Source organism: Algoriphagus marincola DSM 16067, assembly GCF_000429405.1.
Taxonomy (GTDB): domain Bacteria; phylum Bacteroidota; class Bacteroidia; order Cytophagales; family Cyclobacteriaceae; genus Algoriphagus; species Algoriphagus marincola.
Genome location: NZ_AUBU01000001.1, coordinates 310,663 through 368,333, shown reverse-complemented (window position 1 = coordinate 368,333; position 57,671 = coordinate 310,663). Strand labels below are relative to the sequence as shown.

55 protein-coding genes, 1 tRNA gene, 1 other RNA gene and 1 riboswitch (1 of these 58 running past the window's edge) are annotated in these 57,671 nt (G+C 40.9%); of the genes, 31 read left to right on the top strand and 26 right to left on the bottom strand.

The features are described 5' to 3' along the window. Both G457_RS22135 and G457_RS22130 read left to right on the top strand, forming a co-directional pair. Positions 1–1,431: the 3' portion of a PAS domain S-box protein gene (locus G457_RS22135; protein ID WP_051260660.1), read on the top strand. It extends 3,237 nt beyond the left edge of the window; the window shows 1,431 of its 4,668 coding nt (coding positions 3,238–4,668); its start codon lies off the left edge, out of view; it ends in the stop codon at positions 1,429–1,431. Between the two features lie 319 nt (positions 1,432–1,750). Next, entirely contained in the window at positions 1,751–2,134 is a 384-nt protein-coding gene (locus G457_RS22130; protein ID WP_051260659.1) for a response regulator, read from the top strand. Here the strand turns inward: G457_RS22130 and G457_RS0101720 are convergent, their stop codons facing one another. Then, positions 2,135–2,740: an alpha-ketoglutarate-dependent dioxygenase AlkB family protein gene (locus G457_RS0101720; RefSeq protein ID WP_026944937.1), complete on the bottom strand. Its 606-nt coding sequence runs from the start codon at positions 2,738–2,740 to the stop codon at positions 2,135–2,137. A gap of 93 nt (positions 2,741–2,833) precedes the next feature. Here G457_RS0101720 and G457_RS0101715 point away from each other — a divergent pair, with 93 nt between their 5' ends. Continuing rightward, on the top strand, positions 2,834–3,241 hold the full coding sequence (locus G457_RS0101715) for a hypothetical protein (protein WP_026944936.1): 408 nt from the start codon (positions 2,834–2,836) through the stop codon (positions 3,239–3,241). A gap of 1 nt (position 3,242) precedes the next feature. Here G457_RS0101715 and G457_RS0101710 read toward each other — a convergent pair whose 3' ends face one another. Next, on the bottom strand, positions 3,243–3,710 hold the full coding sequence (locus G457_RS0101710) for a Dabb family protein (RefSeq protein ID WP_248602808.1): 468 nt from the start codon (positions 3,708–3,710) through the stop codon (positions 3,243–3,245). A gap of 206 nt (positions 3,711–3,916) precedes the next feature. Here G457_RS0101710 and G457_RS0101705 point away from each other — a divergent pair, with 206 nt between their 5' ends. Next, positions 3,917–5,080: a hypothetical protein gene (locus G457_RS0101705; RefSeq protein WP_026944934.1), complete on the top strand. Its 1,164-nt coding sequence runs from the start codon at positions 3,917–3,919 to the stop codon at positions 5,078–5,080. 2 nt (positions 5,081–5,082) lie between these two features. Then, positions 5,083–6,075, top strand: coding sequence for a 2-hydroxyacid dehydrogenase (locus tag G457_RS0101700; RefSeq protein ID WP_026944933.1), 993 nt, complete (start codon positions 5,083–5,085; stop codon positions 6,073–6,075). A gap of 48 nt (positions 6,076–6,123) precedes the next feature. Here G457_RS0101700 and G457_RS0101695 read toward each other — a convergent pair whose 3' ends face one another. The 7 genes from G457_RS0101695 to G457_RS0101660 all read right to left on the bottom strand — a co-directional run bounded on the left by G457_RS0101695 (position 6,124) and on the right by G457_RS0101660 (position 12,017). Further along, complete coding sequence (locus G457_RS0101695) at positions 6,124–6,318, bottom strand: cold-shock protein (protein WP_026944932.1); 195 nt, start codon at positions 6,316–6,318, stop codon at positions 6,124–6,126. 12 nt (positions 6,319–6,330) lie between these two features. Then, positions 6,331–6,564, bottom strand: coding sequence for a hypothetical protein (locus tag G457_RS0101690; protein ID WP_026944931.1), 234 nt, complete (start codon positions 6,562–6,564; stop codon positions 6,331–6,333). 334 nt (positions 6,565–6,898) lie between these two features. Further along, the gene (locus G457_RS0101685) at positions 6,899–8,242 is read right to left on the bottom strand and encodes a hypothetical protein (RefSeq protein WP_026944930.1); all 1,344 of its coding nucleotides are present in this window, start codon (positions 8,240–8,242) and stop codon (positions 6,899–6,901) included. Then, complete coding sequence (locus G457_RS0101680; protein WP_248602807.1) at positions 8,239–9,261, bottom strand: c-type cytochrome; 1,023 nt, start codon at positions 9,259–9,261, stop codon at positions 8,239–8,241. The genes G457_RS0101685 and G457_RS0101680 overlap by 4 nt, the downstream gene beginning before the upstream one ends. 130 nt (positions 9,262–9,391) lie before the next feature. Next, positions 9,392–10,114, bottom strand: a complete 723-nt coding sequence (locus tag G457_RS0101675) for an acyl-[acyl-carrier-protein] thioesterase (protein WP_035482928.1) — start codon at positions 10,112–10,114, stop codon at positions 9,392–9,394. Further along, on the bottom strand, positions 10,107–11,267 hold the full coding sequence (locus G457_RS0101670; RefSeq protein ID WP_035482925.1) for an MFS transporter: 1,161 nt from the start codon (positions 11,265–11,267) through the stop codon (positions 10,107–10,109). Before G457_RS0101670 ends, G457_RS0101675 begins: the two co-directional genes overlap by 8 nt. A 204-nt stretch (positions 11,268–11,471) precedes the next feature. After that, the gene (locus G457_RS0101660) at positions 11,472–12,017 is read right to left on the bottom strand and encodes a hypothetical protein (RefSeq protein WP_026944926.1); all 546 of its coding nucleotides are present in this window, start codon (positions 12,015–12,017) and stop codon (positions 11,472–11,474) included. A gap of 143 nt (positions 12,018–12,160) precedes the next feature. On the opposite strand from G457_RS0101660, the gene G457_RS0101655 reads away from it, so the two are divergent. The 7 genes from G457_RS0101655 to G457_RS0101630 all read left to right on the top strand — a co-directional run bounded on the left by G457_RS0101655 (position 12,161) and on the right by G457_RS0101630 (position 16,612). Further along, complete coding sequence (locus G457_RS0101655; protein ID WP_155847064.1) at positions 12,161–12,745, top strand: hypothetical protein; 585 nt, start codon at positions 12,161–12,163, stop codon at positions 12,743–12,745. A 155-nt stretch (positions 12,746–12,900) separates the two neighbouring features. Next, positions 12,901–12,987: signal recognition particle sRNA small type (gene ffs / locus G457_RS22485), an RNA gene on the top strand. A 104-nt stretch (positions 12,988–13,091) separates the two neighbouring features. Then, positions 13,092–13,751: a fructose-6-phosphate aldolase gene (gene fsa, locus G457_RS0101650; RefSeq protein WP_026944924.1), complete on the top strand. Its 660-nt coding sequence runs from the start codon at positions 13,092–13,094 to the stop codon at positions 13,749–13,751. A 24-nt stretch (positions 13,752–13,775) separates the two neighbouring features. Beyond that, the gene (locus G457_RS0101645) at positions 13,776–13,979 is read left to right on the top strand and encodes a hypothetical protein (protein WP_024281733.1); all 204 of its coding nucleotides are present in this window, start codon (positions 13,776–13,778) and stop codon (positions 13,977–13,979) included. Between the two features lie 3 nt (positions 13,980–13,982). Continuing rightward, a complete protein-coding gene (locus G457_RS0101640) occupies positions 13,983–14,693 on the top strand; it encodes a cell division ATP-binding protein FtsE (RefSeq protein WP_026944923.1) in 711 nt (236 codons plus the stop codon). A 192-nt stretch (positions 14,694–14,885) separates the two neighbouring features. Further along, positions 14,886–16,274 (top strand): S41 family peptidase, encoded by a 1,389-nt coding sequence (locus tag G457_RS0101635; RefSeq protein ID WP_026944922.1) that lies wholly within the window; start codon positions 14,886–14,888, stop codon positions 16,272–16,274. Positions 16,275–16,351: 77 nt separating this feature from the next. Continuing rightward, complete coding sequence (locus G457_RS0101630) at positions 16,352–16,612, top strand: hypothetical protein (protein ID WP_155847063.1); 261 nt, start codon at positions 16,352–16,354, stop codon at positions 16,610–16,612. A 50-nt stretch (positions 16,613–16,662) separates the two neighbouring features. Here G457_RS0101630 and G457_RS0101625 read toward each other — a convergent pair whose 3' ends face one another. The 4 genes from G457_RS0101625 to G457_RS0101610 all read right to left on the bottom strand — a co-directional run bounded on the left by G457_RS0101625 (position 16,663) and on the right by G457_RS0101610 (position 19,962). Further along, positions 16,663–17,370 carry a tetratricopeptide repeat protein gene (locus G457_RS0101625; RefSeq protein ID WP_026944920.1) on the bottom strand — a complete coding sequence of 236 codons (708 nt, stop codon included), beginning with the start codon at positions 17,368–17,370 and terminating at the stop codon, positions 16,663–16,665. Between the two features lie 111 nt (positions 17,371–17,481). Beyond that, positions 17,482–18,897, bottom strand: coding sequence for a CCA tRNA nucleotidyltransferase (locus G457_RS0101620; protein ID WP_026944919.1), 1,416 nt, complete (start codon positions 18,895–18,897; stop codon positions 17,482–17,484). Continuing rightward, the gene (locus tag G457_RS0101615; protein ID WP_026944918.1) at positions 18,894–19,367 is read right to left on the bottom strand and encodes a hypothetical protein; all 474 of its coding nucleotides are present in this window, start codon (positions 19,365–19,367) and stop codon (positions 18,894–18,896) included. Before G457_RS0101615 ends, G457_RS0101620 begins: the two co-directional genes overlap by 4 nt. A 193-nt stretch (positions 19,368–19,560) precedes the next feature. Next, entirely contained in the window at positions 19,561–19,962 is a 402-nt protein-coding gene (locus G457_RS0101610; protein WP_026944917.1) for a hypothetical protein, read from the bottom strand. A gap of 430 nt (positions 19,963–20,392) precedes the next feature. Between G457_RS0101610 and G457_RS0101605 the strand changes: the two genes are divergently transcribed. The 7 genes from G457_RS0101605 to lepB all read left to right on the top strand — a co-directional run bounded on the left by G457_RS0101605 (position 20,393) and on the right by lepB (position 28,235). Continuing rightward, a complete protein-coding gene (locus tag G457_RS0101605) occupies positions 20,393–22,012 on the top strand; it encodes a CTP synthase (RefSeq protein ID WP_026944916.1) in 1,620 nt (539 codons plus the stop codon). Positions 22,013–22,043: 31 nt separating this feature from the next. Next, positions 22,044–23,846, top strand: a complete 1,803-nt coding sequence (yidC, locus tag G457_RS0101600) for a membrane protein insertase YidC (RefSeq protein WP_026944915.1) — start codon at positions 22,044–22,046, stop codon at positions 23,844–23,846. Between the two features lie 272 nt (positions 23,847–24,118). Beyond that, on the top strand, positions 24,119–24,910 hold the full coding sequence (locus G457_RS0101595) for a ParA family protein (protein ID WP_026944914.1): 792 nt from the start codon (positions 24,119–24,121) through the stop codon (positions 24,908–24,910). After that, the gene (locus tag G457_RS0101590) at positions 24,903–25,814 is read left to right on the top strand and encodes a ParB/RepB/Spo0J family partition protein (RefSeq protein WP_026944913.1); all 912 of its coding nucleotides are present in this window, start codon (positions 24,903–24,905) and stop codon (positions 25,812–25,814) included. The genes G457_RS0101595 and G457_RS0101590 overlap by 8 nt, the downstream gene beginning before the upstream one ends. A gap of 2 nt (positions 25,815–25,816) precedes the next feature. Further along, positions 25,817–26,425 (top strand): DUF5683 domain-containing protein, encoded by a 609-nt coding sequence (locus G457_RS0101585; RefSeq protein ID WP_248602806.1) that lies wholly within the window; start codon positions 25,817–25,819, stop codon positions 26,423–26,425. Continuing rightward, positions 26,426–27,148: a 4-hydroxy-tetrahydrodipicolinate reductase gene (gene dapB, locus G457_RS0101580; protein WP_026944911.1), complete on the top strand. Its 723-nt coding sequence runs from the start codon at positions 26,426–26,428 to the stop codon at positions 27,146–27,148. Positions 27,149–27,158: 10 nt separating this feature from the next. After that, a complete protein-coding gene (gene lepB, locus G457_RS0101575) occupies positions 27,159–28,235 on the top strand; it encodes a signal peptidase I (RefSeq protein WP_026944910.1) in 1,077 nt (358 codons plus the stop codon). Between the two features lie 40 nt (positions 28,236–28,275). On the opposite strand, the gene ung is transcribed toward lepB, so the two are convergent. Beyond that, the gene (gene ung, locus G457_RS0101570; RefSeq protein WP_026944909.1) at positions 28,276–28,938 is read right to left on the bottom strand and encodes a uracil-DNA glycosylase; all 663 of its coding nucleotides are present in this window, start codon (positions 28,936–28,938) and stop codon (positions 28,276–28,278) included. 63 nt (positions 28,939–29,001) lie between these two features. Here ung and apaG point away from each other — a divergent pair, with 63 nt between their 5' ends. Both apaG and G457_RS0101560 read left to right on the top strand, forming a co-directional pair. Further along, on the top strand, positions 29,002–29,388 hold the full coding sequence (gene apaG / locus G457_RS0101565) for a Co2+/Mg2+ efflux protein ApaG (protein ID WP_024281717.1): 387 nt from the start codon (positions 29,002–29,004) through the stop codon (positions 29,386–29,388). A 111-nt stretch (positions 29,389–29,499) separates the two neighbouring features. After that, positions 29,500–30,174, top strand: coding sequence for an O-methyltransferase (locus G457_RS0101560; protein ID WP_248602805.1), 675 nt, complete (start codon positions 29,500–29,502; stop codon positions 30,172–30,174). Here the strand turns inward: G457_RS0101560 and G457_RS0101555 are convergent. Continuing rightward, entirely contained in the window at positions 30,168–30,752 is a 585-nt protein-coding gene (locus tag G457_RS0101555) for a class I SAM-dependent methyltransferase (protein WP_026944907.1), read from the bottom strand. The genes G457_RS0101560 and G457_RS0101555 overlap by 7 nt on opposite strands. Before the next feature lie 16 nt (positions 30,753–30,768). On the opposite strand from G457_RS0101555, the gene G457_RS0101550 reads away from it, so the two are divergent. From G457_RS0101550 to rplI, 4 genes are all read left to right on the top strand, one after another. Then, positions 30,769–31,698, top strand: coding sequence for a hypothetical protein (locus G457_RS0101550; RefSeq protein ID WP_026944906.1), 930 nt, complete (start codon positions 30,769–30,771; stop codon positions 31,696–31,698). A gap of 150 nt (positions 31,699–31,848) precedes the next feature. After that, positions 31,849–32,220: a 30S ribosomal protein S6 gene (gene rpsF, locus G457_RS0101545; protein WP_024281713.1), complete on the top strand. Its 372-nt coding sequence runs from the start codon at positions 31,849–31,851 to the stop codon at positions 32,218–32,220. Further along, the gene (gene rpsR / locus G457_RS0101540) at positions 32,217–32,468 is read left to right on the top strand and encodes a 30S ribosomal protein S18 (protein ID WP_024281712.1); all 252 of its coding nucleotides are present in this window, start codon (positions 32,217–32,219) and stop codon (positions 32,466–32,468) included. Before rpsF ends, rpsR begins: the two co-directional genes overlap by 4 nt. A gap of 36 nt (positions 32,469–32,504) precedes the next feature. Further along, entirely contained in the window at positions 32,505–32,948 is a 444-nt protein-coding gene (rplI, locus tag G457_RS0101535; RefSeq protein WP_026944905.1) for a 50S ribosomal protein L9, read from the top strand. Positions 32,949–32,998: 50 nt separating this feature from the next. On the opposite strand, the gene G457_RS0101530 is transcribed toward rplI, so the two are convergent. After that, positions 32,999–33,250, bottom strand: coding sequence for a hypothetical protein (locus G457_RS0101530; RefSeq protein ID WP_026944904.1), 252 nt, complete (start codon positions 33,248–33,250; stop codon positions 32,999–33,001). 281 nt (positions 33,251–33,531) lie between these two features. On the opposite strand from G457_RS0101530, the gene G457_RS0101525 reads away from it, so the two are divergent. Next, a tRNA-Gln gene (locus G457_RS0101525) sits at positions 33,532–33,604 on the top strand. Positions 33,605–33,627: 23 nt separating this feature from the next. Here G457_RS0101525 and G457_RS0101520 read toward each other — a convergent pair. The 3 genes from G457_RS0101520 to G457_RS0101510 all read right to left on the bottom strand — a co-directional run bounded on the left by G457_RS0101520 (position 33,628) and on the right by G457_RS0101510 (position 40,281). Beyond that, the gene (locus G457_RS0101520) at positions 33,628–34,356 is read right to left on the bottom strand and encodes an EcsC family protein (RefSeq protein ID WP_026944903.1); all 729 of its coding nucleotides are present in this window, start codon (positions 34,354–34,356) and stop codon (positions 33,628–33,630) included. Positions 34,357–34,453: 97 nt separating this feature from the next. Beyond that, entirely contained in the window at positions 34,454–37,165 is a 2,712-nt protein-coding gene (locus tag G457_RS0101515) for a M14 family metallopeptidase (protein ID WP_026944902.1), read from the bottom strand. Positions 37,166–37,266: 101 nt separating this feature from the next. Continuing rightward, complete coding sequence (locus G457_RS0101510) at positions 37,267–40,281, bottom strand: hypothetical protein (RefSeq protein WP_026944901.1); 3,015 nt, start codon at positions 40,279–40,281, stop codon at positions 37,267–37,269. A 200-nt stretch (positions 40,282–40,481) separates the two neighbouring features. On the opposite strand from G457_RS0101510, the gene G457_RS0101500 reads away from it, so the two are divergent. The 4 genes from G457_RS0101500 to G457_RS0101485 all read left to right on the top strand — a co-directional run bounded on the left by G457_RS0101500 (position 40,482) and on the right by G457_RS0101485 (position 44,081). Then, positions 40,482–41,408, top strand: a complete 927-nt coding sequence (locus G457_RS0101500) for a ribose-phosphate pyrophosphokinase (protein ID WP_026944900.1) — start codon at positions 40,482–40,484, stop codon at positions 41,406–41,408. A gap of 26 nt (positions 41,409–41,434) precedes the next feature. Further along, a complete protein-coding gene (locus G457_RS0101495) occupies positions 41,435–42,016 on the top strand; it encodes a 50S ribosomal protein L25/general stress protein Ctc (RefSeq protein ID WP_026944899.1) in 582 nt (193 codons plus the stop codon). Between the two features lie 74 nt (positions 42,017–42,090). Next, positions 42,091–42,651, top strand: coding sequence for an aminoacyl-tRNA hydrolase (gene pth / locus G457_RS0101490; protein WP_026944898.1), 561 nt, complete (start codon positions 42,091–42,093; stop codon positions 42,649–42,651). Positions 42,652–42,713: 62 nt separating this feature from the next. Continuing rightward, positions 42,714–42,821, top strand: a riboswitch (SAM riboswitch). A 93-nt stretch (positions 42,822–42,914) separates the two neighbouring features. Beyond that, positions 42,915–44,081, top strand: coding sequence for a trans-sulfuration enzyme family protein (locus G457_RS0101485; protein WP_026944897.1), 1,167 nt, complete (start codon positions 42,915–42,917; stop codon positions 44,079–44,081). 28 nt (positions 44,082–44,109) lie between these two features. Here G457_RS0101485 and G457_RS0101480 read toward each other — a convergent pair whose 3' ends face one another. The 4 genes from G457_RS0101480 to G457_RS0101465 form a co-directional block, all read right to left on the bottom strand. After that, positions 44,110–44,571 carry a CBS domain-containing protein gene (locus tag G457_RS0101480; protein ID WP_026944896.1) on the bottom strand — a complete coding sequence of 154 codons (462 nt, stop codon included), beginning with the start codon at positions 44,569–44,571 and terminating at the stop codon, positions 44,110–44,112. A gap of 108 nt (positions 44,572–44,679) precedes the next feature. Next, positions 44,680–46,218 (bottom strand): FG-GAP repeat domain-containing protein, encoded by a 1,539-nt coding sequence (locus G457_RS0101475; protein WP_051260658.1) that lies wholly within the window; start codon positions 46,216–46,218, stop codon positions 44,680–44,682. Further along, positions 46,215–46,952, bottom strand: a complete 738-nt coding sequence (locus tag G457_RS0101470) for a copper homeostasis protein CutC (protein WP_026944894.1) — start codon at positions 46,950–46,952, stop codon at positions 46,215–46,217. The genes G457_RS0101475 and G457_RS0101470 overlap by 4 nt, the downstream gene beginning before the upstream one ends. Then, positions 46,952–47,932: a N(4)-(beta-N-acetylglucosaminyl)-L-asparaginase gene (locus G457_RS0101465; protein ID WP_026944893.1), complete on the bottom strand. Its 981-nt coding sequence runs from the start codon at positions 47,930–47,932 to the stop codon at positions 46,952–46,954. The genes G457_RS0101470 and G457_RS0101465 overlap by 1 nt, the downstream gene beginning before the upstream one ends. Before the next feature lie 83 nt (positions 47,933–48,015). On the opposite strand from G457_RS0101465, the gene G457_RS0101460 reads away from it, so the two are divergent. Beyond that, the gene (locus G457_RS0101460) at positions 48,016–48,777 is read left to right on the top strand and encodes a creatininase family protein (protein ID WP_026944892.1); all 762 of its coding nucleotides are present in this window, start codon (positions 48,016–48,018) and stop codon (positions 48,775–48,777) included. On the opposite strand, the gene G457_RS20840 is transcribed toward G457_RS0101460, so the two are convergent. From G457_RS20840 to G457_RS0101445, 3 genes are all read right to left on the bottom strand, one after another. Next, a complete protein-coding gene (locus G457_RS20840; protein ID WP_035482923.1) occupies positions 48,774–52,295 on the bottom strand; it encodes a VCBS repeat-containing protein in 3,522 nt (1,173 codons plus the stop codon). The two genes, G457_RS0101460 and G457_RS20840, sit on opposite strands and share 4 nt — an antisense overlap. Positions 52,296–52,421: 126 nt before the next feature. Further along, positions 52,422–54,155, bottom strand: coding sequence for a RagB/SusD family nutrient uptake outer membrane protein (locus tag G457_RS0101450; RefSeq protein WP_026944891.1), 1,734 nt, complete (start codon positions 54,153–54,155; stop codon positions 52,422–52,424). A gap of 52 nt (positions 54,156–54,207) precedes the next feature. Then, positions 54,208–57,462 (bottom strand): SusC/RagA family TonB-linked outer membrane protein, encoded by a 3,255-nt coding sequence (locus tag G457_RS0101445; protein WP_026944890.1) that lies wholly within the window; start codon positions 57,460–57,462, stop codon positions 54,208–54,210. Positions 57,463–57,671 lie beyond the last annotated feature (209 nt).

Genomic DNA, 57,671 nt, shown 5'->3' with positions numbered 1-57,671 from the left:
ACCAAACTACATCTTAAGAAAATCGGTGAATGTCTAGATACTGGCACTTTGGTCACTTATGAATATCCTCTAGCCATTCAAAATGAGGATAAATTCTTTGAGAGTAGAGTGGTCAAGTTGAGCGACACAAAGGTTCTCCGGTTTATTAGGGATATTAGTCAACGTATCCGTTCTGAAAAAGAGATTCAAAACCTCAATCAAACACTAGAAGAAAAGATAAAAATTCGAACTCAAGAGCTCGAGAGAGCAAACTTATCACTCGAAGAAGCAAAATTAGAGGCCGAAAAAGCCAATAAAGCCAAGAGTGAATTCCTGTCGCGAATGAGCCACGAGCTTCGCACACCGATGAACGCGATTTTAGGTTTTGCTCAATTGCTTGAACTGACTCCACTTACAGAAAAGCAGCTGAAAAACCTGGAATATATTCTCAAAGGTGGCCAACATCTGCTAAGTCTGATAAATGAGATTTTAGATCTATCCAAAATAGAAGCTGGCAAGATCAAAATGAAAGTAGAACCAATTGATCTCAATGAGATTTTGGAAGAAACCATTCAGACTGTTCAGCCATTTCTAATAAAAAAATCAATCCATCTGATCAACAATCAATCAGAGTCACTTTTTGTATTAGCCGACTGGCAAAGGTTAAAGCAAGTATTTCTTAACATTCTTAACAATGCTATCAAATACAATAAAGCCAATGGGAAAATTGAAATTTCTCAATTTGAGGTTTTAGATAGGGAGCACAGTAAAATACGGATAGAAATAAAAGATACTGGAAAGGGGATTCGAAAAGAGGATTTCCCCAAGCTTTTCGAGCCATTCGAACGAATTGGGGCCGAAATGACGGAAACTGAAGGTACGGGATTGGGCCTTGCCGTGGTGAAAAAACTTCTCGAATTGATGCAGGGTGAAGTAGGTGTGGAAAGTGTTTTGGGACAAGGAAGTACATTTTGGATAGAGCTCCCCTTAGCACTTAATCAAAGCCAACCGACTTCTGTGAATAGTATAACAGGAAATAATAAAGGCGAAGAAATTGAAATAAAGAAAGGCACAGTTATCTATATTGAGGACAATATTTCAAACATTCAATTAGTCGAAGAGATTTTTGAAACTACGCTTCCCGAAATTGCTTTGGTTACTGAAAACTATGGTCAGGAAGGGATAAAGTCCTGTTCCAGGATTTTACCGGATTTGGTTCTACTGGATATTCATCTTCCCGATATTTCAGGTACCCAAGTGCTGTCCGAGTTAAAGTCGAATCCATTGACCAGAGATATTCCAGTCATTATCCTGACTGCCGATGCACAGACTGCCAACTCGGAAAGCTTAAAAAGTAAAGGGGCTTTTGCGATTCTTTCTAAACCTTTCTATGTGCCTAGCTTTATCAGTTTGGTGAAAAAGAGCTTAGAGATAAAAGCAAATCAATCATGATCTAGAGAATTATTCTCAGTAAAGACATAATGATATTCTAAATCCAAATTAGGAATACCAGTGGAATGAAACATATTTAGCAAAAATTGTAGAAGGAAAAAACGGTATTCCTACGTCAAAAATGCAATATATTAGAAAACCGAGAAATAAGATATTCTCAAAAATTTGATAAAAGGCTTTCTTGAAAAAACATTTTTGCACAATTTGAAAAGATGCCGCTTTTCAAAAAAAGAAATTTTGTTTAAATCGCCTTTTTATAGATTGGTAATTTGAAATTTGATTAGAAATGCCCGGATGCATTAAAATATAATAACAGAAAATGACAAACTTTGACCTCTTGATCGTCGACGATGATCCTGCTTTTCGAAAAATCCACGAAGCACTCGTTAGACGTTCAGAATTCCATGATGCCCCTGTTCTACTAGAAAATGGCCAAACAACAATTGAATACCTAGAGTCTAATCCTAGCGGCAACAAACTCCTCCTTCTTGACATTTTTATGCCAGTAGTGGATGGTTGGGCAGTTCTAGACTATATCGAAGAGCTCAAAAAACCTGAATCAATCAAGGTTATCTTAATCACATCTTCGGTCAATAAGAGTGATAAAGTCAAAGCCATGGATTACGTAAGTGTAATCGAATATATTGAAAAGCCACTTGTCGAAGATTACCTTCGAATGCTGAAAAATCAATTCCTATTCTAATTAACGAATCAGGCGGAAGGTCAGATTAATTCTTTCGCCTGATACTTTTTTTGATTTGGGGATTTGATGCTCCCAATGATCCTGACAAGCCCCCTTCATGAGCAAAAGACTTCCATGTCCCAGCTCAATTTGTAGCTTTTCTTTTTTGTCCACATAGTTTCGAAATTGAAATCTGCGGGGAACCCCAAAACTTACCGAAGCGATTACAGGCTCAGGTCCTAGACTTGCTTCATTATCTCGATGCCATCCCATAGAATCTTGACCATCGCGGTAGAAATTCAGTAAAACATGAGAAAATCTCGCTTCAGCCACTTCCTCCACTTTACCTTTGATTTCAAGAAGAGTTTTGGACCAAGGAATCGGCTCCATCGTAATCCCTGAATAGCTGTAAGTAACACTCTCGTCACCATAGAGGGCTGTTAACCGAGGTTGCATCACTTTTTTTCCAAACATCCAAATGGCCTCATGCTTCCAGGAAATATCATCTCGGAGGATATTGAAATACTCATCAGCTTTTGTTATTTCAAAAAGACTATCAAAGTAAAGCACTTCACCACTGTGAGGTAATAAGTTTTTTGTATCAAACGGAAACAAGTTAGCCATCATAATGCTCAAACTCGATATCAATTAGCCTGTTTAAAAATACCTACAGAAAATAATTTTTCGACAGACTGATTATATTTGATAAAAATCAGTGTTATGAAGAAATTTGGCTGGATAGTAGGAATTTTCCTCATCGTTTTCCTTTCTGTATTCATGTGGTGGAAATACTTTTTCGTTTTTGGAGAAGGTGTCAAAGCCGGATCTCTAAACTATTTCGTAAAGAAAGGAGTGGTTTTCAAAACTTATGAGGGTAGAGTAGTACAAGAGGGCTTTCAAAGCCCAACTGCAGGCGCATTGCAAAGTAATGAGTTTCGGTTTTCCGTGATTGACGAAGAGGTAGCACTACAGCTTGAGCGATCCTCTGGAAAATTCGTAGAACTCAGATACAAAGAATACAACGGAATGCTACCCTGGAGAGGAGCCAGTAATTTTATCGTCACAGAAGTGCTGGACGTAAAGGAGTCAGGCAAGACCTCTACCTCAGGGGTACCTTTCGATCAATAAATCAAGGCCGAGTCCAGTAGTCTACTACCAAAACCTCCTTTAGGTGCGGACCTAGTATTTCACCAAACTTCTGATGAGCAGGATGCGGTAAGTAGGCATCTCTGTCTTCATTGGAGTGAAAAGTGAGCGTAAAGGCATGCGTCAATCCTCTGTTCAACCCCTCAGGACTTGAATTTTCTCCCCATTCAAAGGATTGGATACCAGGAATGTCATTTTGAAGATTTCTAAAAGCATCAATTACCATTTGGATATCTTCTGCAGAAGAAGAGTCTTTAAATGAAAAGTAAACCGCATGTCTTAATACAGAATCCGGTTCATTTTGTACGGTAACTTGATTTTCACTCATTTGGTCGGCATTGTTTTCAGGGTTTTGACAAGCAAAAGCTAATAACAGAAAGACAATTAATCCAAGGTTCTTCATCATATGGGTTTCTTTATTAGGTTTTTCATAGATAGGTTTCAATCTCACTCGCAAACATTTTAATAATTCGGGTAGTGTGAGCAAAAGCAAAATCAAATTAATCAAAAATATTGATCCGCCATCTTGGTTTTTGAAGTAAGTCTAATTACCTTAAATTAAATTTAAATAGTAAAACTATTTTATAAATAGACATGAATTGTAACCTCCCTCCTACCAAGGAGAAGGTTATGACTGACGAAAACTGATAAAAACAGATGAAAAACACCCTCCTCTACTTCTTGACTTTGATTTTTTTAGCTTCTTGCGGCCAAAATGAGACAAAGGAAACCGAAACGAGTATTTCCGAGTATTCAATTACAAAAATTGATTCTTTCGAGGTAAATAATTTAACCCGAGTATTTATTCGGGATTACTCAGCAGAACTAGACAGGTATTTTGGCTATGCCATGGTCGAAGATGATCTTTTGGAGATTTCTGGCGAGGGTGAAATCATCAAACGGACTCATAAAAAAGGTGACGGTCCTGGACTTTATGGTAACTGGAATCCAATTGGAATCAGTTTTGGACCAGAGCAAGAACGAATCGTAGAGTTGCCATTTCAGATACTTTCCTATGATTCTACGTACTCTGTGATTCATAGCCAGCGCATCCAGTCACCACTGCCGATTCGAACCTTTGGCCCCATGGGCCGAACGGAATACTTCCAAAATTCTGATAGTACTTTTTACCTAGTTGGGCCTAGCAATTATCTTTCTTCCCATTACTTGATTCAAAATGAAGAAGGTCGGGACACCTTGAAGAACTTTTACAAAATCCACATCCAATCAGGGGATATGAAATCCATCATCCCCTATCGCGAATCAAGTCCCTACCGACAAACTGACAATATTTATCAGGAATTAATGACTAAAAGCTTTCTGGTCGATCATGAAAAGCAGGAACTACTTATCCTTCATGCTCTCTCGAAAGAAATAGAAGTCTACAACTTACCTACCTTGGATTTTTCCCGGAGCATACCAATTACCCACTCAGAATTTGTTGAATATTCCCCTGTCCCATTAGGAACCATGGGAAATGATGACCGAATCAAACCGCTACGCTTCATGGCAGGGCGAAATCAAAATTTGATCAAAGTAGATTCCGATACTTATCTGATCAAATATTTTACAGGAGTATCCGAAGCTGAATATCAAACTAGAATTGCGAACGATGCCACTTATATTCCTAATTCTGACCCTGAAGAACAGGCCATATTGATCATCAAAAATGGAGAGCAAGTAAGTCAGGAGCTTTCAGGAATTGCAGGTAGTATTTTATTTGGCTTGGGCGATGGCAAGTTTTTGGTTCTGGAACCTGAAAATCAAGAAGTAGAGGAAGAAAAAACCCGCTTTTCAATCTATCAAATCAAAAGTTCATAATCATGCGAATAGCCTTCTTTAGTACCAAAAAATACGACCAGGACAGCTTCACCTCTTTGGTCAAAGATTATGGTTTTCAGATCGATTTTCTGGAGGCAAAACTCGATCATCAATCAGCGATATTAGCACAAGGACATGATGTAGTATGTGCATTTGTCAATGATCAAATCGATTCTAAAACGCTAGAAATACTTTCGAAGGAAGGAGTCAAATTGATTGCGCTTCGATGTGCAGGATATAATCAAGTGGATCTAGAAAAAGCGAAGGAACTGGGAATCCGAATAGTCAGAGTGCCTGCATATAGCCCCGAGGCAGTCGCCGAGCATACTTTTGCACTCATCCTGACCCTCAGTCGCAAAACCCATAAAGCCTATAACCGAGTCCGAGAATCAAACTTTTCCCTGGAAGGGTTGACAGGATTTAATATTTTTCAAAAAACCGTCGGAGTCATCGGTACAGGAGCAATTGGTAGAGCATTTTGTAAAATCGCACTAGGATTTGGCTGCAAAGTACTGGCCTTCGATGTCATGGAAAATGCCGAAATGAAAAAAATCGGTGTTCAATATTGTTCGTTAGACAAGCTATTTGCCCACTCCCAAATCATTTCCCTACATTGCCCCTTGACTCCTGACACCCATCACATCATCAATAAGAAGGCGATGGAAAAAATGAAGGACGGCACCATGCTAATCAATACTTCAAGAGGTGCACTTATCGACACGACGGCTGTAATTTCTGCTTTGAAAAAGGGAAAAGTGGGCTTTTTGGGAATCGATGTCTATGAGCAGGAGGAGGACCTCTTCTTCCAAAATCTATCCGAACAGATCCTTAAAGACGACCAAATCTCCCGCCTTATAACCTTTCCCAACGTATTGATTACGGGTCATCAGGCTTTTTTGACCAAGGAAGCCCTTCATCAAATCGCCTTCACCACCCTCGAAAATATAGCCGCTTTTGCTTCAGACTCCGAGCTTGTAAATGAGGTAAAAGCATAAAAAAAGCCTTGAACTAGAAAGTCCAAGGCTCGCTCATTGTATTGGAAATTATCTTACCACCTTTACATTGACGGCATTCATTCCTTTCTTCCCTTCGATGACATCAAAGGTAACCTTGTCATTTTCCCTGATCTCGTGTACCAAGCCAGTGTGATGTACAAATACATCATCGCCGTTGTCAGCTGGTGTGATAAAACCAAAGCCTTTGGTTGTGTTAAAGAATTTTACTGTTCCTTCATTCATGATTACTACTGTTTACTGTGATTTATTGGAGTTTTGTTGATTACTTTTTTTGCCTTTTGGATCTTCGGGCTCGGGAGGAGTTTCGGAAAAATTGCCGAACTCATCTACATACATAATCATGTCCTCAAGCTTTCCACTTTTCGGCTGATCCTTCCGGGCTTGCATTTTTTCTTTCTTTTCTTTCTTTTTTCGTCTTTTCAGTTCAGCTTTTTGCTTTTTGATAAAGGTGTTCTGATTTTTTGACATGTATTAGTTTTAGGTTACAGAAAGAGCCATTAACCGGCTGGTCAAGGCAGAAGCTCCAGACTTTTCAAATTGAAAAACAAGAAACGGGAATTTAACAGGGCACTGTTTATTCTGATACAGAAAAAGTAGATCAGAAAGCGAAAACCTTGGGGGCACTTACGCCGAGGGATACTACTCAGGCAGGTTTAAAAACCAATTACTAAACTATTTCAACGTGAAGGTCCTATCTTGGCGGAACTTCTGGTTTCAAATGTCAGCAGAAGTTTTTGTTTTTCCTAATTTTTAAAAAAATCTAATTTTTCCCAAACTCCCTGAAAGACAAAAGATTCAGTGTTTATTGAATTCTAAAATTTGCAATTAAGTTGACATGAAGCAAGCCCACTTTATTGTATCGCTGACCCGCTGTCAAACCATCAGCATTCAAGGCTTCCTTATTCATCATGAGCAAATGGAAATCCATCTTCGGGGTGCTTGATGGTCTGTATTTCACCCCAAGATTAATCTGCCGATAAGAGGGTAAAGCATATTTATTTGCCGCTGCATTCTGAACCTCAGGCAACCAATGAAATCCCAAATGGCCATAAACTGTCCAATTAGCCGAAGGATAAAACTCAGCCAGAAAAGTGGTCGCAGTCAAACTTTCAAAGCCTTCGTTTCGCTCTCTTGGAATGAATGTAAACCAAGCGTCTTTACCCCACTCTCTAGGACTTAGCCACCTGCCATTTCCACCAGTTTTTGTGAAAGCAGAAATCAGTTTCCACTTTTTGATTTGCAAACCTCCCTGAGCAGAAAATGCCCAATTTTGATCCATCGGATCTTTATACCTCAAGATCGGATCAGGATTTCCTCCCTCCCCTATTCCATGTTGAAAACCTGCCTGAGCACCCAATATCCAATTAAGCTCCTTTGAAGAATTCGTCAAATTATAATTCCACTCAGCCCAAAAAGTAGAGGAGATATTTTGAGCTAATGTCTGTGATAAGCTAAACTTGTGGTCCTTCGTATGAAAGTCCACCTGCAGAACGCTAACAAAATCACTTTGGGTGTTTCCTACATATTGTGAGGGGGATCCATTCAGGCCGCGACCACTTCCATAAATACCGATTGACTCTCCGATAGGAAGATACCGATTTGTACCCCTGACGAGAAAACGATTGATATACCATCCAGAGAATTTCCATTTTGAATTGGGAGTAAAACTGGCTGAAGCCCCTTCCATCAGTGTAGGAGCCAATCGTCCATCAGCAGGATTGACCCAAGAGGTATTAATCCCCATCCGCCCAATAGCTAAATGCCACTTCTCAGTTTGATAGCTTACATTTAAAAGTTCTAAGGTCCCAAAAAGATCCTGTCCAGGCTCTAAATAATTGAAAAGACCTGTTTCGTAGCGATTAGATTGGCCGGAAATCGGATCTACCTCCCAAATATCCGAACTCCAAATATTGGCAAAACCACGATACGCGGCCTGAATTTTCCATCGATCTGAAAATGTCCCTTTGACTCCCAAAGAAAGGGAAGAACCTAAGGCATAGTCATCCTTGAACTCACTGGAATACGAAGTGCTCATCCAAAAAGTCCGCCAATGAACTGTCGGCTGAATATCCAGCTTATTTTCTTTGACTTGACTGTGAGATAAAAAAGGAAGGAAGAATAAAATCAGGTAAGCGCTAAACCTCATTGAGTGGAAGCTTTTGCTTCTTGAATAGGTTTAAATGGACCGTATTTGTGCTGCTGCTCTGAGAACGGATCGCTGTAAGGCCCAAATGGATGATCCATCGGTTTTTTGGAGATATCCGGCCAATCACCAGTCAAATCTTTACTAGGTCGCTCAAGGCTATTGACATAAGCAGCCACATCCCATGCATCCTCATCTGACATTAAGGGATTTTCATAAGTCGCTCCAAGTGGCATATTGGCCTTGACATAGCCCGCAAATCTGGATAATCTGTAAAGTCCGGCTCCTTGATTGTAGCTATTTGGACCCCACAGCGGAGGATAGATATAACCACTTCCATCAGCTTTTGCTATTCCCTGACCATCTGCTTGATGGCAGCTTTGGCATTGGCTACCGTAGACCGTTTTACCTCTCACAGGATCAGCGGCTCGATCCAAGAGCGGTAATGCATAGATTCCGGCCCCTTTTGGCTTTTCACCCTTAGGCACACCCTGTCCCAGCCACTCCATATAGGCAACCATGGCGATCATTTCTTTGGAATCACGCTCAAGACCTTGACCATTCAAGCTCCGCTCAAAGCAATCATTGATTCGCTTCGGAATATCTTCAGATTTCCCTGATCGAGCTCTTACTTTTGGATATGTGGCCATTACTGCCCCATAGTTATTTCCTAAAGGTGCGGTCCCTGCATTGAGGTGACAGTTTTGGCAATTAAGGCCATTGGATATCTTCCGTACACTTCCATTTGGTCCCAAGTAAGCTGCTGTATTTGCAATCAATTCCCGCCCATATTTGATATCCGCTGCATTAGCTTCCGCATCGACAGTTGACCAATCAGGAGCTGTCCACATTCCGACGGGATCCATCAGTGCTTTACTTTTAGGCTCTGGAACTACTGCTGCTGCTAAAACTTGCTCATCCCCTGTTCCAAATTCAGGCAATTGCACTCCAGCATAGGATAAATAAATTACCACACCTATGACTGCTACCAGGGATGTAACCAAAGCCAATAATCCGACCATCAGGCCGATTAATTTTATGAATGTTTTGCCGATTTGATCCATTTTCATTTCTAATCTAAAAACAAAAATCGAGAATCATTCCCTATTGGTGCTGTGACTTGGATCACATGATCAGATAGATCTTATAAAATCAAATCTTAACGACAGCTGAAAACACCTTCTTTTCGCCCACCTGACCCAAAATCTGAAGCTCAGAATCCAGCCTTTTAATGAAAAAATCTACTTGATCTCCCAAAAAGCATTCCGCTAAATAGTTGATGGATAGAGATTCAATTTTTAAGCCTTCTTCCTGCATGAAATCCTCCACCCACCTGATATAGCTTGTGTTATTGACGTGATTTTGCAAGTCTAAATCTGATGCACGTACCTTGATTCCGGTTGCAGACTTCTCAAGCGATTTCAACCGATGTCGCTCAGGAATCCATGCTGGTTTTGAATTAACTTTAAAAAGATGATCAGGCAAAGCCTTTTCCGGCGCAATGATTTTTTTGCTTTGACTATCCAACAAAAGCCAGCTACTCATCCCTGCGGCAAGTGTTTTTCCTTTATCCCCTAGCATCAAAAACTCCCTAAAAGCAAAGAGCCCTTCTACTCCCCGACCAGCAGTGAAAATTTCTACCTGATCTCCCCAACTCGGTAAATCTTCACATTTGATTTCAAAGCGGGAAAGAACCCACATCTGATTAGCTTCTTGGAGTATTCTACCAAAATCTGCTGAATCCGCATGTCTCCAAGCCACTTCCTGAAAAAGATCCGCCAAATCCTTCCATCGAAGCTTTCCATCGGGATTGACTTGGAATGAACCTATTTCGAACACTTTACTAAACTGAAATGACTCAGACTTACTATTCATGCATAAATGGTTTTGGATTAAAAACCTCAGTTCTGATCGTTGATAAAAGTGCGATTCCCAATCCATTAACCGCTATTAATGAAAAGGATATCTTTAAATTGAAAAGATCGGCAATAAATCCAATCAAGGGAGGACCTATCAAAAAACCGAAAAATGAAAGCGTCGACACTATCGCCAAAGCCACTCCAGGTGAATAAAGAGTTGATCTTCCGGCGACGCTGTAGGAAATCGGGACTATGGAAGCAACTCCAAAACCAACCAATAAGAAACCTATCGTAGCCCAAAGCAATACCGGTGCTAATACCGAAATCAAAAGACCCGAGAAAATCAAAACACCGCTGAATCTCAAAACGGGTACTTTTCCAAAACGCTGAATAATCCGATCAGAAATAAAACGCCCAGATGCCATCGTGCCCATAAAGGCCACATACCCTAAAGTGATCCATTCGGCAGGCGCTTCCACTACTTTTTTGAAATACACCCCACTCCAATCAAACATACAACCCTCTGTCATCATTCCCAGAAATGAAATCAGGCCCACTCTTAGCAATAGCGCATCCGGTCTTTTCAATACAAGCCCTCCTCCATCTCCTCTGGATTTTTCCTCCTTGATGTATGGTCGAGTACTCAAAATGATAGCAGCGGAGATAAAGGCCACAAACAAATAATGGTAAAAAGGAATCCAGCCTAGGCCAATCATCACTGCACCTATCCCTGCCCCTACAAATCCTGCTGAACTCCAAAGTCCATGAAAAGAAGCCAAGATACTTCTACCCATCTCATCTTCGAAGTCAAGCGCCTGCGTGTTGAGTGCAATGTTCATGATATTCCCAAGCATACCAAAGAATACCAAAACGACAATCAGCATCCAGAGTGAAGGACTAAGCCCTATCAGGGGCAAACTGAATGCATATAAAAAACTACCCCAAAGAATAACCGAACGGCTCCCATAGTGGTGGACCACCCATCCAGCAATCGGTAAACCTATCATGGACCCTATGGGCAGAAAAAGCAAAATACTTCCCAGCTGTCCTTCGGAAAGATTAAATTTTGCCTGAATATCAGGAATACGGGCTGCCCAGCTGGCAAAACATAGGCCCAAGAAGAAAAACATGCTGCCTAAAGCAATGCGGCGACGCAATAAAGACTTCATAAGATAGGTTTGAGGAATCGGACTGCAAATTAGGGATTTTATACCGCTTGTAAAGATTCGCATCCCCTCTCAAACTATTCATGATTAGCAGAGTTAAATCGGAAAGTCAAATCATGGAATTTATTATCGTAGGCGGCATCATCCTGACCGTTATTTTTCTGATTCGTTTTATCATCCAACGGGTATTTGGAAAGCCTTAAGTCCTTAAGATTCTTTCCCTCCACTTCCTTTAAATTGATCTTCCTTGTAGGCAAAAAGCACATTGAAAGTAGTCAATGAGCCATAGCATCTAGTAATGTATTGTTGTAAATGAACCCGATCTTCATCGTCTAGTTTAGGGTGATTATTGATGTTTTGCTCTAAAACCCGAAGCTTTTCCCGGACCATGACTACCTTATGAAAAAAGGTGTCAATGGGAATTTCCTTATTCTGCAAACCCTCATCACCGGGATAAATCACCACTTTGCCTCCAATCCATTTCCCTCCTAACGGGACGATAGGCATTCGCTCTGAAGTCTGAATCAGTGCCTCTCTGATGGCCTTTTCGACATCCTTTTGTGTTAACATTGGAAAATCCGGTTTTTTGGCCTCTTCGATTTCAAAGCCATCGTAATCCCTTGCGAGTGTTTTTATTTCCTCCGTATTGTAAAAATATATCTTGTAGTAGCTTTCATCCGCTGATAAAATCATCCCAAGTCCAAACTTAGGATGTCGTAATTTGCTTCCTGGAGCGAGTTCACTGGTGGACATATCTTAGATTATTGTGTTTGAAGTGGTCTAAAATAGAAATAAATTGGTTTTCAAATATCAAGTATTACTCCAATAAGTAACATTTTGGAATCTCAATCATTTCTTGGAAAAACTGAATTATGAAGCCCAGACAAAAAAGAATAATGCTCAATCTAATTGCTATTTTTCTTGGCTTTACCTTTTTCGGTGCAGGTATGAGTAAGCTTTTTGCTGATCATCAGTTTATCGGCTGGATAGGTCCGACTTGGCTGGTGGAGCGCCTCGAAGAGTACGGATTGGGTTTTTACGGGAAGTTCATAGCCTACTCACAGGTACTCATTGGCTATATGCTGATCACTACCCGATACAAATTGATAGGGGCAGTCATGCTAGTTCCTATGCTTTTGAATATACTAATGATTACGATTTCGCTTGAATGGAGTGGCACTCCTTATGTATTGGGCTTTCTTCTTTTTTTGAATGGCCTTATCCTCTGGCACTATCGAGACTTTTGGAATATACTGCTACATGAAGGCAATGGGGATAAAAGACTTCGCTTGAAAGGGAATAAAACCCCATTTGGGGACGCTGTTTGGTTTATAGGCTTAACTCTTCAATTTTTGGCTATTTCGGTGTCTTTTCATCAAATATGGATTGGCTTAGCACTCTCATTAATCGGCTTGGTCATATCACTTCTTTCATTTCGTCTTGATCAGATAAATTCAGTTAGAAAAGCTGAGATTACCTGAATTTTCGATTCAGAAAAATTCAATTTTATAAACACGCAAATTTCATTTAGCCCCAACATAAAGAGCCTCAGCTTACTAGATTCCTGTTCAGGTTTTTCAGGGATAATCTTAGAAGAAAAAATTGGATTGAGTGGAATTTGCCGTATCTTTGCGCCCTAGCGGCACGACCAGCTCCTGCCAAATCCCCCAGGTCCGGAAGGAAGCAAGGGTAGGCGGTTGTAGCGGTGCGATGCCGCTTCTTTTTTTGCCCTTTTTTGGCTGTAGATTTTAGGATTTCAGTTCCTTATCCTGATTTAAATTTTAACTTTGTCAGATAGCCTAAATCTAATTCGAAAACCATTATCCTATGAAATTCTTTATCGATACCGCCAATCTTTCCGAAATTCAAGAAGCTTATGACCTTGGTGTATTAGACGGTGTCACCACCAATCCCTCACTGATGGCCAAAGAAGGCATATCTGGGGATGAAGCCGTAAAAGCTCATTACAAAGCAATCTGCAACATCGTAGATGATAAAGTTAGTGCAGAAGTGATTGCTACCGATTTTAACGGAATGATTCGTGAAGGAAAGGAGCTTGCTAAAATTGATGATAAAATCGTGGTGAAAATCCCGATGATCAAAGAGGGGGTCAAAGCCATCAAATACTTTCACAGTGAAGGAATCAGAACCAATTGCACCTTGGTTTTCTCAGCTGGCCAGGCACTTCTAGCTGCCAAGGCAGGAGCTTCCTACCTTTCTCCTTTCATCGGGCGTTTGGATGATATTTCTTTTGATGGACTGGAGCTTATACAGCAAATCGTACACATTTATCGAACTTATGATTTTCAGACGGAAGTGCTTGCAGCAAGTATCCGCCACACCATGCACTTGATCAAATGTGCTGAAATCGGTGCAGACGTAGTCACTTGTCCCCTGAAGGTAATCACCGGTCTATTAAATCACCCATTGACGGATAAGGGTCTGGCACAGTTTCTGGCAGACCATGCAAAGGCAGCCGGAAAATAAATTGAAAAACCAAGGAAGCGATCCATGTACATCATCAAAGTAAAAGGCAAGGCCAAAATCCCGGATTATATACAAATACGGGATGAGAATTTCGTTCTAGTGGCCTATTTCCGTGCCGATCGACCTATGAAAAATCCAGAGAAATTTGGATTAGAAGGGAAGGAAGATGCCCTTCAAAAATTGATCGATGAGTTGCCTTTCGGAAAACTTCAAAAACTGGATTTGTAATCAATGGATTTTAGCAAAGACCCTGTACTTAAAGTAGATCATGTGACGGTTTTTCAGGGAGTTGACCCAGTCCTCTCTGATGTCTCGTTTTCTGTAGAGCAACATGAATTCGTGTTCCTCATTGGGCAAACTGGAAGTGGTAAAAGTTCCCTTCTCAAAACACTCTATGCTGATTTGCCTTTGAAGTCAGGCTCGGTTGAGATTGCAGGATTCGACCTGAATAAGATAAAATCCAATGAAGTTCCTTTCTTGAGAAGAAAACTTGGAATTATTTTCCAAGATTTTCAACTTTTCAATGATAGAACAGTCGCAGAGAATTTGGCCTTTGTCATGAAGGCTACCGGCTGGAAAGATAAAGTAAAAATCAAGGAGCGAATGGCCGAGGTATTATTACTTGTGGGGCTACACAACTCCTCGAGCAAAATGCCTCATCAACTCAGTGGCGGAGAACAGCAGCGTGTGGTGATTGCAAGAGCTTTGCTTAATGAGCCATCTATTCTGCTTGCAGATGAACCTACAGGAAACCTAGATCCAGATGTGGCAGATGGTATTTTTAAACTCTTCCAAGAGATCAATAAAAAAGGAACAGCTATCTTGATGGCAACCCATAATCATGACTTGCTTCGTAAGTACCCCTATCGAGTACTCAAATGCGAAAAAGGAAAACTACTTGATAGTCAGACACACGACGTTTCTTTCGGATCAAGTTACTAATTATAACAAGGCCTAGCTCTCTTACGTTATCAGATAAATATATTCGCTTTAATACCAAAAGAACTATTTGCCGTTCTAAGTTTCCGTAAACAATTTCGGATGATTTCGATCTTTAGACTTTTATCTCTTGAGCAGGGGTAATTTTACGGAGATTCGAGTCCCAAGACCCAGATAGTTATATATCACTCGAGTATGAAAAAAATAAAAATCCAGAAAGCTTTCTATCTGATAGCTTTCATTGCACTAGGTGCTTGTAATAGTGAAGATCAAAATCCTCCACCGGTGGATCCAGGAAGTGAGGTAGCTGTGAACCGATGGATTCAAGAGGTTATGGATCAAGTTTACTTTTGGCTTGATGATATGCGCCAACCCATCGCTGAGACTTCCGCACCTGAAGATTACTTTGAATCTTTACTTTTCAGACCCACAGATCGATTTTCAGCCATTTTCCCAGATTACCAAGAGCTTATCAATTCACTCAATGGGGTGACTTTGGAGTCTGGATATGAATTCATTCTCTTTAGAGAAAGTCAAAACTCTGACAACGTCATCGCTGAGATAACTTATATCAAGAAGAATAGTCCAGCTGCATCGGCGGGATTAAGACGTGGTGACATCATCCGGACGATAAATGGTCAACAAATGAATGTGGAAAATTTCCGTGATGTTTTGGAAGACATATCCTCCACTCATACGGTTAATTTCCTACGATTCAATGAAGAAACGGCCGCTTTCGAAAATCAAGGAGATGTAGAGCTTAATGCAGTTCAACTTGCCGAAGATCCTAATTTCCTTGACACGATCTACACGATCAACAATCAAAAAATAGGCTATGTAGTTTACCATTTCTTTGCTCCAGGTCCTGGTAGTGGCAGCACTGCTTATGATCAAGAAATGGATGCAATCTTTGCAAAATTCAAGGCAGAATCAATCAATCACCTAATTGTTGACTTTCGATATAATGGTGGTGGCTTTGTTTCTTCTGCTGTTAACCTAGCGAGTCTTATAGCTCCTGGAGTCACTCAGAATGATATTTTCTCGAAGACAAAATACAATAGTTTCCTGAGTGGCTTCGACGATTTCCAAAATGTACAGACACCATTCCGAACCAAAGCACAAAATCTAGGAAATATCTTGAGCGGAAATCGGGTATATATTTTAACCTCAAGTCGCACGGCTTCGGCTTCAGAATTAATAATAAATGGGCTTCGTCCTTACATGGACGTGTTTCTAATTGGTGATGTGACTACAGGAAAAAATGTAGGTTCTATACCTTTCGAAGACGAGGAAAACCCACAAAATACCTACGGCATCCTACCCATCGTCACCCAAAGTGCCAATAGCCAGGATGAGTCTGATTATACCAACGGATTTACTCCAAATATCCCTGCTAGAGAAGTGGAAGAGCGCTTAAGACCCTTTGGTGATGTCAATGAGCAACTATTGAGAACAGCGATTGCTGAAATTACAGGTCAATCTCCATCTGGCCGTTTTCAAAAGCTATCAAGGTCAGATTTGGGAAGTACCCTTGATTATAAAATCAGAACTGGTCGAATGATTGAAAACATCAAGTTTGAATAATAAAAAAATTTAAACCTCCGGTTCGGAAGCAAGCTCAAGGAGCTTGCTTTTTTGCTTTATTATCAAATCGTTAACATTTGAATCCACGGTTTCAAAAGCGCTTAATTTTAAGTTATTTCGAGCCTATGCAAGAGATCGCTAGCTTTGTCTTGATTTTGGCGGTATACTTCCTGGGAATATTGGCCATCGTTCAAGAAGTCTCCAATCCGAAGTACATCAACTTTAGAAAGAATTCCAGAGAAATGGTGAGAGTACCTGTCAACTATGGAAAAATCCTAACAGTCAGTTTCCTATTGGCTCTTTTAACCACTGCTCTCGCTTACTATCTTTTTATCTAAAAAAAACAGCTCCCAAAAAGAGAGCTGTTCTTCAATGCGGCCAGATCTAATTATGATTGTGCCTTCTTCAAATTTTCTTTCGCTAGATCAAAGGCAGGATCCAATTCGATTGCTTCTTGAAAAGCGGTAGTTGCCTCAGATTTAGACCCCTGATCCAAATAGATCATGCCCTTTAGATTAAGAGCTGCAGCCTTGATACTCACTTCCTGAGTTTCTGTCTGAGACTTTGGAAATCCGATTTTTTCATCCGCTTTAGCATTCTTGATCAGCATATTGGTAGAATTGAGTGCTTCCTCATATCGCTTTAAGGAATATTGTAAAAATGCTGACTTATATAGGCTGAAGTTATCTCCTGTCAATAGATGTAGACTTTCATAATGAGGCAAAGCCCTGTCTAAAGCTCCTACCTGCTCTAAGGAATAAGCGGCTATTTCTAATGCGCCAATATTTCGATCATTTACCTCGAGAATATCCATCGCAACGAGGGCTGCAGAGGTGGATTGGCCCAATTCGAAATATAATGATCCCAAAAGCTCTTGATATCTCAAGTTTTCCGGATTTCTAACGATTAATCTATATAAAGCAGATTTAGCAAGCTCAGGATCATTGTATCGCATTGCTAGCTGGTAGGAAGCTTGATCCTGAATATTAAGAGCAATTTTGTCTTTGGGATCCATTTGTACTGTGGAGTCAGCACTTTGTGCTTGTGCGTATCCAATTGAGAGGACAAAGGCAAATAGGGTGAGTAAACGTTTCATATAATTAAACTTTCTGTTGTGGTATATTTCTTTGAATTAAGTCGGAAAGTAAATGCTTTTTTCTAATTCTATTTATTCTTTTGATTTGACTTAAACAGATTTTAAGATCTTTTATTTATCGGAAATCCCCATCCGTTTTGCGATGTCGTGCATCAGGCCTCTAGCCTCTTCGGGATTGTTTTTGATTTTGCCCTCTAATATAGCTTCTTTGATCTCCTCTTTGATATCGCCTACTATTTTGGAAGGCTTTAGATCGAAAGTTGACATAATTTCCTCCCCACTAATTGGTGGCTGAAAGTTTCTAACTTGATCTTTCTCTTCTACCTCTTGCAATTTACGCTCTACTTTATCGAAGTTTTCCAGGTAGCGTTTTACCTTTTTATCATTCTTGGAAGTGATATCTGCCCGACAAAGCATCATCAATTCGTCGATCGCATCTCCCGCATCAAAGAGTAGGCGTCGCAAGGCAGAATCCGTGACTTCATCCTTGACCAAAGCTATCGGCCGAAGGTGAAGGCGTACCAATTTCTGGACAAATTTCATCCGGTCATCCATCGGCAATTTGAGACGCTTAAATATCCCCGGCACCATCCGTGCGCCTTTATCTTCATGCCCATGAAATGTCCAACCAACTTTAGGATTAAACCGCTTAGTGGCAGGCTTGGCAATATCATGCAGAATAGCCGCCCATCTAAGCCAAAGGTCATCACTCACTTTGGCTACATTGTCGAGTACTTGAAGTGTATGATAAAAATTATCCTTGTGAGACTTATCGTCAACAGTATCTACACCTTGAAGCTCGACCATCTCCGGGAAAAACTCATGGATCAATTTACCTGCAAAAAGCAATTTAAAGCCGTAAGAAGGAGTAGGCGTTTCAATGATTTTATTTAGCTCGGTAATGATTCTTTCAGCGGATACAATCTTAAGGCGGGCTGCATTGTCTTGAATAGCAAAAAAGGTATCTGCTTCAATATCGAAATTAAGTTGAGCTGCAAATCGTACCGCCCGCATCATCCGAAGAGGATCATCCGAGAAAGTTACATTGGGTTCTAGGGGTGTTTGAATGTTTTTTCTTTTCAGGTCCTTTTGTCCGTTGAAAGGGTCCAATAATTCCCCGAAATCCTCTTGATTGAGGGAAATAGCCATCGCGTTAATCGTGAAGTCCCTCCGCTCCAAGTCTTCCATCAAAGTACCGTCTTCCACGATTGGCTTTCTGCTTTCGGATCGATAAGATTCCTTCCGGGCTCCCACAAACTCGAGTTCATAATCTCCCCAATTGATCATGGCAGTCCCAAAATTCTTGAAGATTGATACAGGAACATCTTTTCCCAAAGCCTTTGAAACTTCTTTGGCAAGTGCAATTCCACTACCCACGCAGGTAAAATCGATATCTTTATTTTCTCTTTCCAAAAGTAGATCACGAACGTATCCGCCTACTACGTAAGTGGGAAGCCCCAGTCTTTGACCTGCCTCTCCTACAATTTTGAAAATTGAATTTTGATCTAGTTTCTCTTTAAAATTCATCCCTTGATGATTTTCACATCCCCTTCTGGGCTTAAAAATAGCTCTTTCAAATTAGGACTAAAAAGCGGAAAAAGCTCCTTCACCTGTAAGTCAACAGGGCTTTTTACATTTTCCCATCTAGCCATGAGGATTTTACTAGCTTGAAACAAAAAACCATTCCAGGCCTTATCCCTGATCAATGCAAAGCGAATCTTTCCATTTTCAGGCAATCCTTTGGGAAGTAAGTCAGATGCCGGGCTGTGATAGATGGTTGGTTTGGAAGCATAATCTACGATATCTAAAGATACCTCCGAAAACTGCTCTGCTACCGATCTAATCTGAAAAACATCAAACAAAAGAAATACCCAGTCAGACCCCAAATCCTCCTGCCAGGTGTCTGCATACTGGAAATGAATGACACTTCCATTTCCTTCCTTGATGAATAGACTGCCCTTGGTTTTTAATGTTTCGAGTAATGGTTTGTAATCCAATTTCTATTGATTTTTTGCAAAATTAATCAGATATCTGAGAGCTTACAGATTAATAGAAAAAATGTACTCCTTAAAAAGAATAAATTACCCGAATAGAAAAGGAAAAATATTTTTGAACATGTGAAATCAACCAAAAATGAAGTAATAAAAAAAGCGGAACTAGTCCGCTTTTATCAAAATAAATAGGTGATATTTAACCTCTTAGCCAGTTGATAAATGTCTGATAACCAATACCGATCTCTCTAGCAAAAGCAGCTTTGGTCTTTTTACCGGTAGCTTCTACCTTCTTCCACTCTTCAAGAATTTTTGATTTTTCTTGATCAGAGAAAGTTCTTCTTTTGGATGTTTTAGTACCTGACTGTCCTGTGATTAAACCAATTAGTTCATTTAGGTCATTTAAAAAACGTCCGTCTGTTAGATGCAATCCTGCATTCTCCAATTTTTTAATAACATCATCTTTTGGGTTTACAGGAGTAACTGCAATACCTCTGGCAGCAGCTTCGTGAAGATCTACTCTTTTACCTTCAGAAGTTACATAAATAAAACCATCATTCTTTTTAAGATCTGCAATTGCTTCTTTAATAAGTTCTCTCATAATCGTTTTTGTTTTTAGGTAAAAATGATGGAGCAATATATTATTTCATAATGAGAATGAAAAAGCTTTCTGATATTTTATATAAAAATAATTAAAAACTATTTACTATTTATTTCTTGATAGAGTATTAGCACTAATCATTGAACAACAAAAGAGGTAAAATGCTAAACCAAAAAGTTTACTCTAAAGCATAAAATTAAAAAGTTTTAACATAGATAGGTTGGATTATATTACAAATTCGTTGAATTACATTTTATATCTATAGCTAAAAATACTGTTTGACCAATCACGAAGAAAAAGAAAAAATTAGGCGATCGTAGTTGGATTTTTTAGCTCAGAAAAAATCTCCGTTCAGTTCTTTCTCGGATATTTTCCGTAATTTTGAGCCCCATAAGAATCCAAATAGAAACAACACGCTCACTCCATTCTTATGGCCTCATCAACCAAATACATTTTCATCACCGGAGGAGTTACCTCCTCATTAGGAAAGGGTATTATTGCCGCTTCTTTAGGCAAATTACTCCAGTCCCGTGGCTTTTCTGTCACTATCCAGAAATTCGACCCCTATCTAAACATTGATCCAGGCACTCTCAATCCATACGAACATGGAGAATGCTATGTGACAGATGATGGAGCGGAAACTGATTTGGACCTTGGCCACTATGAGCGATTTCTAAATACCTCTACCTCCCAAAGCAACAATGTCACGACAGGGAGGATTTACAACAATGTCATTACCAAAGAGCGTAAAGGAGAGTTTTTGGGAAAAACCGTCCAGGTCATTCCTCATATTACAGACGAAATCAAAAACAACTTTTACAAGCTAGGCCAAGAAGGTAAGTATGATGTGATCATCACCGAAATCGGAGGTTGCGTAGGCGATATTGAATCTTTGCCATTCATTGAGGCAGTTCGACAAGCTCGATGGGATCTTGGCCCCAATAATTTCTTGGTTATTCATTTGACGCTCATCCCCTACCTGAAGGCTGCGAAAGAGCTCAAGACAAAGCCGACTCAGCACTCCGTAAAGCAACTCCTAGAGGCTGGTATTCAACCTGATATCTTAGTATGCCGGACCGAATATCATCTTCCCGCTGAGGTAAAGAAGAAATTGGCGCTTTTCTGCAACGTACAGCTAAATAGTGTCATCGAAGCGATGGACGCTGATACTATTTATGATGTGCCACTTTTAATGAAGAAAGAAAAGCTAGATGAACGCGTATTGTCAAAGCTTAAGCTTTCGTCCAAACAAAATACAGACTTGGATGAATGGAAGGACTTTTTGGGTAAACTCAAAAATCCAACGCAAGAAGTCACTATCGGGCTTATCGGAAAATATGTTTCCTTACCCGATTCCTATAAATCCATTATTGAAGCTTTCACACATGCAGGGGCATCCGTAGAATGTCATGTAAACTTAAAGTTGATCTCATCCGAAGAAATCAATCTGGACAATTTCAAATCAAAGCTCAGTGACTTGGATGGGATTTTGGTAGCACCCGGATTTGGTGAAAGAGGATTTGAAGGCAAAATCGAAACGGTCCGCTATGCACGGGAAGAGAAAATTCCGTTTTTTGGAATCTGCCTGGGCATGCAAGTGGCAGTGATAGAATTTGCAAGAAATGTCCTACAGCTACCAAATGCAAACAGTACGGAAATGGACGAAAACACCCCGCATCCTGTCATAGATTTGATGGAAGAGCAGAAACAGATCGAGCAAATGGGTGGAACAATGCGATTAGGTGCGTATACTTGCGAACTCAAAAGAGGAAGTAAGGCCTATCAGGCCTACGGAACCAAAAAAGTTCAAGAACGACATAGACATCGCTATGAGTTTAACAACAAATACTTAGAGCAGATAGAAAGAGCAGGAATGCTTGCTACGGGTAAAAATCCTGACACGGGTCTTGTAGAAATTATGGAGATCAAAAACCATCCTTGGTTTGTAGGCGTTCAATTTCATCCCGAGTACCGAAGCACCGTCTTGAACCCACAGCCTCTTTTCGTGAAATTTATTGAAGCGGCGATAGAAAATAAAAAATATAAGTAAGTAGTCCCGGTAATCCCGGGCAATAGCATTTATGGATAGAAATCAAGCGACAGGACTGATATTATTTGCAGCAGTCATCCTTATTTACTCGATTTTCTTTGCCTCGGGGCCTGAAATTGATCCAAGTGAAGAAACCATCGCAGTAGAAAACACCGTAACTCCCAATCAGGGAAGTATTGAAGAATTCCCGCCGATCCAAAAGGAAGAAACCGACTCCCTATCAGAGGACAAAATCAACAGATATGGTGTCTTAGCCACACTTACTCTCGGTAAGGAGGAGATAGTCACTATGGAAAATGATGTCATCAAAGTCGATGTATCCACCAAAGGCGGCACCATCAAAAATGTAGAGCTAAAGGAGTACAAAACATGGGAAGGCAAGCCCCTGCTTCTTTTGGATGAAGAGTCATCCTCCATGTCTCAAAAGCTAGAGACTACCAAAGGCCCTGTTCTTTTGGAAGATTTCTATTTCTTTCCCGAACTGACTTCAGAGACTTCAGAGGATGGCAAGCAGATCCAAGTTCTCACACTTCAGACTGGAACGGAAAGCGGTACTTTATTGCACCGGTTTGAATTAGTAGAAGGGTCATTTCAAGTCAAAAAGTCTTTCGAGATTAACGATTATCAAGGGGTTTTTACCCAAAACCACTTAAGCATTTCTTGGAATGATGTGGCGAGAGCCCATGAGCAGGATTTGGCTGAGTCTCGTAGAAAAACAGAAGTCAACTACTACACAGCTGAAGGTTCCTATGAAAACCTTGGCGTAGGAGATTCTCCAGAGGCCGAGAGCCCAACCGAAGCTGTAAAGTGGATTGGTTTTAGCCAGCGCTTTTTTACGGCAGGGATTATAGCTGACCAAAATTTCTCCAATGTTAATGTAGCTCAAAGCACCCCAACAGATAGTGCCTTTGTCAGACAAATGGAAGCAAGTTTTGACGTTCCTTTGACAGAGGGAAAGGCTGATTACACCTTTTACTTTGGGCCAGATCGATATAAAGTACTTAAGCAAGTAACAGAAGGGTTTGAGAAAAACGTTGACATGGGTTACTTCTTTGTCAGTTGGGTGAATAAGTACATCATTGTTAATCTATTCGCATTTCTTGAGAAATACTTCAGCAATTATGGAGTAATCATCATTTTGATCGTATTGATTATCAAGTTGGCCTTATCTCCTCTTACCTATAAGTCCTACATCGGCATGGCAAAAATGAGGGTGATAAAACCTGAAATCGACGAGCTTAAAGAAAAATACGGAGAAGATCCAACCAAGATGCAGCAAGAGCAAATGAAGCTATTTTCGCAACTTGGCGTTTCGCCAGTAGCGGGCTGTCTTCCTTTACTCTTCCAGATGCCCTTCCTTTTCGCGATGTTCTTCTTTTTCCCGAACTCGATCGAACTTAGGCAAGAATCCTTCCTGTGGGCCAATGATCTTTCTACCTATGATGAGTTTATCAAACTACCATTTACCATCCCATTTTATGGTTCTCACGTCAGTTTATTTACTCTACTGATGACCATTTCGCAGATTGTTTACACCCACTTCAACAATCAGCTGACTACGGCCACTGGCCCGATGAAAAATTTGGGCTACATCATGCCCGTAATGTTCATGTTTATCCTGAACTCTTATCCAGCAGGCTTGAGCTTTTACTACTTCGTTTCTAATATGGTGACTTTTGGTCAGCAGGCATTGATCAAGCTATTTGTAGACGATGAAAAGATTCGCCAAAAAGTAGAAGCCAATAAGGTCAAAAACGCAAATAAGAAGAAGTCTAAGTTCCAACAAAGACTAGAAGATGCCATGAAGGCTGCCGATGCAAATCGGAAAAAATAAATAAGAAAGGGCTTCGGCCCTTTTTTTGTGGATTAGGCTGATTCGTTTTTCGAATCAAATTAAGTATCACTTGAGAAACTTTAACAATCAGGCATGCCATTCTCCGCTAACTTTGTTATCTTCTTGATCTTCAATCAAAACAAATAATCTAGCCTAGAACAGCATTCAAAAAAACCAAGTGATTATTTGAACTGCTTCCTAGAAAAAAGAAAAAAATGAGTCGACAGAGCCGGGATTTTGTTTAATATTGAAGTTAAATTTATCGTATCATCATGGGAAAAATCATTGCAATCGCCAACCAAAAAGGTGGAGTAGGAAAAACTACTACCGCGATGAATCTTGCTGCCAGTTTGGCGGTTTTGGAGTACAAAACCTTGGTGATTGATGCTGATCCACAGGCAAATACAACTTCAGGCCTTGGGCAAGACCCAAAATCCATCAGTACCAGCATCTATGAGTGCATGGTGGATGGAATTCCCGTCGAGGAAATCATCATCCATACCGAAATCGAATACCTTGATCTAGTTCCATCACATATTGACTTGGTCGGTGCCGAGGTAGAGATGATCAATATGGAAAACCGCGAGGAGAAGATGAAGGAAGTTATTTCTGGATTGAGAGATAAATACGACTTCATCATTATTGACTGTTCGCCTTCCTTAGGCTTGATTACGATCAATGCACTGACTGCGGCCAATTCGGTAATTATCCCTGTGCAATGTGAATATTTCGCATTGGAAGGTCTAGGTAAGCTTTTGAATACGATCAAGATCATCCAAACCAGACTCAACCCTGATTTGGAGATCGAAGGAATTCTTTTGACCATGTATGATGTGAGACTCCGCCTATCTAATCAGGTTGTAGAGGAAGTTCGCCTCCATTTCAAAAACATGGTATTCGAAACCATCATTCCAAGAAATGTGCGATTGGGCGAGGCACCAAGCTTTGGATTGCCGGCTATTGCTTTTGATGCAGAAGGAAAAGGATCCATTGCTTACCTCAACTTGGCCAATGAGATTGCTGAGAAAAACGGACTAAAAAAACCAGAACAAGCTCATGGCTGATAATAAACCCAACCGAAAGAAAAGTGCACTTGGTCGCGGCCTAGGAGCCCTTCTTCAGGATAGTCCTGCTAAAAATAAAGGAGAAGAGATCCTTCCTGAAGTTCAGAAGACCGGCATCTTTGAATTGGAGCTTTCTCAAATTCAGGTCAATCCTTTTCAACCTCGGACCCACTTCGACAAAGAAGCGCTTGAAGAACTTGCAGAATCCATTCGCGTCCAGGGAATTATTCAGCCAATCACAGTTAGAAAACTGGATCAGAACGAGTATCAACTGATCTCAGGTGAGCGGAGATTTCAAGCATCCAAGCTTGCCGGCTTGGTAAAGATACCTGCCTATGTAAGGACAGCCAATGATCAGCAAATGCTGGAAATGGCCTTGATCGAAAATATTCAGCGGGAAAATCTTAATGCGCTAGAAATCGCACAATCCTATCAGCGACTTTTAGCTGAGTGCAATCTCAAGCAAGAAGAACTAGGCGACCGGGTAGGAAAAAACAGAACTACTGTCAATAATTATCTACGATTACTGAAACTCCCTCCATCGATTCAAGCAGCTATTCGAGATCAAAAATTATCCATGGGGCATGCCCGGGCACTTATCAATGTAGAAGACATTGACAAGCAATTGGCGATCTTTAAGAAAGCAATTGATGAGGAGCTAAGTGTAAGAAAAGTAGAAGCCCTCGTCAAGGCATTGAATGAGGCACAACCAAGCAAAAAGGAAAAGCCCGAATTAGATCCTGTCAAAAAATATGAGTTGAACAAGCTTCAGCAGCGACTAGCATCTCATTTTGGGACAAAAGTGGCTCTCAAATCTGACCCAAAAAACCGGGGAGAAATCAAAATCCCTTTTCATTCAGCATCTGACCTCAATAGAATTCTCGAAATTCTTGAAATCATTTGATTTTGCGCAGCCATCTACTTTGTAAAAGAATCCTCTCCAACTTAAGTCGCATTGGAGCGATGGGGGTTCTCTTTTGGCTTTTGGCTTATTCCGCAGCTTCTGCACAGCAGGATACCATACGAGTAGAAGAGCGAAAAAGTAAAAGGGAAAAACCTGATTACTCTTCTTTACCAAAAAACCCAAGAAAAGCCACTATGCTATCAGCTATTTTACCTGGAGCAGGACAGGTTTACAATGGTAAAGCATGGAAAGTCCCAATCCTTTATGCTGGGTTTATGGCTGATATTTATTTCATTGGCTACAATAACAGAAGATACCAAGTTTTCAGAGAAGCGCTATTTGCCTTTGATGATGGGGAACCCAATTTATTCCCAAGTCTGAATCGGGATGCTTTAGTCCGAAATGTAGATTATTGGAGGCGAAATCGAGACTTGACTATCCTGCTGCTTGGAGTCATCTACGCCTTGAATATCATTGATGCAAATGTGGACGCACACCTTTCCGGCTTTGATATCTCAGACGAACTCAGTCTTGCTATTGAACCAAGCATGCAACAATTCGCAGCCCAAAACCAATCGTTGGGCATAAGTGTAAAATTGAAATTCAAATAAATGAACATTATAATTCTAGGATATGGGAAAATGGGGAAAATAATCGGTGAAATAGCCGAATCCCGTGGTCATTCCATCCTTGCCAAAATTGACGAAAACAACCGAGAAACGCTCAATGGCTTGGATCTATCCAAAGTCGATGTAGCAATCGAGTTCAGCCAACCTGAAGCTGCTGTCACCAATATAACTTGGTGCCTTGAGAACGGAATCCCAATTGTATCAGGTACAACGGGGTGGTTAAAACACAAGCCCAACATAGAGAAATTAGCAATCGAGAAAGGCACTCCTTTCTTCTATGCCTCAAATTTTAGTATCGGTGTAAACGTATTTTTTAAAGTCAATCAGTATCTTGCCAAACTGATGGGTGAAACAGCTAGCTACCAGGTAGAAATAGAGGAAATTCACCATACGGCTAAAAAAGATGCTCCTTCTGGCACTGCTATCACTCTGGCAGAGGGTATCTTGGAAGCCCAGAGCGGCTTGAAGGGCTGGTACTTGTCCGGGGAAGCGCCCGAAAATGGACAAAAACTTCCGATCATTTCTAAGCGCATTGATCCGGCACCTGGCACACATATCATACGCTATCAATCTGAAATTGATGATATTGAGATCAGCCACACAGCTCACAGTAGACAGGGATTTGCGCTTGGCGCGGTTTTAGTTGCCGAATGGATACCTGGAAAAAGTGGAGTATTGAATATGAATGATTTTCTGTCTTTTTGAATATTAAAGTATGAGTTCGAAGAATAAAAAGAAAAAATCTGCTGCGAGGGAATGGCTCGACGCCTTGGTTTTTGCAGTAGTAGCGGCCAGTTTGATCCGCTGGTTATTGCTGGAGCCTTTTACCATTCCTACAGCTTCTATGGAAAAGTCCCTATTGGTGGGAGACTTCCTTTTTGTAAGTAAAATGCACTATGGGACTCGGATTCCCAAAACACCTTTACAGGTACCACTAACCCATCAAAAGATTTGGGGAACGGAAATTCCCTCCTATTCTGATGCTATCCAGTTACCTTACATGAGACTACCTGGCTTTGCCGATGTAGAGCGAAATGACGTTGTTGTATTCAATTACCCAGTGGAATTTGAATACCCCAATGACCTGAAAACCAACTATATCAAACGAGCAGTCGCTGTTCCGGGTGATGAATTGGAAATCAAAGATGGGGATCTCTACATCAATGGCGAACTAGCCATGAAACCCGAAGAAATGCAATTTTCCTACGATGTCTTAACCAGTAGGATGCTAAATGCAGATTTTTTCGCTGATTATGGAATTAACCCGGCAAGCTTCATGGCTTTATCAGATGGCTCAGGGTATATTGTGTTTGCTACTGATCTGGTAATTGACAGATTAAAGGAATCTCCTCTGGTCACAACAGTAAGAAAGCGAATCATGTCACCAAGAGGCGAGGACAGAATTTTTCCTGATGGAATGAAGATGGGTTGGAACAGAGATCAATATGGTCCTTTGACCATTCCCGGAGAAGGTACAACGATCGAATTGAATGCAGATAATATCTTGCGATATGGCTCCACCATCAAAAACTATGAAGGACACGAGCAGGTAGAGATCAGAGAAAATGAACTTTTGATCAATGGACAAAAAGTTGATAGCTATACCTTCAAGCAAAACTATTACTTCATGATGGGAGACAATCGTCATGATTCGCTTGATTCACGCTATTGGGGTTTTGTTCCCGAAGATCACGTGGTAGGAAAAGCCTGGTTCCTTTGGCTTTCACTGGATGAGTTCGAGTCATTCTTCAACAAAATCCGTTGGAGCAGGATATTTAAAAGCATCGAATAAATAAAAGGCCCTTTGAGGGCCTTTTATTTTTCTGTTGATATCACCAATCAATTGATTTCAAACCTTTCTGCTCTAAATAAGCATTGGCCTGAGAGAAATGGCGACACCCTAAAAACCCGCGATGAGCAGAAAGCGGGCTCGGGTGAGGAGCTTTCAATACCAGATGCTTAGACTGATCGATTAGGTCAGCCTTTTTTCCCGCATAGGCTCCCCAAAGCAGGAATACCACATTGGATTTGCCATCGCTGATCCGTTGGATCACCCGATCTGTAAATTCCTCCCAACCTTGTTTTTGATGTGAACCTGCCTCGCTCTTTCGGACAGTAAGTGTGGCATTCAACAGAAAAACACCTTGTCTTGCCCAGCAGGTTAAATCTCCATTTGGAGGCATGGCTTTTCCTATATCCGATTGGATTTCTTTGAAAATATTTAGAAGACTTGGAGGAAAAGGAATGCCCGGCTTTACCGAAAAGGAAAGCCCATGTGCTTGTCCGGGACCATGATATGGATCTTGTCCAAGTATGACGACTTTCACTTGATCAAAGGGACACTGATCAAACGCGTTGAAAATAAATTTCCCAGGTGGGAAAACTGGCCCTTTCTCGTATTCAGACTTTACAAATGTCACTAGTTTTTTGAAAAACTCTTCCTCAAAAATGTCGTTCAAAACATTATTCCAGGAATTTTCAATTTTTACTTTCATAGGTAAGAGTATTGATTTTCAAAGGCTTCATTGTATATTTGGAAACTTTTAATATTATTAAGAATGGTCACAGCAATCACTCAGGGAATAGAAGTCAGTATAGAAGTCACCTATCAGGCCGAATTTTCTAGCCCTCTACAACATCATTATGTTTTCACCTACAAGGTAACCATTCATAATAAAAGTGACATTACCGTTCAATTGTTGCGAAGGAGATGGGAAATTTCTGATGCAGCGGAAAACCGAAAAATTGTGGAAGGTGATGGAGTGGTCGGACAACAGCCCACGCTAGAACCCGGACAAAGTCATAGCTATGTATCAGGATGTAATCTTCGTTCTGGCTTGGGTAAAATGAAGGGGAGCTACACCATGCGAAAAGTCTATAATGAGAAGGAATTCGATGTAGAAGTTCCTGAATTTCAAATGATTGCTAATATTTTTCACAATTAAGATTTCTTGATCAAGAGTCTGTTTCCATTAAAAGGGTATTTTCAATATTGGCTTGAAAAAAAAAACAAAGCCTCTTTACAAAACCCCCACCTTGTTTCTTTAGTCTCTGAGTTGGAAATTTTTCTTAAGGAAAGAAAACACCTGGATTTTGACATCGAAGATTGGCGGGCCCAGTTACTTCAAAATCATCAAACTATTGAGGTCTTAGATCTGGGAGCAGGTTCTAAAAAAGTACCGTCTAATCGACGAAAAATCTCCGCAATTACAAAATACTCGACATCGGGAAGAAAATTCGCCCAACTCTACCAATACTTTGCCTCACTCACACCAGCTAATCACCTTTTGGAATTGGGAACCTGCATGGGCCTCACTACCCGATACCTACACCGGGTTGCGAAGGAAAAGCTGGCTACCTTCGAAGGCTCAGAAGCAATCCAAAATACTGCGAAAAGAGGCATGGAAAGCAGCCAAATAGAGTTTATTCTTGGAGATATTAGCGATACCCTGCCAACGTATTTGTCGGAAAATAATCAAGTGGACTTTGCGCTGTTAGATTCATCACATACTTATCAAAAAACCATAGAATTTACAGATTTACTGATGAAGCATTGTGACTCAAAAAGTATTTTGGCAATAGCTGATATCTATTGGTCCAAAGGAATGAATCGAGCCTGGCAGGAGCTAAAATCACGAAAAGAAGTCCAATTGAGTCTGGACTTTTATGAATGCGGGATTTTGATTTTTGATTATCCCGGAGAGAAAACTCACTTGATCCTAGACTATTGATTTTGAAGCATGAAAAACAACTCTACCCCCCTTCTCGGAGGAATGGAGTTGTAGCAGGGCTCCATTTTTATTATATCGAAGTATTTAGAAAATAGCTTTTCATAGTCCCTTATTTTCCCACCAAATGGAGGGCCTTGCCTTTCAAATTCTATAGAAAACAACACTCCGACAATCTTTCCATTTGGCTTCAAGAGTGTTTTCATTTTTTCACAATATGCCTCCCGCTGGTCGGGATGCAATGCACAAAAAAATGTCTGCTCTAAAATCAGGTCATAATCTCCTTTGTGGGTAAAAAAATCTTCGTTTAATAAGTTTTCATCTGGAAATTGAGGATTGGACTTCCTAAACTTTGTTAAAGGGTATTTAGCGAAATCCAGCAAAAACGTATTCTGGAAGCCTTTTTCAAATGCATAAGCGGCTTCATGCCCATTCCCTCCGCCTGGTATCAACACTTTGATATCCCGATTCTCAATTTGGTCTAAATATTGTACTAGCGGTGTAGAAGCGTAACCGATATCCCAGCCCGTGGCACCTTGCTCATAGCGCTGGGTCCAGTAGCTCTCATCCAAATAATTCATCAAGCCCTAAGTAGTTATGGACTCAAATTTTGAAAAAGATTCTCAACCAAAAAAAGACCAAGGCAAAAATATCATCATCATTGTCTTGGTGCTACTTGTAATCATTAGTGGGATCAAGTTATACACTGATTACGTAGACCGCACCAAAAAGACTGAAGAAATATTACTTCTGTCTACCGAAAACAATCAGCTCAACCAGCGTCTAGATTCGGTGACTTACCAGCTGAATCTGCGTATTCAGGAAATCGAGAAGTTGGGTGGAGATATCGCCGCGCTTGAAGAAGTACGCGACCAGTTGATAGCCGAGCGAAACTCCAATCGACAGCGCACCGCCAATGAAATCGCCGAACTCAATCGCCGAATTCAGTCATACAATGGTATGCTGCAGGAAAAGGATCAGGAAATTCTTGAGTTGAGAGCAATGAACCAACAGCTATATGCTGAGAATCAAGATCTCAAAACGACCCAAGCTGAAATCGAGGAAGAGGTTGCTCAACTGAACCTTCAGAAAGAGGATCTTCAGGCAAAGGTCAATGTTGCCTCCATGCTGAAAGCAGAAAATATCACCATTGCAGCTATCAACAGAAGAGGTAAAGAACGGGTAGAGACCACCAAAGACTTTAGAAACCGACAGATCGAACGGATCAAAATCAGTTTCAATTTCTCTGATAACAAGGTAGCTCAGCCAGGCCCTAGAAACGTCTATGTTCAGATTCTTGCTCCGAATGAGCAACCGATCTTTGATGTGGCCAAAGGATCAGGCACATTCACTGTGAATGGAGCCGAGCAGTTCTATACCGTCAAGCAGGACATCCTTTTTGATAATACCGGAGAACCGCTAACCTTCTACTACGAAAAGGGATCTGACTATGTCTCAGGAGACCATGAAGTCCGTATCTTTGTGGATGATTATCAGATTGGATCCAGAACATTCTCAGTGAAGTAAATCATCACAGACATGTCTTTTAAGCCTCTCAAATTCAGAGAGGCTTTTTTTATTGGGTGAGAAAATAGATAACAGATGTTATTTGGATAAAACCTAAAATCAACCTACTTTTGCGGTCTGTTTAATAAATTTCACACAAACACATTCAAAATGTTCCAAAGAAATTACGAGACGGTATTCATTTTAACTCCCGTTTTGTCTGATGTTCAGATGAAGGATACTGTCGACAAGTTTGTAAACTTGTTAAAAGAAGAGGGGGCAGATGTGATCAATGTGGAAAATTGGGGTCTTAAGAAGATGGCTTACGCTATTCAGAAGAAGACAACCGGTTTTTACGTATTGGTTGAGTACAAGGCGGATCCTACAGTGATCAAAAAGTTGGAGACTGAATTCCGACGTGACGAGAAAGTAATGCGATTCTTGACCACCGTATTGGACAAGCATGCGATCGCTTACGGAGACAGAAGAAGAAAAGGAGAGTTTAACAAAAAATCCGAAGCTAAGGAGGAAGCTGCCCAATGACACTATTCAACGAACCAATCAACAGAGGCGAAGTAAAGAAAAAATACTGCCGATTCAAGAAGCACGGGATCAAGTATATCGATTACAAAGACCCTAACTTCCTTTTGAAATTTGTCAATGAGCAAGGAAAGATCCTTCCAAGAAGATTGACTGGTAACTCTGCAAAGTATCAGCGTAAAGTTGCACAAGCAGTTAAGAAAGCTAGACATTTGGCTTTACTACCATTTGTAACTGACGGATTGAAGTAATTCACATCATCCTATCATTCTAAAAGCTAAACAGAAATGGAAATTATACTAAAAACAGACATCAAAGGTCTCGGCTATAAAAATGATTTGGTAAGTGTGAAGCCTGGATATGGACGCAATTACCTCATCCCTCAAGGATATGCCGTTTTGGCCACTTCTTCTAATAAGAAGATCCTAGCTGAAAACATTAAGCAAGCCGCTCACAAAGCTGAGAAAATCAAAGCAGATGCTGATGAGATCGCAAGCAAGCTTTCTGGCGTAACGCTTGAAATCAAAGCTAAAATCGGTGAAACTGGAAAAATCTTCGGAAAAGTAACCACCCTTCAAATTTCTGACGCCTTGGCAGCACAAGGATTTGATATTGATCGAAAGAAGATCGCTATCAATACTCCTGTCGACGGTGCCGGTGAATTTGTCGCAGAGGTTGACCTTCACAGAGAAGTAAAAACAGACGTAAAATTCGTAGTAGTCGCAGAGTAATCTCGACTTGATAAAAATAAAAAAGGGCTGAAATTCAGCCCTTTTTTTGTTTAGTTTAGTACCAAGATCTTCTCTAGGTCTTCCACCAATTTCTTGGAAACAGCACGGCTGTTTTTTTCACGAGCTGCTTTGAAAAGTTCCAAAGCCTTCTCTGACTTTTCTACCAGACCAACCGGATTTTGGTCATTCTTGTAGCTAAACCAGCACCAAGACAATTCAGCTGCTAAAGATTCTCCCACCTTCAGCTTCTCCAGCTTGCTGACTGTTTCAATTACAGTCTTTTCCATTTTTTCTACTTTCATAGCTTTCGAGTTGTGTTTTCTTAAAATTCGAAGCAAAACAAGGTAAATATTTTCATTTTATCAATATAAGTAACTGAATATTAACAGTATTGTAATTTTTCAATCGATTGCGAAGAAAAAATTAAGCGATATTATTTCATATTTTTTTTATTGACCTAATGAAAAAGTCTTTAGTTTAAGTAAATAATTGAAAAATCTTTCATTTCTAGCTTGGAAAAAAAAATACAGAATTCTACCTTTGTGTCACTTTAAGGGAGGTCGCAAGGACTTCCGTCTCAAACTGGTCTATGGTGTAACTGGCAACACGTCTGATTTTGGTTCAGAAGAGTCTAGGTTCGAGCCCTAGTAGACCAACAAAAAGCCCTAATTCGAAAGATTTAGGGCTTTTTTGCTTCTAGCATCCTGAGGCGATAAGCATTCATCGCATTCTTACCTAGCTGCTCACTTAGCTTATAATTAGCCAAGGCTCCGACAGGTGCTCCTACGAGAGGAATGAGCTGAGCAAGCTTAGCCAAGTCAATATAATCCCGATAGTCCAGCTGAAAGGTACGCCAATCAAACTCATCATAAGTCTTCGGAAGATTCTCTTTAAACGAATCCCAATTTTCTATACGCTCAATCAGTTCGTTCCGACGTTTTTGAGAGGAGAAGCTTAGCTGAAAAACATAGAGCAAAAAAAGTCGCTCCTGATAATTCTTGGTATCATATCCATAGAGAGCAGCTATATCGAAGAGCATTTTCATCTTGATCGCTAGGAAAGCTGGAAAATCCGCAAAACCCATTAGAATCCCTCCTGCCCCTGTGATAGCCCCCTCTGCAGAAGCCGAATTACGGTACCATTTGATTCGGGTTCGCACTTTCATTTCACGCTCTTTCAAAGAAAGGCTTTCAGAAGCTTTCGGTACAATCCAAGAGGATCCTGTAATGACAGCTTTGACTATATTCTCAATGGCAGCGGTGACTACTTTGTGAATTTTATCTGGGATAATCTGATTAATTTTTCGCTGTACACCGTGAGTCAGCCTACCTCCTATGGAAGGTGGTTTTTTCATCATATATAACCATGATGTAAGTTCTGCCTGAACGTAGTGCTGATAAGTATCCATACCTCAATAAACGAAATTGATGAGAGGAGTTTAAACTTTGCTGAAAAAAAGCCATATCCTTATTAGAATATGGCCTTTCATTCCGGAATCTTGATTATTATTTATAGAGCCCGTTAAACAACATTTTGAATGTCCCATGTGACTGTGCACGGAAGGTAATTTCAGGTCCAAAGGCATAGAATTTACCCTTTCCTAAGCCTGCTTCAAAAGCTGTCACTCCGTTTCTGAGATAAGATTGACCCCAAGCCCAGCCACTTCGAAGCGGCTCTTCTTCCCCAAACCAAGCGATCGCTTTCACTCCTTTATTACTTGCTTCGGGAGTAAGCTTGAATACTGGAGATCGGTTGAACATGATATAAGATGTTGATCCCATTCCGTAATTGATAGGCTGGCTGTTATCTACATGCATCTCCAAGACTGACCCTGGAATATAGTATTTCTCTCCACTAAGCGGACTCTCTTCTCCATCGGCGTTCATTTCTACGAGCGCATCTTTGACTGGTAGACCCAGATGAAAAGCCAACTCAGTAGCCGACCCAACTGTGATCACTTGCCCTCCTTTTTCAATAAACTCTCTGACTGCAGGAACTGACTCTTGAGCGGTGAAATTACCAAGCATGTGATGGTATTGCTCGTCAATTTCAGACTCATCGGGCTGCGAACGACCTCCACCACGGCTTCCAACCGAAGGGATTCCAGGCCCAATGAAAAGAAGCACATCATAGTTTTCATTCAGGTTACCTGCATTGATTTCTTTTGGAAACACCTGCTTAAAATCAAAATGAAACTGCTCTAGCATCCATCTTACCCAACCGGACGGCATAGATCCACCATAATAATCATACAAACCTATTCTTGCGGGGCTTATTTCTTTCAGTTCTCTTGGCTTGGAGCTTGGCTTGCCATAGACACCATACTCTTGGGCAGCTTTTTGTAAGACCACTTTACCAGCTAAGCCAACATAAAATGACCCTGCTGGCAAACCATCCACTGTATCGGTAGTTCTGAAAACCTTCACTTTCGCTTTCAATAGATCATTTACAGCCATGAAGGCATTATTTCCACGCACATCAATTAAATAGCCAGAGCCATTAGCCAAGGTCTTTGCTGGGGGAGTTTGTATTTCCCCATAAGGAACTGCCTCAAAAGGCCCATCAAAGTCTTCCATGATCCGATCAATCTCTGAACCCATCTGGAAAGCTAAAGTCCAACCTGCTGCATCGTAAGGACGGATCGGAGGTCCTCCAGGATACAAGAAATCATTGGGGTGATCCTGCGGCTCAAACATGTCGATCACATGGGGACGAAATGCCTGAGCTGTCTTCACAATGTAGGAGCCAGCTGGATAGGACTTGCCATTGACATTAAAATCTTGTGTGGCTTTGTGAACTTTTATTCCTGATTTGATCAAAGCATTTAAAAACTTAATCGCAGTAGGAAAATCGGGCTGGTCTGCTGATAAAATATAGCCATAAGGGTCCTTGCGCTCCTGATCTTGGTAAACCTCCTCGTAGAACTCACGTGGCAAACCTGAGCGCCAATTTCGAGAAGCCTGCACCTTTCCTTCATCACGAGCCTTCTCATAAGCATCTTCTACTGCTTGGGCATATTTTGGATAAGGAGTCCAGGTATCCTTTTGGCCTTTCTCTATGGATCTTCTACCCATGAGATAAATATTCCTCAACAATTCATCCCCATGCCGAACCGCGTGATTGAGAATCGCATAATTCAGCGACACAGAATAATCAATAGAAGTCTTGAAGTGCCAATCTCTTGGTGTGACTGGGTATGGAGTACCATTATTCGGAATCAATCGCTCAGGGACCAAAGGCACTTGGGATGGTGTGGGATTCCCGATAATTTCGGTAAGAATACCTATCTGATTGTGATAATATGGTGTTGTACGAAGTCCACCATTCCACCAAGTAGAAAAAACTGAGCCATCTAAGCGGGTGTATCCAGGCTTGTCTTCCTGGTGCATTCGGTTGATCATCGCGGCGCCTACTGCATCTAAGCTTGTGATGATCAAAGGGTCGAAAACATGATTAAATGGATCTCGGTATGGAGGGCCTGCCACTACAGATCCTGGAGGGCCTGACTGATGATGATTGTAGATGATCTGTGGGATCCACTCTACATATTGCTGAAGCGAAATATTGGTAGCCTCAGACATATTGTTCATGTAAAAATCCCGGTTATTATCATGCCCAACATACTTTTGATAAAGAACTGGGATGTTTTGATCCCTTTTTGTCGGGTCTTCCTTTCTCATATACCAATCCGACATAATTTCCATTCCATCTGGATTCGCATGAACTAATAGAATGATGACATTTTCGAGAATCTTCAGTGTCTCCTCGTCATTACTAGAAGCGAGTTCATAGAGTGTTTGGATGAGTTGATGCGCTCCCACCACTTCATTCGCATGAAGGCCACCATCAATCCAAACCACAGGTTTCCCTTGTTTGATGAGTTCCTCTGCCTCTTCCCTCGTCATTTCAGCACGTGCGAGCTTTTGGGAAATTTCCTTGTATTTCTCCAATTGGGCAAAATTCTCGGGTGCTGTGACAATCATCATGGGTTGATTCCGCCCAAATTCAGTCTTGCCAATACTGGTCAACATGACTCGATCAGAGGCATCTGACACCTTCTTGAAGTAAGCCTCAGCTTGAGTAAAGTTTGCCAGCAAATAATCATCCCCTATTTCAAACCCAAAGTGAGACTTGGGTGTGGGCACTTGCTGGGCTTGAAGTTTTATCCCTGAGAAGAGAAAAACAAGTAGAAACAGTTTGAATAAATTTTTTGTCATAAGCTTGATTTGCGATTGATCATTTCTCTAAAATAAACTAAAAAAAAGAGGTCCTTGTAGTAAGTAACCTCTTTATCGGAATTTTTACAGGATCGGAAAAATTAGGATTCGATTTTAATATACTTTTTATAATCAGGATCATTTTTATTCTGCTGAGTCTGAAAACCGCCTGCATTAAAAATCCCCGGTTGAAGCTTCCAATCTTTTAAATCTATCTCAAGAGCTCCTATAGGTATTTTTGAAGCAACGTTTAAGGCCGATGATCCTTCTTTACCCTTTAAAACCAATTTCTGAATTTTAGAGAATCTCTCTTGAATTGTCAGATTGAATCCGTAGGCCATTTCTTGATTATTTTCTTCAAAATTGAGTGATTTGAATCTATCCAGAATAATCTTCCCGTTCCCTTCTATCCAAAGGTCTGCCTGAATCTCAGAATTACTCAAATCAACCTCAAACTGATCCCGTACAACTACTCTATTGGGAAAATAAAGCTCCTGTATTTTAGTTCCTTTTTGTTGAAAGCCAAACCGGGCCCCTTTTTTATCCATAAAAATTGGGTTAAGGATTACAGGCACCACAGATTTTGGATTGACCAAATGAGGATGATTCGAAAGCTCCACTTCTGGCTCAAACAAATTATCCAAATTGCTATACCAACTTATTCTACCCCCTTTTATTTTAACCCGAAAACCATCATTATCTGTCAATAATTGGCGAAGCCGCAGACCCTGTGGTCGATAATCAATACGCTCTGAGTAGCATGGACTTAAATCCTCATTTACAAAAAACACATTCTCAAAACGGGCCTCAGAGCATAATGAATACATACAAGTTAAAATAGAACCTTTGGGAAAAGTCCCAGATAACTCTTTAGGTTCTACATAAACCCTCTCTGCCTTACCAGAATAGCTTTTTGACAAAACAAGCTCTTCTTTTATCCCTGAATGGGGATCGAAGAGAACTACAGACATTCCTTTTTTCCAACTATCGCTTCCCAAACTTCCAACCGAAAAGGACTTTATAGTTCCAGATAGCTCATCACTTATTTCGGTCCAAAGAGGCCTGGAGGTACTACGGATCATTCCATGGATTTCCACATTCCTCATTACCATGTTTACATTGTAGTCAGTATACATTAAATGCCCTGGTGAGTCATTACCAAAGTTCCAAACAGCCTGACACCCTTCAATTACTCTTCCATTCAGAAGGTGTCCTAGAGCACTTTTTTCTACTTTCAGCTCAATTGACGAAACCGGATCATCTATAGGCTTATCCAATTCAATTTCAGTATATGTCACTCTTCGATCTCCTCGTTTTAATCTGGAAGGAGGAGAAGAATACTGCTCGGCAAATTGTGCCCAAGTCTTCCATTTTCGATTGGTTTTGATTATTTCAAACTTTTGGCCTGCAAACGTGAATACATCTCCCTTTTGGACGCTCCAACCCCAGATTTCTAAGATATTAGGGCCTTTTTTACCTATTATTCCATTCTTTGAAAAGTCATCTAGATCTTGGGAAATTATATCGCCTATTGTAGGAATTTTATCAAAGGTCTTGACCTGCCTTGCAGAAAAGGAGACACCTGATAAGTCTTCATCCCCGTGAACCAACCAATGATCCCCATTAGAATTCAACCCAACTCTATACCCATCTACAATTAGATGGACAGTTTCCGAACTTGTACTTGTTCCTCCTGTCCATTCCTGACATGCCAAATGATACCAGCTAAAATTAGGATCATCAAGTTCGATAGTTTGATGATCAAGCATTCTAAGCCTGATACCTTCAAACCTAAAGGGTTTTAGGGATTCCAATTCTATAAACCTCCCTCGCTGATCTGAACTTTCTCCTTCCCACTCTATACGCAGTCCACCACTTTGCCTGGCTTTCATATTATTCAAATCTTTCGAATACCAGTCCCCTTCAAAGCGATAGGTGCAAAACTCCTTGACATCTCTTTCGTCATGAATACCTCCACCATTACAATATCCTTGGTTGGGCATTGAAAAGGAAGTACCCGGCCGAACGAATCCCAAAGCATCTTCCATTGCCTTTCGAATACGATATTGATCTGTGTTTCTAAACCTTTTAAGCCCGTATTGATAACTGAATGCGGAAGAATCAGAAAAAATCAAGCCATTAGGAGACCCAAATTGCACTACTCGCTGTGAATAATTAGAAGGCAAAAATTGCCATTCAAAATTTATATCCACTTTTCCCATGTCCGGTAAATGGAATAGCGCTCCATTTTCGCCGAAGGTTTCACTAAAACTGCCCGGCTGCTCCAAACCTCTCCCATATTTATCACCATTGAAAGCATCAGACCACATTAAATGAATAGCTGCTGAAGGTCCTTCCCCTAGAGTTTCAAAGTTCCACGTACTATCGGGAGGCACCACTATTTTCGGCATCCCTAATACTCCATAAACTTGTCCCGCCCTAGCTTTGAGCGTGGATTTTCTACCGATTGAGGACGCCCATGACTCGATAGCAAATCGATTGTCAAAAAAGAAGATCCCATCTTGCTTATCCATTACCTTGGGGCTTTCAAGGTTCCCTCCATTGTAAGGGAAATCAACGAGTAGATTTTTATCATCCAAAACTTCCAAAACTCGTGAGTAAACAACCGTAAGGGCTCCTGGAAAATAATTTCGCCCTCTCTCTGGATATTCAAAACTACTCCGGTGAACACGAGAAGGCTCTAACCACATTCCGATATATTCGGGTGAAAAAATACCTTCTTCTCCCTGATATGTGACTTTACAGCGATTATCACCTAGAGCTTCATATTTCAAAGTACCCCAAAACATCCGATGGAAGGCATTCCCTCCAAATTTTTCCAGCGTATCATATTCATCAGAAGAGTCAACTGGTTTGATTTCTTGGATTCCAATCTTATCCTTTTCTTTTGGTGTACTTTTTTCATCTTCTACAGCGTCTGTCACAATCGGAACCACGACCGCATCTTCAATCACTTTTTCCTCCTGAGATTCCTTTTTATCTGAAAACTCAGCCGAAAAAATTTTTCCATTGATTTCAATTGTTTCTATAGGAACAGGATTCCCATCAGCGTCATTTAGACTTATAGTTAAGTGAAGAGGTTTTGAATGGTTCATGTCAAAAAGAGTTTTAAAAAGCTGATATTCTTAAAGATACAGATTCATTGAGGTTCATAAAAAAACCTGAGCATTTTTTTTAAACATCCGAAAAATCAACAAACCATTTAGAAAATCTTTGTCCTTTCCCATCCCCATCAAAAATTCTTACTTTTGTTTCAAATCAAAACAAAACTGCTTCCTTCTAAATCAATCCATTCATGTCCGAGGTCAAAATATTTGCAGGATCAAACAGTACGGATCTTGCCAAGAAAATTTCAAAGAATTTTGGGAAAAATCTTGGCGATTTAACTCTATCAAGATTCAGCGATGGGGAAATGTCTCCAAGCTACAATGAATCCATTCGTGGATGCAATGTCTTTATTATCCAAGGAACCAATCCTCCTAGCGATAATATTCTGGAACTTTGCCTCATGATCGATGCGGCCAAGCGAGCCAGTGCTTACAAGGTCTGTGCAGTTATCCCTTACTTTGGATATGCCCGACAAGACCGTAAAGATCGACCTCGGGTATCTATCGCGGCAAAATTAATAGCCAATATGCTCACTTCAGCTGGTGCGGACCGAATCATGACCTGTGATCTACATGCTGGTCAAATTCAAGGATTTTTTGACATACCATTGGATCATTTGAATGGATCAGCTATCTTTGTGCCCTATTTGCAAATGCTGAACCTGCCTGATCTCATTTTCGCCTCTCCTGATGTGGGTGGTGTAGCTAGAGCAAGGGCTTACGCAAAGCATTTTGAAGTAGAAATGGTCGTCTGTGATAAGCACAGAAAAAGAGCCAACGAAATCGCCTCTATGCAGGTGATTGGAGATGTAGAAGGAAAGGATGTAGTTTTGGTAGATGATTTGGTAGACACTGCAGGTACACTTTGCAAAGCTGCCCAAATCATCATGGACAAAGGAGCAAAATCAGTCAGAGCAATTGCAACGCATGGAGTTCTTTCTGGAAAGGCTTATGAAAATATCGAAAACTCCGCTTTAGCAGAATTGGTCATCACAGACACGATTCCACTCAAGCAAAAATCATCCAAAATCCATGTGCTCAGTGTAGCAGACCTTTTCTCAAAGGCAATCCACGCTGTCACAGGCAATACCTCCATCAGCTCCTTATTTATTTGAAAAACCAATTTTAAATACAAATACACATGAAAACACTAGAGATTATAGGGTTTAAAAGAGCAAATCTCGACAGTGCGAGTTTGAAAGAAATCAGAGAATCAGGTAGCGTACCTTGCGTAGTGTACGGCCCAGGTATCCCTGAGCAGATTCACTTCCACAGTCCTGCTATCCTTTTCAGAGACTTGATCTACACTCCTGAGGTTCACTTGGTAGACCTTAACGTTGAAGGAACTCACATCAAGGCTGTGTTGAAAGATGCGCAGTTCCATCCAGTCAGTGAAGTTTTACTTCACGTGGACTTCATGGCTTACACTGAAGACAGACCTATCAAGTTTGAGATTCCAGTGAAAGTAGTAGGTAACTCTCCTGGTATCACAAAAGGTGGTAAACTAGAATTGAAAACCAGATCATTGAAAGTAAAGGGACTTGCAAAGGATTTCCCAGATTTCATTGAGGTTGATATTTCTAAGCTTGACCTTGGAAAGTCTTTCAAAGTAGGCGAATTGAAGCCTGAGAACTTTGAAATTCTAACCAGTCCAAATGTATCCGTCGTGACTATCGGAATTCCAAGAGCACTTCGTGGCAAAAAAGGTGGCGACGAGGAATAATCAATTAGAATCTTGATCAAATCCTGCCTCCCAAGGGCAGGATTTTTTTATTTTAATGCTACAAAGACATTCGTATGAAATATCTGATAGTAGGACTAGGTAATATTGGACCGGAATACGAGCTCACAAGGCATAATATTGGGTTTCTGACTTTGGATAGACTAGCTGAAAAAACAGGTGCAGACTGGACAAGTGACCGATTAGCCTTCAAAACTGAAATCAAGCATAAAGGGCGAACGCTACATTTGATCAAACCTACCACCTACATGAATCTCAGTGGTAAGGCCGTCAACTATTGGATGAAAGAGCTCAACGTATCGAAGGGAAATATACTTGTTTTAGTCGATGACGTTGCTATTCCATTCGGCAAATTACGAATGCGTGCCAAAGGGAGTTCTGCCGGTCATAATGGACTAAAAAACATTGAAGCGCTGTGCGGAGGGCAAGACTATCCGAGACTAAGAATGGGGATTGGAGATGACTTCCCAAAAGGGCGACAGGTAGATTATGTCTTAGGTAGATTTACTCAAAACGAGTTTGATGAGTTACCCATTATGATGGACAAAGCCATAGAAATGATTTTTGGATTCTGTACCATAGGCATATCCCAAACTATGACCCAATTTAATGACTGATTTAAAAGGGAGATTTGGAAATGACCAAATCTCCCTCTTTATTTGTATCACTTCAGGCAACTGATTTATAAAGAAGAGGCGAGAGAATAGGCTCTATGACCCTCTGGCAACCATCCCGAAATTTCTTCGGGAAAGGTGCCAAATCCTACCCAAATTGGGAACTATAAGTTGGCGTAAAATCTACCCTATTTCTGGTTCGTTTTGAATTTTTGGGAAATTCTTTAGCAGTCTTTCTAGCCTGATTTTTCCAAAAAAATTATTCTATGGCACATTTCGAAACAGAGTCAATCCGAACCCAATCCCGAACCAACGAGCGGGAACACTCAGCCCCTATTTTCCTGACATCAAGCTTTACATTCGATTCTGCTGAAGAAGCCAGAGCGACTTTTGCAGATGAAACCCCGGGAAATATTTATTCCAGGTACGCTAATCCCAATTCATCAGAATTGATCGAAAAGGTCTGTCGAGCAGAGGGAACTGAAGATGGGGTAGCTACTGCTTCTGGTATGGCAGCAATGTTTGGAAGTATAGCCTCTCTCCTCCAGCAAGGAGACCATGTCTTGGCGGCACGCTCACTTTTTGGCTCTACTCATCAATTACTCACTCGAGTCTTTCCAAAATGGGGAATCACCTCCACTTATGGAGATATTTCAGACTATCAAAACTGGGAAAAGCTTTTACAGGCAAATACGAAAATGCTCTTTTTGGAAACCCCTTCCAACCCAGGTCTGGAAATCATCGACCTGGAGTGGGCAGGAAAGTTCGCCGATGCACACAATCTGATTTTAGTAGTGGACAATTGCTTTGCGACTCCCTATTTGCAGCAGCCTGCCAAATGGGGTGCCCATATCGTCACACACAGTGCTACGAAATACATCGATGGGCAAGGACGCGTCCTAGGTGGACTGATTTTAGGCAAAAAAGACCTGATCAAAGAGGTTCAGTTTTTTACCCGCCATACGGGCCCTGCTATCTCACCTTTCAATGCTTGGATGCTATCAAAGAGCATGGAAACGCTGGCTGTTCGTATGGACAGGCATTGTGAAAGCGCATTAAAAATTGCCAGCTACTTTGAGGGGAAATCGGGCATAAATGAAGTAAAGTACCCATTCCTAAAATCTCACCCTCAACATCACCTTGCTCAAAAACAAATGAGTCAGGGAGGGGGAATAGTAACCTTAAATCTTGAGGGTGGCATCAGTCGGGCACAACGATTCATTGATCAGCTACAAATGATCTCTATCACTGCAAATCTTGGAGATAGCCGAAGTATCATTACACATCCTGCCTCTACCACACATAGCAAGCTCACTGAAGAGGAGCGGGAAAAAGTAGGGATTCATCCTGGACTTATCAGGCTATCGGTTGGATTAGAACACCCTGAAGATATTGTAAAGGATGTGGAACGAGCATTGGAAAGATCCAAATAAAAAAAGCGACCTAGAGTCGCTTTAAATTTCACCAAGTCGTATGCTTGAGTTTGGGAAAAGCCCGAATGATATCACTAAGACTGATTTGCCCTACTAATCTATTGTCTTTCAAAACTGGAAAACGGCGAATCTTAAGTTCTAAAAACTTTCCTGCTGCATCAAAAAGCGATAAATCCGGTGATAAAGTCATCACATCTGTGCTCATGTGTTCTTTTACCTTTGCAGGAAACTTCGGTGTATTGGTGTATTTCCCTTTGATGATTTCTTTCAGGCAATCTACCTCTGAGATGATTCCTACCAAGCCCCCTGATTCATCCACCACTGGGGCTCCGGAAATTTTTCTTTTTGTCAGCACCTCAAGTACCTGGTCAATGGTGTCTTCCGGATGAAATGTCACCAAATTGGTACTCATGTGATCTCTTACCAAAATGGGAGCCGGAGTATTTCTTTTTGGCTCCGCTAGTCTTACTCCTTGAAAACTTTTAACCATGATTGAGATTTTTTTAAAGTGAACTTATAAACTACTGAATTTCAGCTTATAATCCAATCATTAAATTAAAATATATATATTTTCAGATTTTTATTTTGATTTAATTAATTAATTAGAAATTTTATTCTTTATTAATAAAATTGGTCGCCACTTTTCAGAAGGTCCTTTGTAAAGGTCATTAAAATCAAAACTTCCTACCAAAATATCCAAATCCCCATCCGCATCAACATCTCCTTTTGAAAGAATCAGATAATTGGTATCAAATTGAACCTTTGGCAAATAGGGTTTAAACTGATTCTTGCCCTTATTTTCAAAGAAAATCAAATCCTCTTTTGGTTTTTGACTTTTATCTGGAAAAAAGGAAATCGCTACGATATCCAAGTCCCCATCTTGATCAAAATCAGCGACTTCCACTCCACTTGCACCATACATGGGATAAAACCAACTTTCCTCAAATTCATTTTCACCGAGATTATTGAAAATTCGCACACCATGATAGTTTTTCAAAATCTGTGATTGGTCTGCATTATCACCATTGACGAGAACAAGATCCAGCTTCCCATCGTCATTCATATCTACGAGCTGAAAATCACTGGAGCCGAATGCAGGTTGGAACTGAAGCAAAGGCCTTTCGAAAAATCTTCCCTCACCTTGATTTTCCCAAAGAAAAACACCTTCAACCGCCTGTGTCATCATCCCTACAATGTCCAGATCTCCATCCCCATCCCAATCAACCAACTCTGTCTTTCGGGCACCAAGCAGTGCCTTCAATACTACTTCCTCATTTTCATCACCCCCACCGAAAAACACACTAAGCTTCCCCAAGTGATTTCCAAATTGCGAAATCACACGATCTTGAAGGCCATCCCCATTTAAATCCCCCCAAGATACATGAACCGGACGCATTAATTTTTCCTGAATAATTTCCCTTTTCCAATCTCCCTCATTGGGAATAAATCGTACAATATTACCTAGGGAATCATTTGATGGGTCCATACGTCCCATAGTCAAGAGCTCGAAAGAACTCCCTCTCTTCGCTATAGAAACTGGAGCAATACCGGTATTCAGGGAGTCAAGGAGCGTAGGGTTTTCTGAAAGATCCAAGTGAAAAAGTTTTTTGAATCGATGCCCTAGCCAAATCCGCGAAGCACTGTCCACATGAATCATCGTGGTCAAATCAGGGTAAACGAAATCAAAGGCTGGCATCAACACCTCAAATCCAGGAATTCCCAATTCAGGCGCTATCTTTTCTTTCTGTGGAAGAGGAAAATCCGGAGCTTTGGAGAGATAATAATCCCGCAACTTCTCCCAATCATCCTTCTTAATAAGTGGAATGTCTGAATAAATCCCTGAAGGAACTCCTCGGTCTCGAGGTAGCGTTACCCCAAAATCTTCCTCAAGGTATAGGCCCATTCGCATTCGCATATCCGGCAGCACATTTTCTTTCCAGGTTATCTTATCCAAAATGGATGGATCTGGCATCAAATGGCAATTGCCACAGTACAATTCGGCTAATTTTTCCCCATCCAATTTTAGATCCATTTGGGAAAGCTGATACAAACTAGGGATGGGTTGCTTTCTTTCGGAAATAGGCTCACATGCCAAGCTTACTACTAGAAAAAGTAATACTATCAATCTTCCCTTCATTTCCCTGCCTCCAGAAATTCCTTTACCAAATTAGCGTCTATTCCCAGATGATACTTGAAATCATCCGGATTACTCGTAAAACTAACCTCAGGATTTATAAATTGATTGGGGGAAAGGACTTTTGTTTTGCATGAAGCATGGATCTCTTGAAAGTTTGAATACTTCTGAAGATGACTTACATGCTCAGGCTTTGAACCACCACCAGGCATGATGATAATTCGATCACCTGCCATTTGCAATAGCTTCTCGATCAAATCCATTCCTTCAGAGACGGAATTTCGAGCACCCGAAGTCAAAATACGTTGAAAACCTAGCTGAATAATAGCCTCCAGACTTCTTTCAGGATCTTGGCATGCATCGAATGCTCGATGAAAGGTACAGGGCTTCCCCGATGCTGCTCTAAGTAAGCTCTCGCAAGCATCATTTTGTACAGCTCCTTTAGAATCCAACACTCCAAACACAAAGCCATCAGCACCAGCTTTTCCAAGGGCCTCGATATCACGCTTCATCACCAAGAGTTCTTTTTGCGAATAGCAAAAATCTCCTCCTCGGGGACGTATCATTACAAAAACTGGAATATCCAGCTCGCTTTTCAAAACTTCCAGCATTCCTACGCTTGGTGTTTCACCCCCCTCGGGAAAATTAGCACATAACTCCAAGCGATGTACCCCAAATCGGGCAGCATCTAGAGCTGATTGTATATTAAAAACGGGTGCTTCTAGTAATATGGACATCAAAAGTGACTTTTGGAGTCAATCAATTCATTATTGGAAAGAGTAGCTTGGGCAAAGTTGAAACCAGGCTGTACGGCAAAAGCACCAACTTGCCCCTCTTTATTGATAGCTAGAAAGCCTGCTTGAATATCAGCAATATCCTTCCTGTTTTTGGAAATCAATCTTCTTACAGCCTCTTCGCAAGCTTCCTGAGGAGTTCTGCCTTGGCGCATCAACTCTACAATCAAAAAACTACCGCAGATACGAATAATTGACTCTCCCAAACCGGTTGCCGTTGCGGCGCCGACTTCATTGTCTACATAGAGTCCTGCTCCTATAATCGGGCTGTCTCCCACTCTTCCGTGCATCTTGTAGGCTAAGCCACTTGTCGTACAGCTTCCTGCAAAATCCCCTTTATCATCCATTCCAATCATTCCAATAGTATCATGATTCTCAATATTGATGACAGGTTTGTATTTACTGGTTTTTTTCCATTCATCGTAAGCTTTTTGAGCCTTTGGGCTGAGTTTTTCCTCCTCGATGGGAAAACCTTGTGAAATAGCAAATTGTCTCGCTCCTTCCCCGGCCAGCATCACATGGGGTGTCTTTTCCATCACTGCCCTTGCCAGCGAGATCGGATGCTTCACCTGCCTGACAAAAGCAACTGACCCACAAGATCCATCACCAGTCATTATCGAAGCATCGAGCGTGGTGATGCCTTCGCGGTCAGGAAGCCCTTGAAGACCCACTGATAGATTCTCCATATCAAGCTCAGTGTCCTTTACACCAATCTCCACTGCATCAACTATGCTCCCCGTCTGCTTGTATGCACTGATGGCGGCGGCGTTGGCGGGAATTCCATGATTCCAAGTGGATAGAATGAGTGGACCATCTGCAGGTTTTGATATTGGTTGAAAAATCGGCAAAGCCTTGTTCACACCCGGGATTAAAACTGCCGAGCCAAAAAGTGTTTTCTTGATAAATTTTCTTCTTTGAGACATGGAAACTAAATTGGGTTAATTCTTGAAATTATCAATTTCAGGTCTATTTAATCAAAAATTAAAGTAAACCCTACCAAATTTTTATGAAGCCATATCTGCTTAAAGAAACAAACTGGAAATATTTAAAAAAGCATCGCTATGAACTCGCCGTATTGCCATGGGGAGCGACTGAAGCTCACAATTACCATATGCCTTACGGAACGGATGTCTATGAAGCGGATGCTATCGGTGCAGAGGCTGGAAGAAAGGCTTGGGATAAAGGTGCCAATGTGGTGATACTGCCGACTATTCCATTTGGGGTCAATACAGGCCAGGCAGACATTTATCTGGATATTAATATGAATCCAAGCACACAAATGGCCATCATTAGTGACATCTTAGAAGTGATGGATCGACAAGGAGTGCGCAAATTTTTGATTCTAAATTCGCACGGAGGAAATGACTTTAAAACAGCGCTACGGGAATTAGGCCTAAAATTTCCGAATATGCTTCTTTTCACCTGCAATTGGTTTCAGGCCTTGGATAAAAGCAAGTTTTTCGAAGAAGCGGGAGATCATGCTGACGAAATGGAAACCGCATTAATCCAATACCTTCACCCCGAATTGGTCTTACCACTTGAAGAAGCTGGTGACGGACACGAAAAGAAATCCACCATTAAAGGTATTCGGGAAAAATGGGCTTGGGCAGAACGCAAATGGTCTCAGGTGACTGAGGATACTGGCATAGGAAACCCAAAAAAAGCAAGCCCTGAAAAAGGACAGCACTATTTTGATGCAGTGACGGACAAAGTTGCTGATCTTATGGTAGATATCTGCGCAGCTAAACCTGATGAGCTCTACCGCTAGTTCAAGATACTTAAATCAATATCCTTACTATCCCCTTTGTAATCAATCACTTTGAGTGACTTCAAATTAGTAGGAAGCCGAACTTCCCGCGAACTTTGAGAGAGAAAACCAGAACCTATCACAGGTTCGTGACGGATAGATCTTCCATCGGTCGTTTCGATGAGTATAGCAGTTATTTCCTGACCAGGCTCGATAGTTTGTTCGACGGTTTGATTGGAATGAAATGCCTTCAACTCCCCTCTGTTTTGCGAAGCTATATACAAAGGACTACCTGAATTTCGAGCTAGCTTTACCAATGCTTTGGCATCTCCTGGAACAATAAATCCGCTCTCAGAAGCATTCATTGGATCAAAATTACCTTTGCCATCTCCGATTAAGACCAAACCATTCAATGCATCCAATCTACCGATGAATATCTCATTCCCAAAGTCATTTCCTACCAGTAAAATATCCAGAATACCATCTCCATTGACATCATCAGCTACCAAACCATTTACGGGAGCTAGCTGGGCCTCGATTGGTAGTTCATGGACTTTAAATTTACCTCCACCCAAGTTTTCGACATAAGCCGAACGATCATAATTACCCACCAGAATAAGCGCTTCCTGAAGCTCTTCCTCTGTGAAAAGGGTTTGCTCAGTGGCCATTGCGTAGGTTTTATACCGCTCAAACTTCCTCCTAAAAAGCGTACTCTGCCCATACAAATCATCCCAGAAATGGCTTGGAAATGAATTGAAATTCCCTGCCCGATCCTTATACCAAGAAAATACCACCGGGTCTACACTTCCGTTTTTATCAAAGTCTTTTGCATATACTTTATAGGGCCTTTCAGCCGTAGGGTGATAGTGATTATTAGCTCCTAAATTCCCCACTACAAAGTCGACATCCCCATCTTGATCAAAGTCTCCTGAAGCAATGGAATTCCACCATCCTAAATATTGCTGCAAGCCAGTTTCTTCCATTGGAGTCAACTTACCAGAGTCATTTTGGAATATCTGAATAGCCATCAATTCTCCTATCACAACCAAATCCATATCCCCATCCAAATCTATATCTGACCAAATAGCATCGGTTACCATCCCGATTTTCTGAAGCTCAGGAGCCAATTCCTCGGTTTTATCTTTTAGACTTCCATTCTCATTGATCAAAAGAAAACTCTCCTCAGGATAGGGGTATTGTGCAAAAGGAGTCCTTCCTCCAACGAAAAGGTCTAAAAATCCATCTTGATTGAGATCAGCAGCTCTTACCACACTTCCACTGGCTTTTACTTGATTAAAACTCTCATCTTTTAGAAAATTCCCACTCCCATCATTCAGATACAAGCGATCATTATATTCTTGAGAATTAGGTAAAAATTCATTGCTTCCTCCCACCAAATACATATCTAGGTCCCCGTCATTATCTACATCAAAAAGTAGAATTCCCATCTCCTCAAAACTGGCTGAATTATCATCCAATAGCTGTCTCTGATTGAAGGTACCGTCCGCATTTTGAAAAAATACTTGAGGCATAAAACCGGAAGAGGAACCTATCACCAAGTCTTCCATTTGATCCCCATTGATATCCCCAACAGCCAATGCAGGCCCGAATTGGGTCAATTTATGAGGTAAAGTCCGCTGTACGTTATAATCGATTTTATCCTGCTCTTCATGCACAAAGTTGAGACCTACCGCTTCAGAAACGCTTTCAAATAATTGCTCGGAGCTACCAAGATCCAAGATCGCCAGTGCGTTTTTGCCTTGATTTGCCTCCGAATAGGCCACCTTATGGGTTGAATTAAGTTCTGGGTTTGCGAATTTACTCTCTTTTCCATCTGGCCAAATGATCAAAAGATTCTCAACCGTTTTACCTGGTGCAACACCAAAATGCATGGTAGGCTCCAAGGTTGACATATAACCTCTGACTAGCTGTTGTTCTTGAAATAATTTTTGCCCATCATTCAGTGTCAAAACCACTTTAGCTCCTAGGCCTTGTGAATTGGATTGAGGTCCGGAAAGATCAATTCTAAGGTAGGATCCTTTCTCTTGCCGCTTATTTAGATGATTTTCGAAGACAAAAGCGGGATCATTGATATTATTAATTACATAATCCAAATCCCCATCATTATCCAAATCGACGAGTACTGCACCATTGGAAAATGAAGGTCTATCCAAGCCCCAAGCCTCACCACTATCTTTAAACGTCAGGTCTCCTGCATTCTTGAAAGCATAATTTGGAATTTTGACAATTGGAATAGAATCCAAAAGCTGCCTTACGGTGGCAATACTTCCTACGTCTGCCCTGTAATTAGCAAAGTCCTTATCGGTAATATCTCGTGGAAATCCATTCGTAACCAAAAGGTCTCTACATCCATCATGATCGACATCTCCAAAAAGTGGAGACCAAGACCAATCAGTTTGATACATACCTGCAAGCATGCCTATTTCACTAAATGGAGCTTCTGGACCGTTATTCATATGCAACATGTTTCTTACATGCTGATACTCATAGCCCCATTGTTCATTACTGATATAAACCTGATAGGAGTTCTTGCCAATGGTGGTTTTCTTCCTATAATTATCCTCACCTAGCATATCCAAGGTGATGATATCAGGCATCATGTCATTATTGAAATCCGCAATATCAGAGCCCATAGAGAATTGACTTTGGTGCTTGAGTTTCTGAGATATCTGATTGGAAAAAGTGCCATCTTGATTATTGATATATAAAATATCATTGGTGACATAATCATTGGAAACATGAATATCAGGCCAGCCATCATTATTCAGATCTGAAATCAACAAGCCTAAACCAAAGCCTTCGATAGTAATTCCCGCTTCTACAGTAATATTCGTAAATGATCCATCACCATTATTTCGGTAAAAAGCATCATTGTTGATAGCTGAACCATCCGTGATTTTTTCTCGATAGTTAGAAGGAACAATTTTACTCTGCTCATTATTGAGCACGTATAAATCTAAATCTCCATCCAAGTCATAATCCACAAAGGCAGCTCCCATTCCGTTTCCTGGATCTGCTATTCCGAATTCTTCAGCTTTTTCAATGAAGGAAATCTTACCTTGATCATCTTTCCCCTGATTAATAAACAACAAGTTATTTCGCTCTCCCTCGCCAGTCTTCATAGCCGCTACGACATAAATATCCATCCAGCCATCTTCATTGACATCTGCTACAGTTACCCCTGTGCACCACTTATCAGAAGCTGAAATCCCAGCCTCATCTGACACATCAACAAACTTGAAATCGCCTTGATTTAGGTAAAGCTTATTAGGAACCTGATTCCCTGTGAAAAACAAATCAACCAATCCGTCATTGTCAAAATCCGCAGCGGCTACGCCTCCCCCATTAAAAATATATTCATCAGTCAAAATATTAAATGAGTCGCTTTCTATGATTTCATTATTGAAATCAATACCCGTTTGAGCAGATGATTTTAACTCAAAAAGGGTATCTGATTTTTGACAAGAAACCAGAAGGTAAAAAGATAAAATCAGAAGTAAATATTGGGTGATTTTCATAGGGTTTAGCGGGTATATTGATGATTTGAAATTACAATTTTACTGATGCTTTGAAAAATATACCTTTTAAAAAAAGCAAAAAAAAGAGGCCTCTAGGGCCTCTTTTAATGTATTTGATCACTCCGATTAGAATCCAGGATTCTGAATCAAAATATCCGATCCTACCAAGTCGATCTGATCTTGAGGGATAGGAACTAACTTGTAAGGATCTGTGAATCTAGCACCTCCTAGTGCACCAGTAAGGATAGATCCATCAAGGGCAAAGTAGAAATCAAGTTCTTCTTGAACAGTATTCCATCTAACTAGATCGAAGAATCTATGACCTTCCATTCCTAGTTCTAGCATACGCTCCATACGAACGGCAGTTCTAGCTGCATTTGCATCTGTCCAAGGCTGATCGTAGGTTGAAATCACATAGTTGGCTGCAGGTGTTCCGTCTTCTCTTAGAAGTTCAGAATTCATGGCTCTCTCACGCACACGGTTTACTTTAGCACGCGCGCTTTCAAGATTGCCTGTTTCAATGTCAGCCTCTGCAGACATCAACAAGACATCAGCAAATCGAATAATCATAAAGTTGATCCCAGTGTAACCTGGAGTCCAAGAAGAGTTATCCTGGAAGGATCCTTGCTCAGTACGAGCATACACATATTTCCGAGGAGAATAAGGACCCCCATTTGGCTGATTACGAATCCAGGCTGCACCAGGATGGTCTTGCCAATCTAGGTAAGGAATACCTCTACGACCTACTGTATGGTCTAAGCGAGGATCAAGATTCCCAGAATCAGGAGTAAATGCCTGATCTGAGTTTAATCCCATATCACTAACTACCCGGTTTGCTGGATCGTTGTAAGACTTATCGAGCAGAGGAAGACCATTGGCATCAGTTCTGAAAGCATTTACGAATGTAAAGCTCGGCTGGAAGAATCCGCAACAGTTACCTGGTCCTGCAGGGCCTGTATTGTAAGGGAAATTCAAGTCAAACTCAGGATTTGCATTCAATACTGAACCAGTTCCAGCCGCTGCTTGATAGGCCCAAACAGATTCCTGATGGTTATCATTTGCTCCACGGAACATGTCATCATAATAAGGCACCAAGTCATACTTCAATCCATTAGAAGTAACTCCATTTGCAATCACATCATCAAACAATGTTTTGGCAGGACCAAATTTTCCTTGATACAGGAGAACTTTCCCCATGTATGCTTTTGCAGCCCATGAATTTACTCGACCTACTTGACCTTGAGTTGGTGGAAGGTTATCAATGGCATATTGGAAGTCTGCTTCGATGAAAGGATATAAGTCCTGATTATTGCTTACTTCTTCTAAGCCAGATCCATAATCAATATTTTCGTCCACATATGGAGTATTTCCATAGAGACGTTTCAGTTCGAAATAGAAATGACCTCTTAGAAATCTTGCTTGAGCTGCAAGTCGTACTGCATCAGATTCCGTTACATCAGGACCTGGATTTTGCAATAGTCTTAACACATTATTAGCACGAGCAATACCTTCATAAGCTACATTCCACTTGGATCCCATCTCACCAGATGCAGCGTCATTTTCAAAACGCTGAATAGGATTGATAGTTGTGAAATCACCTGGGTCAGTTCCTTTATTAGCCTCACCCCCTCTAATACTTCCCCATACCCAATTGGATGGAGAACCAAGACGATTACCTCGACCATTTACCTGCGAATAGGCTGCAATTAGAGAAGCTTCAATACCTGCCAAAGATGACAGCTGGGCTTCTGCAAGCAAACCTGTAGGCGGTACCTCGAGGAACTCGTCGCTACAACTCACTGCTACCATCATCATTGCTGATAATGATAGGGCTCCGAATTTTAATTTGAAATTTTTCATTTTGTTAATCTATTATATTTTCTATAACTCGATTCGTAAGGAATTGTTAAGCTTAGAAGCTGACATTCAAACCAAAAGTATAACCTCTGGTAACAGGGTAGTTACCAACGTCAATACCAAAAGTCAAATCAGCGTCTCCGCCTACTGCAGGGTCAAGACCCTCATAACCTGTAATTGTAAACAAGTTATTAGCCGATGCAAAAACTCTCAATCTCTGAAGGTTCCACTTTTCCAATAAATTTTGAGGTAAAGTATAACCCAATGTTACGTTCTGAAGTCTTAAATATGACCCATCTTCTACATAATAACTATTCTCAACAGTTGAAGTAGAGAAAGTTGAAGAACGATCCACAATTGGGACAGTAGCATTTGGATTCTGTGGTGACCAAGAATTTTTTAAACGCTCTGAAATAGCAGCACCTTCGAATGTAGAGAAGAAGTCAGTAAACCATTTAGATTGGTTCCATACCTCATTACCAATAGAAGTATATAGATAAGCAGATAGGTCAAATCCCTTATAACCCACTGTAAAGTTAACACCCCCAGTGAAATCTGGAATTGGATTACCAAGCACTTGTCTATCGTCAGGCGAAATAACTCCATCTCCATTTGTGTCCTCATACTTGAATCGACCTGGAGCTGCTCCTACTTGAGTTGCGTGAGAATTTACATCCTCTTGACTTTGGAACAAGCCCAAAACCTTGTATCCAAAGAAGGTTGAAAGAGGCTGACCAACAGAGTTTCTAATTGGTCTAATACCCCGATATGCTGGATTTACGGAAGTAATGATTTCTAGACCTGGGGCCAAAGAAACAATCTCATTCTTCAATGTTGAACCAGTAACAGTTAATTCATAGGTCAAAGCTGAAGAAAGGTTACCTCTGGTAGTCACCAAAAGATCTAGACCTCTATTCAACATTTCACCGATGTTTACTGCAGGAGGTGAAGCATTACTACCCGCCGTCAATGGAATTGGAACTTGGAACAAGAGATCCTTGGTATCTTTTCTCCACCAGTCAAAGATTACATCTAATCTTCCGTTGAAGAATGTACCGTCAAATCCAATATTCTGAGTTACAGCAGTTTCCCACTGTGCATTTGGGTTACCAATACGAGTTCTTCTAAAACCAATCTGTGCAGAAGAGTTAGAGCCTGTAATATCGTAAGAAGAAGCTCCTACAGTACCGCCGAATAGTGAGAACTGGTTATTGGGATCAACGTTATTGGAGTTACCCATTTGTCCCCAACCACCTCGGATTTTCAAATCGTCGATCCAAGTGGCAGTTGAGAGGAAGTCTTCCGAGGAAATTCTCCAAGCTGCTGAGAATGCAGGAAAGGTACCATATCGAGCATTTGCACCAAATCGAGAGGATCCATCACGTCTGACAACCGCACTGAATAAATACTTATCATTGAAGGTATAATTCACACGGCCGAAGTAAGAATTGAAGTTTACACCTCTGAAAAGGTTTGAGTTTACGATTCTGGAAGAAACTGGAAGGTTGGAAATATTGATAAAGTCCGGGTCAGTTGAAAATGGATTCTGACCAGATGCTGAAATATTTCTACCCGCACCAGTGTTCAATGCCTCCTGACCAACAATCACATCAAAGGCATGCTTGCCGAATGTACGCTTCCAAGAAAGTGTATTGGTGAATGTCCAGCCAAATACAAATCCTGAACCTTCATTGTATCCGAAAGCTGAGTTATTTTCAGAGTTCTCGTATTGTAATCTAGAGTAGTTCCAGAAATAATAATTGTTATACTGCCCACCTATAGATGTTCTGAATCTTAAATCATCCAAGATGTCATATTCGGCATAAACGTTACCGAAAATATTAGCATTGAAATTTCTATTATCTCGCTGTCCGTCTCTGTTTGCAACAGGATTACGTGGGTTGTTGAAACCTCTTGCAGCTGTACCACCATAACCACCAAATTCATCGTATACTGGTATGATGGATGGCATACGGAAGGCCTGAAGAATATCATTTTCATCATCAGATACACCTCTACCACCAGTTCCACCTTGCTGACCTAGTACCTGACGGTAGGTTGCTTGGAAGTTTTCTCCAATTCTCAATCGCTTGGTTACATCAAACTCAGAGTTTGCTCTAAATGAGATTCTTCGGAAGTTATTTACAATCATAATACCTGCCTGATCTTGATAACCCAATCCGATGAAGAATCGGCTTGTTTCAGAGCCACCATTCAACCCGATAGAATGTCTATTCAAAGGTGCATTTCTGGTTAAAGCATCATACCAATCTGTTCCCTCTCCAGTAGCTGCCCTAACCAATTGATGAACTGGACCTTTTGAAGGATCTATATTGTATAGTGCTCGCTGCTCTTCTATTTGTGCAGGTGTAAATGGCCCTGGAACACCAGCTGCTCCACCTACATTGATATAATACGGTAAAACTGGAGTTGTACCAGTACCAAACTGCGGATGACCGTAATTAGGACTACGTCCATCGATAGCTGCTTGATTCGTCTCAGCCAACCAAGTGTATTCTGCAAAATCAGCTGGATTCATCATATCCAGACCTTGACCAGGTGTGGTTATACCAAACATACCATTGTAATCGACACGAAGTTTTTGATTACCTCTTCTTCCTCGCTTGGTAGTGTAGATAATTACACCGTTTGCTGCACGAGCACCATAGATAGAAGCAGCTGCAGCATCTTTCAGTACGGTAGTTGATTCGATATCATCCGGATTCAAGAAGTCAGTGGATCCAACAGGCACACCATCTACAATGTACAATGGCTCGTTACCACCAAAGGCACCGAAACCACGAACACGGATAATGGATGTAGTACCAGGCTGTCCGTTTGTAATTACGGTTACACCGGATACACGTCCTTGTAGAGTTTGCTCAATATTACCAGTAGGAATGACTGTCAAATCCTTTGGATCTACAGTGGCAATCGCACCGGTCGTTTCTCTTCGGCTATCAATTGTATAACCGGTTACAACCAACTCAGTCAGCGTTTGCTCATCTGGAGCCAATTTCACGTCGACAACACTTCGGTTTCCGACTACTTGCTCCATGGTTCCATAACCAATAAATGAGAAAACCAAGACCGCTTGGTCATTGGGTACATTGAGGGAATATTTTCCGTCAATGTCTGTGGCAGTTCCCGTGGTGGTTCCTTTTACTAAAACAGAAACACCCGGCAAGCCCACATCAAATTCGTCTAGCACTGTACCAGTTACGACCCGCTGCGCCATTGCTGCGGAACTGGCTAATACCAAGAGCACAAGAAGTGCACTTAGGCTTTTGTAAACATTTTTCATAAACATAGATAGATTGGGTAACAAGATTAATCTCAATAACTTGTCTGTTAATTGATTGTGCAATCGTTTGCGATTATTCTTAAAATAATTGCAATAGATAATTTCCGAATACTCTGGAAGGTCTATTGCCGCTATACCGTGGTACGAATACCTGCAAATAGGCTTAAAGCCTGAAGGTTTGAGCGCATCATGAGATGCTTTGGGTAAAGTTTTTT

Excerpts from the sequence above, each read along its gene's own strand:
- G457_RS0101555 (WP_026944907.1), bottom strand. The coding sequence starts at position 30,752 with ATGAATTATTTGGATGAGAGCTACTGGACCCAGCGCTATGAGCAAGGT.
- G457_RS0101475 (WP_051260658.1), bottom strand. The coding sequence starts at position 46,218 with ATGAAGGGAAGATTGATAGTATTACTTTTTCTAGTAGTAAGCTTGGCA.
- G457_RS0101530 (WP_026944904.1), bottom strand. The coding sequence starts at position 33,250 with ATGAAAGTAGAAAAAATGGAAAAGACTGTAATTGAAACAGTCAGCAAG.
- G457_RS0101700 (WP_026944933.1), top strand. The coding sequence starts at position 5,083 with ATGCGAATAGCCTTCTTTAGTACCAAAAAATACGACCAGGACAGCTTC.
- G457_RS20840 (WP_035482923.1), bottom strand. The coding sequence starts at position 52,295 with ATGAAAATCACCCAATATTTACTTCTGATTTTATCTTTTTACCTTCTG.
- G457_RS0101690 (WP_026944931.1), bottom strand. The coding sequence starts at position 6,564 with ATGTCAAAAAATCAGAACACCTTTATCAAAAAGCAAAAAGCTGAACTG.
- G457_RS0101610 (WP_026944917.1), bottom strand. The coding sequence starts at position 19,962 with ATGAGAGAACTTATTAAAGAAGCAATTGCAGATCTTAAAAAGAATGAT.
- G457_RS0101695 (WP_026944932.1), bottom strand. The coding sequence starts at position 6,318 with ATGAATGAAGGAACAGTAAAATTCTTTAACACAACCAAAGGCTTTGGT.
- G457_RS0101465 (WP_026944893.1), bottom strand. The coding sequence starts at position 47,932 with ATGTCTCAAAGAAGAAAATTTATCAAGAAAACACTTTTTGGCTCGGCA.
- G457_RS0101480 (WP_026944896.1), bottom strand. The coding sequence starts at position 44,571 with ATGGTTAAAAGTTTTCAAGGAGTAAGACTAGCGGAGCCAAAAAGAAAT.
- G457_RS0101645 (WP_024281733.1), top strand. The coding sequence starts at position 13,776 with ATGTACATCATCAAAGTAAAAGGCAAGGCCAAAATCCCGGATTATATA.
- G457_RS0101515 (WP_026944902.1), bottom strand. The coding sequence starts at position 37,165 with ATGACAAAAAATTTATTCAAACTGTTTCTACTTGTTTTTCTCTTCTCA.
- dapB (WP_026944911.1), top strand. The coding sequence starts at position 26,426 with ATGAACATTATAATTCTAGGATATGGGAAAATGGGGAAAATAATCGGT.
- G457_RS0101445 (WP_026944890.1), bottom strand. The coding sequence starts at position 57,462 with ATGTTTATGAAAAATGTTTACAAAAGCCTAAGTGCACTTCTTGTGCTC.
- G457_RS0101705 (WP_026944934.1), top strand. The coding sequence starts at position 3,917 with ATGAAAAACACCCTCCTCTACTTCTTGACTTTGATTTTTTTAGCTTCT.
- G457_RS0101550 (WP_026944906.1), top strand. The coding sequence starts at position 30,769 with ATGGACTCAAATTTTGAAAAAGATTCTCAACCAAAAAAAGACCAAGGC.
- G457_RS0101635 (WP_026944922.1), top strand. The coding sequence starts at position 14,886 with ATGAAAAAAATAAAAATCCAGAAAGCTTTCTATCTGATAGCTTTCATT.
- G457_RS0101520 (WP_026944903.1), bottom strand. The coding sequence starts at position 34,356 with ATGGATACTTATCAGCACTACGTTCAGGCAGAACTTACATCATGGTTA.
- rpsR (WP_024281712.1), top strand. The coding sequence starts at position 32,217 with ATGACACTATTCAACGAACCAATCAACAGAGGCGAAGTAAAGAAAAAA.
- apaG (WP_024281717.1), top strand. The coding sequence starts at position 29,002 with ATGGTCACAGCAATCACTCAGGGAATAGAAGTCAGTATAGAAGTCACC.
- rplI (WP_026944905.1), top strand. The coding sequence starts at position 32,505 with ATGGAAATTATACTAAAAACAGACATCAAAGGTCTCGGCTATAAAAAT.
- G457_RS0101655 (WP_155847064.1), top strand. The coding sequence starts at position 12,161 with ATGCTCAATCTAATTGCTATTTTTCTTGGCTTTACCTTTTTCGGTGCA.
- G457_RS0101605 (WP_026944916.1), top strand. The coding sequence starts at position 20,393 with ATGGCCTCATCAACCAAATACATTTTCATCACCGGAGGAGTTACCTCC.
- fsa (WP_026944924.1), top strand. The coding sequence starts at position 13,092 with ATGAAATTCTTTATCGATACCGCCAATCTTTCCGAAATTCAAGAAGCT.
- lepB (WP_026944910.1), top strand. The coding sequence starts at position 27,159 with ATGAGTTCGAAGAATAAAAAGAAAAAATCTGCTGCGAGGGAATGGCTC.
- G457_RS0101595 (WP_026944914.1), top strand. The coding sequence starts at position 24,119 with ATGGGAAAAATCATTGCAATCGCCAACCAAAAAGGTGGAGTAGGAAAA.
- G457_RS0101715 (WP_026944936.1), top strand. The coding sequence starts at position 2,834 with ATGAAGAAATTTGGCTGGATAGTAGGAATTTTCCTCATCGTTTTCCTT.
- G457_RS0101625 (WP_026944920.1), bottom strand. The coding sequence starts at position 17,370 with ATGAAACGTTTACTCACCCTATTTGCCTTTGTCCTCTCAATTGGATAC.
- yidC (WP_026944915.1), top strand. The coding sequence starts at position 22,044 with ATGGATAGAAATCAAGCGACAGGACTGATATTATTTGCAGCAGTCATC.
- pth (WP_026944898.1), top strand. The coding sequence starts at position 42,091 with ATGAAATATCTGATAGTAGGACTAGGTAATATTGGACCGGAATACGAG.
- G457_RS0101675 (WP_035482928.1), bottom strand. The coding sequence starts at position 10,114 with ATGAATAGTAAGTCTGAGTCATTTCAGTTTAGTAAAGTGTTCGAAATA.
- G457_RS22130 (WP_051260659.1), top strand. The coding sequence starts at position 1,751 with ATGACAAACTTTGACCTCTTGATCGTCGACGATGATCCTGCTTTTCGA.
- G457_RS0101590 (WP_026944913.1), top strand. The coding sequence starts at position 24,903 with ATGGCTGATAATAAACCCAACCGAAAGAAAAGTGCACTTGGTCGCGGC.
- G457_RS0101640 (WP_026944923.1), top strand. The coding sequence starts at position 13,983 with ATGGATTTTAGCAAAGACCCTGTACTTAAAGTAGATCATGTGACGGTT.
- G457_RS0101685 (WP_026944930.1), bottom strand. The coding sequence starts at position 8,242 with ATGAGGTTTAGCGCTTACCTGATTTTATTCTTCCTTCCTTTTTTATCT.
- ung (WP_026944909.1), bottom strand. The coding sequence starts at position 28,938 with ATGAAAGTAAAAATTGAAAATTCCTGGAATAATGTTTTGAACGACATT.
- G457_RS0101500 (WP_026944900.1), top strand. The coding sequence starts at position 40,482 with ATGTCCGAGGTCAAAATATTTGCAGGATCAAACAGTACGGATCTTGCC.
- G457_RS0101670 (WP_035482925.1), bottom strand. The coding sequence starts at position 11,267 with ATGAAGTCTTTATTGCGTCGCCGCATTGCTTTAGGCAGCATGTTTTTC.
- G457_RS0101510 (WP_026944901.1), bottom strand. The coding sequence starts at position 40,281 with ATGAACCATTCAAAACCTCTTCACTTAACTATAAGTCTAAATGACGCT.
- rpsF (WP_024281713.1), top strand. The coding sequence starts at position 31,849 with ATGTTCCAAAGAAATTACGAGACGGTATTCATTTTAACTCCCGTTTTG.
- G457_RS0101720 (WP_026944937.1), bottom strand. The coding sequence starts at position 2,740 with ATGATGGCTAACTTGTTTCCGTTTGATACAAAAAACTTATTACCTCAC.
- G457_RS0101495 (WP_026944899.1), top strand. The coding sequence starts at position 41,435 with ATGAAAACACTAGAGATTATAGGGTTTAAAAGAGCAAATCTCGACAGT.
- G457_RS0101470 (WP_026944894.1), bottom strand. The coding sequence starts at position 46,952 with ATGTCCATATTACTAGAAGCACCCGTTTTTAATATACAATCAGCTCTA.
- G457_RS0101460 (WP_026944892.1), top strand. The coding sequence starts at position 48,016 with ATGAAGCCATATCTGCTTAAAGAAACAAACTGGAAATATTTAAAAAAG.
- G457_RS0101620 (WP_026944919.1), bottom strand. The coding sequence starts at position 18,897 with ATGAATTTTAAAGAGAAACTAGATCAAAATTCAATTTTCAAAATTGTA.
- G457_RS0101450 (WP_026944891.1), bottom strand. The coding sequence starts at position 54,155 with ATGAAAAATTTCAAATTAAAATTCGGAGCCCTATCATTATCAGCAATG.
- G457_RS0101660 (WP_026944926.1), bottom strand. The coding sequence starts at position 12,017 with ATGTCCACCAGTGAACTCGCTCCAGGAAGCAAATTACGACATCCTAAG.
- G457_RS0101485 (WP_026944897.1), top strand. The coding sequence starts at position 42,915 with ATGGCACATTTCGAAACAGAGTCAATCCGAACCCAATCCCGAACCAAC.
- G457_RS0101680 (WP_248602807.1), bottom strand. The coding sequence starts at position 9,261 with ATGGTCGGATTATTGGCTTTGGTTACATCCCTGGTAGCAGTCATAGGT.